The following is a 57,671-nucleotide window of genomic DNA, read 5'->3' as shown; positions in this document are numbered from 1 at the left end:
GCGCGAGTTGTCCAAATCGAACTTGCAGTTATTCCATCTTACGAACAAAGCCCTTACTTAGAAGAAATTATTGCGGAATTACGCACTTTTGGGTTTACACTTTATTCAATTATGAGTGGATTCCGTAATTATGAAACAGGTCAAATGTTTGAAGTAGAGGGCTTTTTTATTCGTGAAATATAATAAAAGCAATCACTAAGGTTAAAAGTCCTCAATTACAATGATTAATGTAGCGTCATCAGCACAAATAAGTATAATAACAGTTTGCTATAATAGTGCAAGTACAATCGAAAAAACAATAAAATCAGTCATAAATCAAGATTATAAAAATATTGAATATATTATTATTGATGGCAGTAGTATTGATGGAACTCAAAAAATTATTGAACAATATAAGGATAAGATAACTAGAGTAATTTCTGAGCCTGATAGCGGAATTTATGATGCTATGAACAAAGGCATCAAAATCGCAACTGGCGACTGGTTGTTTTTTCTAAACTCTGGAGATATTTTTTTCAGTTCAACAACTTTAAGTAAAATTGTTCCTCAACTGAATGATGATTTCGTACTTGTATTTGGGGATATTGTTTTAGATAATTTAGACAATAGCACTACATACGTTCCTCAGAGACATATTACAAATCTTGCAGGAATAATAGTTGGTGTTTGTCATCAAGCAGTGTTCTTCAGCACAAAAATCAAAAAAGAACTACTTTTTTACAGTAAAAATTTAAAGTATTGTTCTGATTTAGAAACCTTGTTAAAAATTGAAAAATATTATTCAAAGAAAAAAATCAAAAAAACAGATGTAGCTATTTGTTACTATTTATCAGGAGGACTTTCAGATACAAACTTAAATGTAGTTTTGGATGAAAGAAAGAAAATAATAAACTCTTTTTATGAAAAATATTCTATTAAATGGATTTTAAATAGATTGAATTTATTTAGGCAATACTTAAAATACACAAGTAAAAAAAAGTGACATTTGGATAATTTACTAGACATATCAAAGGCTAATAATAATGGACTAAGAAGAATATTTTTATTTCTTCTTTTATTCCCATTCCCAACTCCATTAAATGATTTTATACAACAAAAAACTTTTTGGATTGTAAGTCTAAGTGTATCTAGCATTTATCTTATAAAGCAAAAAACATTCCCTTTATTTATAACCAAATTATTTACTTTTTTTTATGGTGTCATTTTACTTTCTGTTGCTTTAAATATCCCTCACATACCTTTTAATGGATATTACGATGTTATTTCTGAATTAATACGTTATTTTAGTTGCTTTGTACTATTTATATCTATTTATAAATATAGTCAAACATTCGAATCTGAAGATATAAATTTAAAAGAAATTTTAATTGTATGCTTAGTTTCACAATTGTTTTTCTGTATATTGTATTACACTCCATTAATTTCTATACTAAAGTTCTGGTTTAATCTCAAGAAAAATGAAATTGGGATCCCCTTTACCTCGGACAGGCTTCGGCTTGTAGGAACATTCGAAAATCCAAATTACTTAGGATATTTTTCAATATTGTTACTCATTATACAATTTGAACTTGGAGTTTTCCAAAAAAGGTATCAATCGATTTTATTTACTTTTATATGCACATTCTTGATTTATTCAACAGGGTCCAGAACTGCTTTAATTTGCTTTTTGGTAACAGTAATATGTTACCACCCTCTTAAATCATTTGGAATTTTATTTAGCTCTTTGCCTTTTATCGTACTTTTTTTAGAAAATTCTAGATTTGGCTTTTTAGTATCTAATCCAGAAATACTTCTTAGCTTTGACGACCTAAGCGCTTTACAAAAAGCCGATGAATCGTATTTTGAAAGGGTTACAATCATTAAAGATGCAACGATTTCTATATTCAAAAACCCGTTCTTCGGTGTAGGATATACGCCAATTTCAATTACCGACAATTATTATATGATAATTTTGTTAAGGTATGGTTTTATAGGTTTATTTTCAATATTAGTTATATACACCTATTTTTTATACCATGAAACTAGAAATTATTACAAGCTAATGAGATTATTTAGAACTTCTGTTCCTATTTTTTTATTTTTATGGACTGGAGAATTTTTAGATAACTGGAGACTTTTTATTATTTCTTCGTTTTTTCTAATATTTCTAATTAAAAAAATACAAATTCAGTAAAGCAAAGTGAACAATTTCCAAAAACAAAATAATATGGGAGAGCCTCTAAAAATGTACAATGTCTCAGTCATTATAATAGGGAAAAATGTTTCAAAAACTCTTTATGAGTGTATATCTAGTATTAAAACTGCCATAAATTTCGATTCATCTATTAATTTAAGTGAAATTATCTATGTAGATTCAAACTCTTTAGATGACTCTATTAAAATTGCTCAAGCAAATAATGTTAGAGTTATCAATATTATATCTACATTTACGACAGCATCTCTTGGAAGGTTTTTAGGAATTCGGCACGCAAAATACAATAAACTACTTTTTATTGATGGTGATATGATTTTAGAAAAAGACTGGTTTTCTAAAACAAATACCCTCATAGACACATACCTTGGGATAGTCGGAGACCGTTACGAATTCTTAATTAAAAATGATACTGTTATTAAGGAAATACCCCACTTTTATAACTATACGGAGTTTCAAAAGGCGCCAAAAATAGGCGGTTTTATATATTTCAATAGCTCACAAACTCCATCTGCAAATTTTTCACCTTTTCTACGAGAAGAAGAAGAGTGCGACTTTTATGCAAAAATACGTAGCACTGTTCCTTTTTATGAAGTACCATATCATGGCTTTAAGCACTTAAATAGAAATCTTTCAGGCCAGCGATTGTTATCTTACCTCCAGCCCTATGTTAAAATGGGTTATTTACTATCACTATTTAAAAGTATTAAAGATGGGTATTTTATAAATTATTCAGTCATTCAAAAAAAATATATAAAATCAATCCTTATTTCTTTATTAACATACACTTTACCTATTTATCCAAATTTTTACTCATTAATTATCATTTTATTATTAACATTTAGTAATCAAAAAAGTGATATTCGGGGGGTTATTATCACTTCCATCGCTTTTCCGTATAAATTAATCACTTCAATCTACTTCTTGATTAAGTACAGAAATGGCATAGACTTAGAATACTCTTTTGATTCTCTCCATTTCAAAGAAAGAATAATGTTGTAAATAATATTTACAATCACATATTCTTAAAAAAATCTAGCAAACTCAACAATCAAACCCTCCAAAAGACGATTTTATCCAATTCAACTGCTAAATTTGCAAATCAGTTGACCTACACTCAGGACATTATTCAAAATTTAAAGCGGTTATCCACCAATTCTTAGCTTTTGGCCAACCCTGTTGAACGTAGGTTAGTACATGCGATACTTTAATATCTTCTAATGAAGCACACAATACTGGTTACTGGAGGGGCAGGGTTTATCGGGAGTCGGTTGGTAAGAATGCTGTCTGAAAATGGCTTTCAAGTCGTTGTGATTGATAATTTGACCAGTAATCTTCCATTTGTCCAGTTACCAAATGTTACCAATTATAACCTCGACGTCCGAGATGCCACGGCATTAGATGAAATTATTGGGGCTTACAAACCCTACTGTGTTGTGCATCTGGCGGCCATTCACCACGTCCCCACTTGTGAAATTGAACGTAATTATGCACTTGAGGTCAATGTCATCGGTACTGAAAACCTCCTGCTTAGCATAGAAAAACACCAGGTTTCAAAATTGGTCTTTGCCTCCACAGGTGCGGTGTATTCACCCGACTTCCCAATCTTGAATGAGGATGAAACGCCCGTTGATCCGTTTGATAATTACTCTTTGTCGAAATTTACAAATGAAAAACAGATTCGCTTTTATCAGCAGCGTACTGAGGCCGATGTGTGTATTGCCCGTTTGTTTAATACCATCGGAGCCAATGACCCTAATGCCCATTTGATTCCCGATATTTTACGGCAAATTGACCCTGAAGTAAGCCATGCGATTGTCAAGCTTGGAAATATAAAAAGCCGTCGGGATTATATTCACGTAGAAGATACGGCCAATTTGCTCATGCTGATGGCCACCTCTGCTCCTAGAAAAGGGCTGAAAGTGTATAACGTTTGTACTTCGGTCGAATATTCAGTTGAGGAAATTGTTCAGAAAATTGGGGTGTTGATGAACAAACCCATTTCAATTGAGATTGACCCTGAGAAAATTAGAAAATACGACCGAATTAGCCAAATTGGCAATAATCAAAAAGTATTGACGGAGTTTAATACCCACCTATTTTTCACCATCGAAGATGCGCTGAAAGATATTTTGGCAAAAATGTACGACTTCCAAACCTAGTCGTCAAAATAAAGATAGAATGGAGTTAGCGAATCGAACACGCATCGGAATATTATTTACCTACTTTGCTGCCGACTGGATTGGAGGTCATTATTACCTTATCAACATCATCAATTCATTGAACAGCCTCCCCGACGCGCGTCGCCCTCATATTTTTGTCTTTTACGATCATAAAGTCGAAAGTTCGCTTGCCCTTATCTCCTACCCTTACGTTACCTACGTTTATCATAAAGCTCCCGCTAACAATTACCTCAATTACGTAAAATCGTGGCTTTCGCGTAAGAATTTTTTCATTGGAGATATTATCGAAAAATATCAACTCAAAGGTATCTATCCGCTCATGGATTTTCCACTGGGAAAACCCGCCCTTTCGAGTAAAGTAGTTTCATGGTTTCCTGACTTTCAGCACCGATTTTACCCCGAGTATTTCTCTAAAATCAATATTTTTTTTCGCGAACTCCGCGTAAAACGTTTGTTACAACGCACACATGCGCTGGTATTATCAAGCCAAGACGCTTACAATCACCTCAAACGATTTTACGCCGTTCCCGCCAGCTTACCCGTTCATATTTTGCGTTTTGTTTCGCAAGTTGAGCGTCCGCAGAATTTGTCATTTGACGAAATTACGGAGCTTTACCAAGTTCCCAAACGCTATTTTATTGTTTCTAATCAATTCTACATTCATAAAAATCATTGGGTAGTACTGAAAGCCCTTGAGCAGCTCAAGCAACGTCGAAATGATTTTATCGTTGTTTTTACGGGCAAAGAAGAAGATTATAAAGTCACCAATTTTGTACAAGGACTCAAAGATTTTGTCACCGAAAAAGGGCTGTCAGACTACGTTCGTTTTCTTGGAGTTATCCCTCGAACGCATCAGCTTTACTTAATGAGCCAATCTATTGCGGTAGTCCAGCCAAGTAAATTTGAAGGTTGGAGTACCGTTGTGGAAGATGCAAAAACGCTCCAAGTTCAGTTAATTTTGTCGGACATTGATGTTCACCAAGAACAAATGCAAGAACGTGGCTTTTATTTTTCTCCCTATGATGTTGATGAATTAATCAGATTAATGGAAGGGTTTTTGGATAATACCATTGCGCCAAAACCTACTTTTGATGATTTTGAGCAACGTATTTCAACATTTGCGAATACTTTTGTAAAAATCTTTCAAGATTAACTCTTAGATTCGCTTTATTATCGCCTAAGCTCTTGTATCAATGCCGTTATCCAATTTTCGTAAACTTCTCAACTACCTCATTGTTGGCTTTCCGTTTGCGATACTTTTGGGCTGGTTTTATTTAAAGGTGTATCAATTTCAGTACCTAAATGAAAATTTCGTTGATGGACTGATAGCCCTCCAATTGAGCCGTGGCTGGTTGGAAGGACGCCCCATATTGTTTGATACCTATTACGGTTCTCACTGGCTTCACCACAATTATTATTTTATACTGTTGACGGGCTTTGTCACCAAGTTTACGGGGCTTTACGGCTTATTTCTTATCTATTTGGGGCTTTTAGCCACTTTTTTTCTCAAATTTTACCGTAGTATCCGCACAAGAAACTGGCTTAATGACTGGTTTATCGTTATTCTTTTTGGCGTAGGGCCACTTGCCTATCACGTATATTTGGACAATTATGGTTGGCATCCTGAGCAATATTTTTTGCCCCTGTTGGGCCTTTTTTCGCTCAGTTTAGCCCGACGCAAATGGATAGAAGTCGCTTTTTGGGGGCTATTGACACTTTCTATCAAAGAAACTGCGGTGGTTTTGCTTTGTGGAGTGACGCTGTTTGCTTCGGTGTTATCAAGTCTAGTTCAACATCCAACCCAAAAATGGCCTCATTATTTTTTTAACCGAAACAACTACCTCATCGTTGGAATTTCAATCGTTGTTTTTGCCGCAGGAATGTGGTGGTTGTCGTACCTCAATGGCCCTCACCCTAGTCGATTGGGGCAAGCTGTTTTGCTTATTCAGAAAAAAGCATCTATCTCCATGACGGTCGCTTACATTGGTTTAGTTGCTTTTTTTTCAAGTGTATCTTTGGCTGCGGCTTGTTTACTTTTCATTCCTTGGTGGCGGGTTATTCCCCAACCGAAAGTCATCATCGGCGTATTTTTAGGGTTTTGCTTTGTGTTACTCACCGTTTTTTTTGTGGAAGGCATGTTGTATTTCCCCGAACCCAACATGAGTATTCGCTACCCTGCACGCGTCGGAAGCTGGTGGGCATTTATGATGAGTTGTTACGTTTTTATGACCATTCGGCTGGTCGAAGCCAAGCTCCAACCCCATTCCAATCAGCGCGAATGGCTGCTTTGGGCGGGGCTTTTTCAGTTTTTTATCACCCCAATGGCCGTCAGTAACGCCTCGTCGATTCACGGTCAAATGTTTAGTATCAAAAAGAATTTCTTGTTTATTCACAACAATCGACTCGGTACAAAACCCTATGCCCAAAGCCCCGCAAAGGTGCTGTATGAATTGGCCCAAAAACTCCCCAAAGGCTGCGAAATCGTATGCCCCGCTGAGTATGTAGGGATTTTTCAGAATGTATATGCCAACGAATGGAGTTATGATTTGCGCATTTTGACGCGGCCATATTTGTATATTTACGAGAAAAAAGACCTTAAAACGAACAAAAAATACATTTTTCCCAAAAAAGAGGGTTATACGACCGTACCGCACCCTCAATTTTTGATTTTAGCAGACGCTGTATGGTACAATCAACACTACAAATGAGTGGCGAAGAACGCGAGAAGTGGATACGACAAAATCGTTACTATTATACCTGCCTCATTCAATATCTTCGATTTGTCATTCCTTCCAATGCCTCTATTTTAGAAATAGGCTGCGGCACGGGGTATTTGCTCGAAAAGCTCCAACCAAGCCGTGGCGTTGGTATTGACTCCTCGATAGATATGATTGAATACGCCCGCCAACACCGTGGCCAGCACGATTATTTTCACATGGATGCCGAAGCACTCGAACTGACCGAAACCTTTGACTATGTGATTATTAGCGACACCATTGGGTACTTTGGCGACGTTCAAAAAGTCTTTCAGGAAGTCCAAAAAGTATGTTCTCCCCAAACCCGAGTTATCATTAGTTATACCAATTTTTTTTGGTTGCCGTTGTTGCGTTTTGCCGAAATTATTGGCCTCAAAATGCCCCAAAAACGCCAGAATTGGCTTGATATTAGCGACATAGCCAATTTGTTGACGTTGGCGGATTTTGACGTTGTTCGGCAAACAAAAAAAATTATTTTCCCTCGGTATATTCCTTTGGTGTCGTGGTTTTTAAACAAATACGTTGGCAATTTGCCCTTGTTTAACTTCTTTGGATTGGTCACATTTTTGGTCGCAAGAAGTGTCAAAAAACCATTTAAAGCAGCAGAAGACCTGACTGTAAGCGTGGTGATTCCTGCCCGAAATGAAAAGGGTAACATCGAAGCACTCGTGCAACGCACTCCTAAAATGGGAAAAGAAACCGAAATAATCTTTGTGGAAGGCAATTCGACCGACGATACTTGGGGTGAAATTCAACGTATTTGCCAAAAATACCAGGGGCAAGTACCTTTAAAATGGATTCAACAAGAAGGTAAAGGGAAAGGAGATGCCGTTCGCAAAGGATACAGCATAGCTACGGGCGACGTTCTGATGATTTTGGATGCAGACATGACCGTTCCCCCCGAAGATTTGCCCAAATTTTTTGAAGCCATTGCGACGGGCAAAGGAGAGTACATCAACGGTACGCGGCTCGTGTATCCGATGGAAAAAGAAGCCATGCGAACCCTCAACTTGCTAGGCAACAAGTTTTTTAGCATTGCTTTTTCATGGTTATTGGGTCAACGTTTGAAAGATACGCTCTGTGGCACGAAAGTGATGACGCGCGAAAATTACCTCAAACTTGCGGCCAACCGTTCTTATTTTGGTGATTTTGATCCATTTGGCGACTTTGACCTCATTTTCGGGGCGGCAAAACTCAACCTTAAATTTATTGAAGTCCCCATCCGTTATCGTGCCCGAACGTACGGCGAAACCAACATTTCTCGCTTCAAACACGGGTGGCTTTTGCTCAAAATGACCTTTTTTGCCCTCAATAAAATCAAATTTTTGTAACAACGCATGACTTGGCACGAAACCATCGAATACATCCAAAGCAACCCACAGTTTGCCGAGATTGTAGCCAATACCTACATTCTCCCCGAGCTGGGCGTCAATGTAGAACGGTTTCGTCAAAGTGCTGAATTCCAAGAAACTTTGCGTTTAATTCGACATTATTGTCCTATTCCTAACCCGTATCTTTTAGACATCGGCGCTGGCAATGGCATTGCGAGTATTGCTTTTGCCCTCGAAGGTTTTCGGGTCGTTGCCCTTGAGCCCGATCCAAGCCCAATGGTGGGAAGTGGGGCTATCAAAACGTTGGTGACTATGTATGAATTATCAAATGTGCAAATTGTCGAAGCATTTGGCGAAGAATTACCTTTTGATAATCAGACATTTGACATCGTTTATGGTCGTCAAGTCATGCACCATGCCCACCATTTACCCAAATTTGTGGCAGAAGTCGCTCGGGTACTTCGACCAAAAGGGTTGCTTTTTACAACACGCGACCACGTCATTAAAGACGAAAAAGACAAGCAAAAATTTTTAAAAAAACACCCATTACACGGTTTTTACGGAGGAGAAAACGCTTTCCGCCTGACTGAATACCGCGAGGCTTTTGCCAAGGCATCCATGCAAATTGTGGAAGATTTAAGCCCTTCCCAATCGGTCATCAACTATGACCCCTGGAATAAAAAGCGCCTCACTGACCTCATTGGCAACAAAATAGGTCGTATTTTTGCTAATCAGCAATGGCTTGTCGATATTGGTTGGCAAGCATTGATGTTCCGACAAGAACACTTGTCAGGTAAATTGTACAGTTTCATCGCGCGAAAAGAATAAATCCTCCATGCCCTCCTTTCTGTACCTTGAGCAATACTTTTTTTTGAGCAACTTTTTGGTTGGACTGGCATTTTTTTGGGCGGTTTATGGCTGGGGTTTAGCCTTTTTAGATTTGTTTGGGATTTATTTACCCACTCCCTTAAAACAAATCATTGCGGTTATTTTGGGTTTTTTAGCCGTAAGTCTTACTGTTCAGTTGCTCGCCTTTGGTTTTTGGCTAACGCCTCTGGCAATCAACGTGCTGTATGGAATACTCGCGGCGGGTCTTGCCTATTCAGTAAGCCGTTTTAGTTTTTATTTTAAAACCTCAAAAATCACCTTTTCAACCCCACAATTAATCTTAGCTGGCGTTGGTTTCATTTGTCTATTGCCCATTTTCATATACGCCTTGTTGCCTTCTACCAAAATTGACGAACTGTTTTATCATCAGTTGGTGGCGCAACGAATTGTGATGGATGGTGGACTTATTTTCTATCGCCAACCTTGGGAAGCCGCCATTCCTCCGCATCTTATTTACAATTTTTCGCAAGTTCCGCTTGTCAGTCTTGGGTTTACCGATGCCCCCAATGTGGTAAGTTTTTGCTTTTTGGGATTATTTCTCTGGTCAATATACCAATGGATGCGCCAAGCAGAAACACCTGTGTTTTGGATAAGCATAGGTTTATCTTTGTCTTGCTTAGGCATGTATCGCTTGGTTTTTACTTCCGCAGGAAGCCATCATTTTGGAGATTTAGCCGCATTTGCAGCTTTTTATCTCACCCTTAATTTTTCGCAACTTTCCCAAACGCAGTCGGTTAAAAGTCTGCTGAGCGGAATTGGTTTACTTTTACCCGCAATTCTGGGTGCCAAAATGTCGCTTGCACCTTATGCGGCGTTGGTTGGTTTAGCAGCAATCTTTGAATTGTATCAACAAAAACAATTTTCTGTTCGGAATCTGTTGTTACTCCTTTGGCCAACCCTGGTATTTTACCTACCTATCGTCATTTGGACGTATGCACAAACCCATTCACCTTTCGGTTTAATCTTATCTCAATACTTCGATACTACACTCATAGACAAGCACTTACTTGCTTCAACTTTACAAGCAGAAGTCGTTAATACTCCTACTTTTTTAGAACATACTCAAACCGCACTGTTGCACTTTCCATACCTTGTTTTGGGTTCGTTTGTTGTGTTTGGTTGGAGCAATTACCCTCGGCGTGATAAAATTAAAATGTACCTCATCGCCATTTTATTTTTATTGATTCTGTACAAATTCGACTTGCTTTACAGCCCACGCTTTTGGGGGAATTTACCGTTGTGTTTTTTCATAGCAACCCTACTTTCTCTGCCACAATGGGCTACAAAACCAACATATTTTTACCTCAAAGCAGGTTTAATTTTTGTAGCTGTACTTCCCTATCTCGGCATGACGTACTTGTATTTGTACAATTTACGACCTTTTCCGCTTACCACAGCGCAGCGCACACATTTTTACCATCGTTTTTTGCCCCTATATGACGACTTTCGGGCACTTGATAACATCCTTCCTACAAATGCGTGTTTATACACCCAAGAAAGGATAAATCTTGTTCACGCCCCTCGTCGTATCTTTCGCGATAGCCTTGATGTCTGCGATTGTCCATCGGTTTATGCACTAGAATTTAGATATAAACCGTTGTCATTTCCACTTTCGATACAACACCGCAACTACCGCACTGGCAAAATCATATACCAAAATCCAACATCTGTCATTTCCACATACCGAACCCCAAATAAAAAGCCCAAAACAGAGCACCTGACGGTATATGAACTACGGCCATAAAGTAAGCAACGTATGAGTTTTCCTACCCAAACCACAGAGCCTCGCATAAGTATTGTCACCGTTTGTCTCAATGCCGCGGCACATTTGACGACCACCATTCAGAGTGTTGTAAGTCAAACCTACCCAAACATTGAATACATCGTTATTGATGGACAATCGACCGACGGGACCTTGGATATACTTAAAAAGTACGAAACAAGCATTACAAAATGGGTCAGCGAAAAAGACAAGGGAATTTATGATGCGATGAACAAAGGCATACAAATGAGTACGGGTGATGCCATCTTGCTATTAAATGCTGGGGATTTTCTTCAACCCAATGCCATTGAAGAAATGGTGCAAAGGGCACAGGGAAACGTGAATAACAAAATCATTTGCTGCGACTGGGTCGTATTTTTTTTAAATTCGACCAAAAAGATACACCGCCAAGCTGAATTTAATTTTAACCGAAAAAATGGTATTTGTCACCAAGGGACACTCATTGGCCGCGAGATTTACCGTACTTTTGGGGGCTATGACACGTCTTATCGTTACGTAGCCGACTATGAATTTTACCTAAGAGTGTGGACCATCACCCCAAGCGTCTTTGTCCGTGCTCCACAATACTTAGCCAATTTTATGTTCGAGGGTTTTACCACCAAAGGGATACGGAAAAGTAACATTGAACGTTGGAAAGTAATAGAACGGTACTTTTCGTGGAAAGAATCATGGTATCTACGTTTGACTACTATGGCCGCCATTATGGTCCGAACGTTGAAAGCTGTGACTAGTTAAAAGGGTGTTAATGAGAGAACTGCTTTACCAATTAGCTTATTTGCGGACACAACTGACACAATTAGAAAAACTATTTGTGTGGGCAATTCTCTTCGTTTCAGTCGATGGCTTTCCACTTTTACCACTCAACAACGAAAACAGACCCCTATCTACCGTTATTTTGCTGGTTTACTGGATTTTGCAAAAATTAAAATCCAGAAGTATTTCTGTCTTTGAAATCCGTTTATGGCTAGGACTCTTGGTACTCCTACTATTCACTTTTGCTAAAGCCTACTTTGTTTACCACGATTTTCGGGGACTCTTCAAGTTTTGTATCACGGGCACCTTATCAGTGATTACCATTGCTACTTGCCGCCATTTTTTGAAAGGTTTGCTCGAACGGTTTTCTACCACTGAAGTTATTCGACTCCTGACCTATAGCCTCATTTTATCTTCTGTTCTTCCAATTGGCATTGGTTACGTTCAGTTTTTTGCTATTCAAGGGCTACTACCCATGCCCATTGCCAATTTATTTACCAGTTTATTCAGCTATCGCCCCTTACTCGACCGTCCGCAACTTACCACTACCGAAGCCTCCCACGCGGCCACTTATGTGCTAATTGTACTCTTTTGGGTCTATTCATTTTATCACGACAACCCTACCTTTCGACGTATCTATCTAACCGTTTTATTCGTATTATTTTTGTTGATAAGCTCCTCGATTGGGTACGTAGCATTTATTGGTAGCTTATTTATATACTGGCTATTTTGCACCAAAGTCAATTTTCGGAGGTTATTTTCTAACGTGAGCGTTGGTCTTATTTTTATCGGGTTAGCCTATTCACTTAGAGATTATTTTCTTATCGAATACACGGTTCATCACCTCAGTATCGTAGGTGATTTGCTAAGTAGCTTTAGTGCCGATAGACTCACTTATTGGCTACAAGAAGATTATTCTTTTCTCGAACGTTTTGGAACGCCGTTACTGGGTTTTCTGTCGCTCTATGATTCTTCTTTTTTAGGAATTGGCGGAGAAAGTTTCTATTACATTTTCCCACAACTGATGTCCGATTACTTCCCCAATATGCTCACCAATCCACTATTATCTGAAAGGATGCAGTTGGATGCCCATTTTACTGTTAAATTTTTACCCGCCAAGATTGCTTCCGAATTCGGGATTTGGGGATTTTTGTTATTTATGTGGTTTTATGTTTCTACTTTCAATAAAATTAACCATTTTCAAAAAGAATTTAATAATCCTACCTACCGTGGATTATGCCTTTGCTTTATTTATACAATGATTAGTACGTATATGTGTAGCTACTTCAACTTCATCGTCATTCTAGTATTTGTCGTTACGCCTTACTTATATTTTGATGATTTTGAAGCTGTAATCCATAACACCCCTACCCTACCTCTTGGCCAATGATTTCTATCATTACAGCAGCTTATAACTGTGAAAAATACTTAGGACAAGCCATTGACTCCGTCATTGCCCAAACATTTCAAGATTGGGAAATGCTGATTGTCGATGACGTATCGACTGACAGAACAACTGAAATTGCCCAAAAATACGCCAAAAATGACCCCCGAATCAGGCTTATTTGTAGTCACCAGAAATTATACTCAGCTGGAGCGCGCAACTTAGGCACCCAACATGCCGCTGGTAGCTATATTGCTTTTTTAGATGCTGACGACTGCTGGCTACCCCAAAAATTAGAAATTCAGTATGAGTTCATGCAAAAAAATAACCATGCCTTGAGCGTTACTTCTTATCAAACATTTAACCACGAAGGCCAAATTCATCCTCACATTCTGAAAGTTAAACCGATCATAAAATACCACGATTTTTTTTATTCTAATCCCATCGGCTGCCTGACAGTCATGTACGACAGAAACAAAGTAGGTAACTTATATTTTCCAACCGATCTTTTTTTTCAGGAAGACTATGTGCTGTGGGCCAAAACTTTGCAACAAACAAAGTATCATTTTTATGGCATCGACATCCCCTTGGCTTTCTATCGTTTACATCCCCACAACAAATCATGGAATAAGTGGAAAGTAGCGCAGTACCATTGGGCAACAGTTTATCGACGTTGTTTTAACTGGAATTTCTTTCAAAAGCTATACTATTTTACATTTTACATCATAATCAATCTGCGAAAATACTATTACCTACGCCCTTTGAAATAAGCACTGGAAGTCAATAAACGCAAAAAGCGACTTGAAATCTCTCCAAGTCGCTTTTTGCAAACGGTTAACTATTTCTACAAATGCGTTTGGGCCGCATATAAATCCCGTGGTGATACCTCCGCCCAAGAGTAATCTGACACTTTGTCGGTCGCTAAAATATTCGCTCCCATGCCCATTGCCTTGTCCCAATCGCCCTCACTGTCCACGTCATAGACGCGAATCAAGATTTTTTTCTGCATCAAATCATTAAAATCAGCTTGTTTTCCGCTGCCTGACTTTACGTTATAGACAACCCTCGAATTTGGGACAGTTAGCTGGTCTGCGTTGTCACAATCGGCAAAACAGATACGCTGCGAACGGTTTTTTCGATAATACACTTTCTTCCAATCTTCGTTGCCACTCAGGCAAAAGATAAAATGATTTTTTAACGAGCCAAGGGTGGGCCAGCCTTGTGCCTGGACTACATCTGAGAGTTTGTTGGAATCTGTTAAACCTGGAAAAAGGTCATGTGGTGTTTTTATCAATTCACGACCAAAATAGGTTGTCAGATAGTTATCTATTTCATCTGGAAATAGCCCTTCATCACCTTGGTCACTTTTGATGTCCAACATAACCCAAATTACATCGTGGCCAGGGTTTTTGGTATGCCAATCTGATAATTGATCCAAATACACAGATAATTTTGGCCCTCCATTCGTCGCATGATTCACGGTAAAATACCCATCATTCATCGAATCACTTGAATGTCGCCAAATGTCGAGTTCTATCCCTCTGCATCCACATTGATAGATGGGAGATTTCAAGGTAAGTTGTTCTGAAAGGCTTTCCTTCCGATCGTACGAATTGTGCGATGCTTTAAACACCACGTTTTGAAACGGGGTACTGTCTTGTAAACTTGCCATAACGTTGAGTAAAGATAAAAATGAAACCAATTGATAATTAAACACTAACTGCTGCCGCCATGCTGTAAAGATTCACTTTGGCTATGTGTGGAATTTTTTTGCGACCATCGGTACTTCCATTAATACCATAATCGTCTTTGATGTGCGCCTGTATTTGGTCGTGAATTTGATCAGGAATGTCACCTGTTGTGATAATATCGGTTTGAATGGGGTCTTCGTTTTTCATTTGCACAAACGCCTGAGCATAACAAATCACTCCAACGGCGTTGTAGCAGGCCATCAAGATCAAATGGTCGTCTTGGTTATCTCCGCGAATATGGTCGATTTTGGTAGAAACCAACAGACCAGAATTGCCTTCCATCTTGGTCAATTCTTGGCGCCACGTACGGTAGTTGTGATCATCGTCGTACGAGTATTCTACCACCAAGTTAAAATCAGAATCATCTTTTGAATCTTTGTAAAACCAGCCATGGTTTGTGCTGCTATGTTTTACATCTACGTCATCGTAGGTATCTAAAGTCGAGCTAAAAGTATCATAGTTGAAGTTCATGACAATAGGAAGTTAAGGGTGAATTAAACAGATACCGAATTAGTGAGGCGAATGATACTGTGACAAACCACAGGGATGAAGTACATACGTCCTCCGTTGTCACTCCATTTCACCACAATTTTGGAAATATCGTTGTACGCTTTGCAACATACGTCGAATACTTCTTTTGTTCCTTCGGCTACTTCTTCCGAAATTCCTGCTGTTTCAAAAGCACCCAGTAAACCCGCTACGTCAAAGGCAATATCGACGGCCTTGATGAGTGTTTCTGGAATTTGGTACCCGTCATTTCCAGCTTCCCACGTATAACTTACGCTCGATAAATGGGCTTTATCGTCATAATTGAGAACAAGTATCACGTGGTCATCGGTTGCCCCTCCCCTGATATGGTCAAGCTGAACCGTCATTTGCATCGTCGTTGATGTTTTAACGACATTGGTTGGATAATAAACCCGATAGTTTGAGTCTTCCACTTTGTACTCAATTGCGGTACCGTCATTGGTTTCTTCGCAATCAGGATAAAACGACCGAAAAGTGGTCTTGTTAAATGTGTAGTTCATAACGTGAAAAGTTAATAGTTTAAAATTTTGAAGAGTTTTTCATAACGTTGGGTAAAATTATGTTGAGCAATTAACCATGACTTAGTTGTTTAAGCCGATACAAAATTGAAAAACATCTACCGCCTCCGTATCCGTTAAAATACCCTTTTTTCAAAACGGGCATTTTAACCTATACCAACCCCGTAATTTTACCTATATACCAAAAACAGGCATTTTTACCTATAATTCTAGCTGGGGAAGCCCCTAGATTTGTACGTTTTCTTTATATTTAGATTTTTCAATCAATCATCCCTCAACTTAAAAAAAGACTCATGAGTACGCACGTAACCAAAGACCAAGAAAACGAATGGCAATCAGTAGCAGTACCCCTAGCCGACGCCCAGTCGTGGGTATCAAACTGGATCAATGCCAACCCTGCCAATGACCCTGATTTTAAACCTTCAGACATACGCGCATTTGTAGTTCGCCGTGCCGATTTTGTTGAAGCCCTTGCTCAACCTGACACCGAATATGCCCGTATCTATATTGGACTTAAACCAAACCCTGACACAAAACTTGGGTATGAACCTTGTATTATCATTGCAAGTGCAGCGGTAAAAGGGACAACCATTAAAGATTATGACGGCGATGACAAAGATGTCATCATTGATTTGATTGGAGAGCAAACAGTCTATGATATAGCTACAGGGAAAGAAGTTCGAGGTGATTACCAAGTTTTCGATGTGAGTCGCCCTTGTCCGCCTATTTGCGACCCCAAAAGCCCTCTTTTTATACCAGCTCCTGACGGCTCATCTTGCGATTAAAAATTAGCTATAAAATAAATGATACAAGATTTCTTGACATGGATGCTCTATCATACGATTTACTTCTTGATATTTCCAATCGGAATTGCACTTTACCGATATAGATTTATTAAGAAAGAACGTACGTACGTCATTGCATTTCTAGGTCTTGGACTTTTAACGGAGTTAACTGCCACGTGGTTTAGTGAAGTATTTGGCACCAATTTACCCATACTTCATTTATATACTGTGTTAGAATTTAACCTCATTGCGTTATTTTATTTTAGCTTTTTTGGCTATTTCTATAGTCGTCGTTTAGTGCCTAGTTTGATGGTTTTCTTTACGGGATTTGCTGTGTTGAACTCCTTGTTTATTCAAAAAATCACGGAGTTCAACACCTATTCTCGGGGATTAGAAGCCCTTTTGGTGATTATTTTTTCGCTTTTATGTTTTTACAAACTATTGATTGAACTTAGTTCTAAAAACCCTACTCAACAACCCATTTTTTGGATAAACACGGGTTTCTTGCTCTACTTTGCGGGCAACCTCGTTTTGTTTATCCTAAGCAACGTCATTTTAAAAGAAAATAAAGCTTTCAATTACATGTCGTGGGGGTTACATTCGTGCCTGATAGCCCTTTTGTACATCTTAATTGGAATAGGTTTATGGAACAGTCCTCATCAGAAGTAGATTTATACCTTGCTATTTTCGGTGGGTCGTTTGTGATGATTTTACTGGTAGGTTGCGTGGTAGGGTTTATTGTACTTTACCAACGCCGTCTATTTCGTCAAGAATTAAACTATAGAAAAATGGAACTTAAATACCAACAAGAACTCATCAACAGTACGTTGGAGGGGATTGAGTCGGAGCGAAAACGGCTTGCCCGTGATTTGCACGACGAAATTGGGGCTGCACTCTCGGCCATGCGCTTGTTGGTAGGCCAAATGCCTGCTGAGTCAAAAATTTCGCCCGAAATCGTTTCCTTAACCAAAAAATACAAAGAACTGATTGACGCAACCATTGATAGCGTTCGACGTATCTCTAACGACCTACTCCCCAGCGGATTAGAAGAGTTTGGATTGAGTTATGCCATCGAAGGGTTGTGCGAAAAATCGCTTGAACTGACTGAGGCCGACATCGACTGGCAAATTGAGGACATTCCCGAAGCCAGCGTTTCGCTCAACTTGATGTTGTACCGACTTGTGCAAGAATTGCTCAATAATACCATTAAATACGCACAAGCAACTCAAATTCAGATTACAGTTCAAAAGCAAAACACCCAACTTACCCTACTTTACATCGACAACGGGCGCGGTTTTGATTTTGACGAGGCTTATCGCAAAAAAAGCTTAGGTCTTAAAAATATCGAAACTCGTGCCCGTATGTTTGATGGTACATTGCAGTTTATTACCCAACCCAATCAAGGGACCAAAGTGACCGTTAACGTTCCTCTTTCCGCATACTAATTCTATGGCAAACATCCGCGTAGCCATTACCGACGACCAAGTACTTTTTCGGCGCGGAATGGCGTCAATTATCAATACTTTTGAGAATATTTCGATTGTGTTAGAGGCTGATAACGGCCGTATTCTACTTGATTCGCTTCAAAATTTTGAACCCATTCCCGACGTGGTCTTGCTTGATTTGTCGATGCCTGAGTTGAATGGAATTGAAACCACCAAGCTCCTCCACGTACACTATCCTTCTATCAAAATAATTATACTTTCGGTCTATGGCGAAGACCGTTTTGTAACTCATTTGATGGAACTGGGGGTAAATGCCTATCTTTTCAAAAACGTTGAGCCTGAAGAAGTAGAACGAGCCATTCGGACAGTTATTGACAAAGATTTTTACTTCAACGAGGCGTTTCTGAACGCCATGAAAAATCGGCTGACGAATAAGCGTCAAAAAATTACGCTCACCGATAACATCCCTTCTACCCTCACGTCACGGGAAATGGAAGTACTTAGCCTCATTTGTAAACAACGAACTGCCCAAGAAATTGCCGACCAACTTTTTATTAGCGTTCGTACTGTCGATGGGCATCGCAACAATTTGCTCGAAAAAACGGGCGCTCGTAACTCAGCGGGTTTGGTTCTTTTTGCCATCAAACACAGGCTCATTGACCCAACCGAGCTTTTATAACAACAAGACCCGCCGTAGCGGGCCTTGTTAATTCATTTTGGTAAAATCCAACTCTTTTACGGCATCTTCACCACTTTCAGGGTAGTTTGTTGATTGTTGGCAACAACTTTTAAGAAATAAACTCCTGACTCAAGTCCTTCAGTAGCCATTTCTTCACGGTGATTATTGGTATCGGGCACAAATTGACGACTCAAAATTTCACGGCCCGAAACGTCGGTCAGTGTTGTTTGCACCGACTGCCCCTTGCGGTCTTGCACCTGAAGACGGAGGATATTTGTAACTGGATTGGGGAGAACTGTAGCAAATGCTTGCTCCTTACCCCCTGCCATTTGCCCCTTGCTTTTTGCCCCTTCACTCACTGCTACCTGCTGATTGCTCTCTGCTGTCCGCGCTCCTCCGACACCTACTCCATCTTTGGACTGAATTCTGAACCAGTATTCTTGATACGCCAACACGTTGCCTTGTGGCTTACGGGTAGCAGGATAAATGCTTCTCCATCCTTTCATGTCCCAATAACGCACACTCAATTTGTACAAACCTTTCGGTAGCCCAGCGTCATAAACGTTCCCGCCACTTCCATTGTCCTCATAAAAACCATACGCGGGATGATTGGGTCCGTAAAGCTCCGTCCAGCCTTCGCGGTTGGCATACATAAAGTACGGGGCATTGTTTTCATGGGTATTGTACGAACGAATGACGCCCATTTCTGGCGTTGCCAACAAATCAAAAGTCAATGAGCCACCTGTACCTAAGCCACAAGCATCCACGTTGATTGTCCAGTAACGAGGCGCGGTTTTATTGGTATTTTCGACAAAATACAACGTCGGATTTTGCTGCGTACTTTGCTCCAATTCTGCCCCACCATCTCGGCCAATAAAGTTACTTTTCCAGTCATCGCGGTTGTTTGTTGGCTTTACTGCCGACTGACTTTGGCCTAGATTAATCAGCGTCAACACAAAAGCATTCCAGCGTATGTCCTGATGCGCACTTTCCAAACTTTGGCAACCTCCTTCAAAAATGCACTTGGCCCAATAAGACTGCTTTGTTACGTTGTTAAACGATACGTCGAAACTTGGCGATGTCACGCCTGTATTCCAAAAAGTACTACTGCCAGCGGGACAATTGGCCGAGACAGTCACAGTAGTCCCCATACAAACTGAGGCTTGACTTACCGTTACGATTGGAGCAATATGAACTGGGTTTACGGTGAATGTTACGACGTTACTTTTTCCACTCAAGCACCCATTTTCGGTCTGGCAGCGTGCATAATACGAAGTAGTCACCGCTGGAATCGTCGTAGGAAGGTTAGGAAGTGCGGCCTCCGTGAGGGCATTGTACCATACCGTTTTCAAGTTTCCGCACGAAGCTTGTCCACTAAAATTTGCGCCCGCTTGACAGCTTACGGTTGATGACAGTGCCGCAGTTGGCGCCGCTGGCATCGCTACCAATTTTAAGCGCATCACCCCCGACTCACTTTCAACGCACGAAGCCGTTCCGTCCGATTTTCGGCAACGCACACGGTAATTGTGAAACTGATTGTTTATCAAAGCCGCTGGGATTGTGGCGCTATACTCACCCCCATCAACTGAGTAAACAACCACCTCTCCAACCGCACAAGTGACATGAAATAATAGCCCTTGGCTGGCCGAGCTACACACTTCCTTGGTTTCACCAGCCACAACGTTGACACCATCCGCCGTCAGAGAAACCGCTTGAGGAACAGAAGCACGCTGGTTGATTGTAACCTCCATTGGACTTGTAAACGTAGCGGGACAATTAATATCACAGGCGGCTTGGTAACGGTAAGGTTGGTTATTAGACAATTGGGAAGCTGGTGAGGTGCCTGACCAATCGCTCCAAGCGCCATTGCCAACTTGCACACGCCAAATAACAGACGAACCCGAAACGCACAAACCCGAAACCGTAAACTGTAAAAGGTTCACAGGATTCGAATCAGTATCACAAAAAACGTGAGAAGTTCCTTCATTAACAGTCGTTTGTTGCACAGAAAGAGTTATGCGAGGGGCACCCACCACCGAAATTTTGGCAGTTGTATTACTCACTGTTCCAGTGCAACCATTGGCATCCGTCACACTTACCAACGTATAAGTAAATACCCCTGTGGTGCTGGTTGGGACTGATACCGTTGAAGTTGTGGCCGTTTGGTTTGGTTCTCCATTGAGCGAGTAAACAAAAGTATATGGGCTCGTTCCACCCGTCGCTGAAAAAGTTACCGATGGTGACGGTGAATTTTTACAAACTTCACTGTTTCCCGAAATACTCGCATTGATGGGCTCATTGAACACGATAGCCGCACTTCCTTCCATACCAATGTTACAATTGCCCAATGATGCTTCAACGGTATATATTCCACTCGTCGCCACTCCTGCAAACTTTATTCCTTTGCCCGTGCCAGCTACATTTGAGCTTAAAATCACCGCATTATCTTTGACTAACGAATACGAAACACCTGTTTCCGAATTACTCAATGAAATAACTACCTCATTTCCTGCACAATAACTTCCTCCTCCGCTTACGGTAAAACGAGTTGGTGTTGTTTCAATTTTCACTGTTTTGGTTGAAAAAGTGGCTGAACATCCGCCGACTGTGCGCGTTGCGACAACGGTGTACGTTCCAGCAATCGCTATTTTTCCAAACGAAATTGCACTTCCCGTGCCTTCAATGGGGGCGTTTACATTGTCATCTCCTTTCTTTAATTGGTATTTTACTCCCGTTTCAGAATTAGCTAACCCTATCTCAACGCCATCTCCACCAGCGCAAAAACTCCCCCCGCCAGTTACTTCAAAAGCCGTTGGGGTCACACACACCACCTCAGCAGGGCTCACTTTCGTGCTTATTTCATTACTGGTCGCCGAAGTAGAAGCGGCACAAGTAACATTGCTCGTCAAAACGCAGCTAATGACGTCACCATCTGCCAGTTGCGCATCCGTATAAGTAGTACTAGAAGTACCTACGTTTTGGTTATTTTTCTTCCATTGAAAACTCGGAGCATCGCCTCCATTGGTTGCTACTGCCGTGAAGTTTACAGTTGTTCCAGCAATGATACTGTTATCTGAGTCGTCCGATGAAATTACCACCGAAGCTGTCACCAGAGGCTTGATTGTTATTTCAAAAGAAAGGTAAGGTCGGCATGCAATTTCGGTCAACTGGGCATCTGTTACGTCAAGAATGGCATACACGTAATAGTTAACAGCAGCCCCCGTCGAATTGACTGGAAAAGTCAAGTCATTAAAACTGAGAAGATAGGGCGAACTTGCCCCCGTAGGCGTCAACGAACTCCCGAGCGAAGTACCTCCCGAATACATAGATGTACCTGTCTGTGCCGAGGTAAAATAGACAAGTTTTACATCCAAATCATTTCGAGTGGAAGTCAAGGAAACATCCGTCGAATTGTCACCTGAACATATTTCTACATTTGTACTGCTTGAAGCAATCAATGTTGGACAATTAAATGCTTCATCGTTGTCCGCAATTGTCACCGTCATTGCTGGCATAACAATTCCATTATAATTTGCATCTTCACTGCTAGTTGTATAGGTAATTGTTTCCGTATGAGTACCTTCAATTAGGACATCGTCCACCGCCGTAACTATCACTGTTTGAGCAATATTCCAGTTGGCAGGTGTAAAAACAACGCTTGTAGGATTGGTAGTTGTTTGTCCTCCAGGAGTGATGTTAATCGTAACATTCGCCATAGGTTCACTTTTGAGCACTATTGTATAGCTATCCGTTTCTGCCCCCTCTTTTACCTTCGTAGAACCTCCCGATTCTGTCAAAATAATACCTGAAACATCATTGTCAGTAATCGTAATCATTTGCGAAGTGGTTTCTCCCAAACTAACCCCCGAAGAAGGATTGATGACGGTAAGAGTGGCTATTTCGGTAGTTTCTGCAATAAAATCATCGACAACTTTGAAGGTGATACTTCCTGAGTTTTTACCATTCAGAATCGTTATTTTGGTTGCCGACAATGTGTAGTCGCCCGTTGTAACTCCCGTTCCCGAAACAGCTACTTCCACCGTTTGGTCGCCTGCTACATTAGAGTTGGTTGTTGCCGTCAAGGTTATTTCAGTTTTATCCGCTTCACTTCCCGAAGTGCTACTGGCTGCCAGGCTTACGGTTGGGGCAACCGTTCCTACGATTATCAAATCATTATCAGCCGCAATTGCCCCTGCACCAATTCGTAGCGTTCCTGTTAATCCAGGATTTGAGCCTGCATTAGCCGCCGAACCGTAACCATATAGCCGAAAAGTAATCGTACCCGCAACATTGGTCAACGCATTGGCAAAAGTAATTGTTTCCCAAAGAGGTTCGGTGGTCACTATCGCACCTCCCAAATCTGCCCCATAATTATCTACGCTGCTTCGTAAAGTGACTTTGTTTGGCCCCGTATTTGATGAGCGAAGTACAAGCCCAACCCCCGTCAGTTTTGCTTTATATCCGTCTGCAATGGTGAGGCTAAATTGGTAATAATCGTTGTTGGTAATTGCATCGGTCAGTGTGGTTGGCGCAGTAGAACTAAACCAGCCATTGGCATTGATAGACCCCGAAAATCCAAAGGCTGTGATACCAGCCCCACGGTTTAAAAGACCCGAATTGATACCAGTTGTAAGGGTTGAAGGGGTATTACTTGTTTGACTCCCCGTCGCTCCTGATAATTCCCAAACCACTAAGTTTTGGGAAAACACGAGTTGAACGTACAAAACCAACACAACGGTTAGCTTTATTCTTTGGCGGAACTTTAGTAAGCTTTGGTTCATGGGTAATTAATGGTTAAATAAAATACTATACATATATACATACTATACTAAAAACTCATAATTAAACCTACTAAAAATCAATTTAATAGGTTTAACATACCAAGATTATACCTACCAACCTACGTATCCTTCAGGAGTGACACCTTTCAGGCGTAAGTAACAAATCGCTTGTCCGCGGTGGTGAATAATATGGTTTTCCATGGCGTAGAAGAAACGCCACGCTTGAATTTTTCCACCTGCATACCCTTCATGACGAGCAAGTCGGTCGGCGGGAAGTTCGCCAACGACCTTTTCAACCCACGCATAAAAACCCTTCATTTCTTCGATGAGTTGGGCTTTTGAAAGTTTTTGCCAATCATTTTTGGTATCGTAAGGGTTAGGGATATCGAACCTTCCCGCAAATTGCATGGCAGTAAATACAATACAGTGCACAAACTGCCCGCGAAAAGTCATGGCTTCGGGGGTATAATGAAAGTCCAAATGCTCTTCGGGCATTTGCCCAATAATCGTCAAAGAATAGTCGAGCGAACGGCGCCAGGCCACGCTAAACTCTTCTTGAAACTCTTTTAACTCTTTTTTGGAACGTTCTTGTCCCAACACGGGGAGTGTTCCGCCTACTCCAACCAAGGCACGAAGTGCAGTCTGACGATTTATTTTTTTTGTCATGAGATTTTTAACTCGAATCTAGAAATGGTTTTTTATTAATGTTTTACAATCATATACGGAACTCTCTGTCTGAAAGTCACTTATAAGACACTATATTTTTAAATACGCATTATCGCTCTTTAAAAAAGCTACCATTGGTAGTCGCTAAAAAAGCTTCAAATGGTATTTCTTCTTGTTTGATAAATCCCTGCTGCGGCAATGTGCCATCGGCTACCATCTCTACCACTGCCGCTACCGAAGCCGCCGTTGTCCACGAGATAGCCCGCCAATGCACACCATCTATTTCTATGGGGTGATACGCCCGATAAAACTCTTCGCGCGCAAGCCCCTCGGCCTGCCAACCTTCCACAACGGCATAGACATACACGACGTCTTCTTTGACGGGTGGTTTGGCCGCAGTCAAGATTTCTTCCAACTGTTGACGGTTGTTTTTCAGGATTAGTTCGTACAGCATGAAGCGCATCAGCTTGGCATGACCTGGATAACGAATCGTCTTGTAGTTGAGGGTATCCACTTTTCCAAGGTAGGTTTCGCACATAGTTCCTAACCCTCCCGACGTGCTAAACGACTCAAACTCCTGCCCTTCAATGTTAATGACTTCGATACCATCCAACGACGACACCATTTTGCGCTCGCCGTTTTGAATCACTTCAGCGTCGTTGATGTATTCGTTGATAACTCCCGCAGGCGACCACGTAAAAGAATACCCCAGCAACCCATTGGGGTACCTTGGCAATGCTCCCACCCGAAGCTCAATATCACGCAAACGCTCGAAACGTTTGGCTAAATCAGCCCCCACAATTCCAATTAACCCTGGCGCCAATCCGCACTGCGGCGCCATCACAGCACGGTGAGTGTCGGCCATTTCTCTGATTGCCGTTGTGGTCGGAACATCTTCGGTGAGGTCAAAATAATGAATACCGTTTTTAAAGGCTGCACGCGCAATCGGTAAGTTGAGGTTGTAGGGCATACACGATACAACGGCGTCAAACTCCGACAAGGTACGTTCGATGAAGGCTTCGTCGGTCACATCGCCTTCAATCACCTCAAAAGCAAAGCTTCGGCTAGGCTTGCGCTTATCTAACCCTTTGACATTAAAACGCTTGTGGAGCAAAGTAGCCACCAATGAGCCCACTTTCCCCAAGCCAATGATTAATACATTTTGCATGGTAGTTTGTTGATTTTTGGAATGAAATTGGGAAGAAAAAGAGTTGCCCACAGAGGGGCTTTAACCTTGCTCGTTAGGGAACAAATGAACAAGCGCTACGTAAGTAGGCAAGTCGAGCGAGGTATTTTTTGAGGTCAGGATTCATTGTAAAGCAAATGTAAAAACCCTTACCTATTTTGGCAAGGGAATGTTAAAAATATCTAAACAACTCGGAATAGATTCTGGGATACCTAAACGGAATTGACTATATTTTCGTTACTTTGCAAGCTATGAATACCAAACGTTGGACATACCGAACGACACTTTCAGAATCGCAACAAATCCAAGCGGAAGCCCTTGCCAAATCCATCAATGTCAATCCATTTTTGGGACAACTCCTTGTGCAACGTGGTATTACGACTTTCGACGAAGCCAAAGACTTTTTTAGACCTTCGCTCGCTCACCTCCATAACCCTTTCTTAATGAAGGACATGGACAAAGCCGTAGCGAGATTATTACGTGCTTTTGAAAACAACGAAAAAATCATCATTTATGGAGATTACGACGTGGACGGCACTACGTCGGTGGCGCTCTTCTATGGTTTTCTCAAAAAATACTACACACAGCTCGAATACTACATCCCCGACCGATATACCGAAGGGTACGGGGTGTCGTGGCAAGGAATTGATTATGCCGAACAACAAGGGGTTAAGCTCATTGTAACGCTCGACTGTGGCATCAAATCGGCCGATAAAGTAGCCGAAGCCCAACGTCGCGGCATCGACTTTATCATTTGCGACCACCACCGCCCCGACCAGCATCTTCCTCCTGCGGTGGCCGTTCTTGACCCCAAACGTGAAGATTGCCCTTATCCTTACAAAGAATTGACGGGTTGCGGCGTCGGGTTTAAACTCTTACAAGCCCTTTGCGAACAAGGAATGGGGGATGAAGAGGTTTTGTACCAACAACTTGATTTATTGGTCGTCAGCATTGCTGCTGATATTGTGCATATTACGGGAGAAAACCGTGCGTTGGCCTTTTTGGGTCTTAAAGAGCTTAATAAACACAAACGACCTGGCATCAATGCCCTCGTGGCACTGGCAGGACTGCGCAACGAACTCGATATCAACAGTGTGGTTTTTGGACTAGCGCCACGGATCAATGCCGCTGGGCGGATTGCGCACGCCAAAGAGGCGGTTCGACTTCTTTTGTCAAAAGATAAAACGGAGGCCGAAGCATTTGCCCAAGAAATCAATCAACACAACAGCGACCGCCGAAATTTTGACACCAGCATTACCGACGAAGCCCTGAACATGATTCGTGAAGATGAATGGATGCTATCGGCCAACAGTACGGTGCTTTATAAGGAAGATTGGCACAAAGGCGTCGTGGGAATTGTGGCGAGCCGCTGCATCGAGCATTTTTTCCGCCCAACGGTTATCCTCACCAATTCGCACGGCAAAGCGGCGGGTTCGGCGCGCTCCGTCCCTGGATTTGATGTGTATGAAGCCATCGAAGCCTGCTCCGATTTATTAGAACAATTTGGAGGTCATACCTTTGCCGCAGGGCTTTCGTTGCCCGTTGAAAACGTTGATGCGTTCCGCAAAAAGTTCAATGACATTGTAAGTGAACGCATTCGCCCAGAGCAACTTACACCGCTGATTGAGATTGATATGGATTTGGATCTCAATGCCATTACGCCCAAATTTTACGGCATCGTCAAGCAGATGGCTCCTTTTGGTCCCGAAAACATGACACCCGTATTTGCGAGTCACCAAGTGAGAATGAGCGGAAATCCGACGTTGATGAAGGAAAAGCATTTAAAATTGGAAGTGTTTCAGCCCAGTCCGCAAGGCCCCACCAAATACACTGCGATTGGCTTTGGCATGGTCGATTTTTACCCAAAACTTATGTCGGGCAAGCCATTTTCAATCGCTTATACCATCGAAGAAAATACGTTTCGCGATAAGACGACGTTACAGTTGTATTTGAAAGACATACGATTTGAAGAAGGTTGAACAGAAAATTATGATTCTCAGAACAGAAAATTTGATAAAAAAATACGGTTCACGCCTTGTTAACAACAACGTCAGCTACCAAGTTGGGCAAGGTGAAATCGTCGGATTGTTGGGACCAAACGGCGCAGGTAAAACGACATCGTTTTACATGGCAACGGGGCTTGTCAAACCCAACAGCGGCCATGTGTATATCGACGATAAAGAAATCACCGATTTGCCCATGTACAAGCGTGCGCGCTTGGGCATTGGCTATTTGGCGCAGGAAGCTTCTGTGTTTAGAACCCTGACCGTCGAAGAAAACATCATCGCCGTCCTTGAAATGACCAACCTGAGCAAAGCCGACCAAAAAGCCAAATGTGAAGAACTGCTGGAAGAATTTAGCCTTACCCACGTCCGTAAAAACAAAGGGATGGTACTGTCGGGTGGCGAACGTCGGAGGACGGAAATTGCGCGTTGTCTGGCCGTTGACCCTAAATTTATTTTGCTCGATGAACCATTTGCTGGCGTTGACCCCATTGCCGTCGAAGACATTCAGACCATTGTTTCAAAATTAAAATTCAAAAACATCGGCATTCTCATCACCGACCACAACGTATCCGAAACCCTCTCCATCACCGACCGCGCCTATTTGTTGTTTGAAGGTAAAATCTTAAAACAGGGAACACCCGAAGAACTCGCCGCCGACCCACAAGTGCGTCGTTTGTATTTAGGAGAAAGTTTTGAATTGAAACGCAAACTTCAAGATTAATTACCACTAAACTAAGCTACTTTATGGAACAACAACCTACTACAGCCCGCGCCGCCTTAAAATGGGGTGCTATTTCAGGAATTGGTTCAATGATTTTTAGTACCCTTATTTATGTAACTGGCCAAGTAACCAACCCAGGACTTGCTTGGCTGGGCATTATCATTCCTATACTTGCGATGATCATGGGAATGAAAGAATTTCGCACCCAAAATGGTGGTTTTATGTCTTATGGCCAAGGTCTTGGTATCGGTACCTTATTGTCGGGTATTGGTGGCTTTTTAGCAGGTGTTTACAACTATATTTACAACGAATTTGTGGATCCTACTTTACGCCAACAAATTCTGGATAAAACCAGAGAAGACTTAGAAAACCGTGGCATGGATGATGCCCAGATTGATGCTGCGATAGAAATGAGCTCCAAATTTTCAACACCTGGCATCACTTTCGCAATTGGCATTTTTATGGCCATCCTTATGGGATTCATCATTTCATTGATCGTTTCTGCCATTATGAAAAAAGATAAACCCTTTGATTTTGAATAAAAAGACCTCCATTCGTAATTCCTCATTCCCAATTCGTAATTAGCTACTAATGTTTGCCATTTTCCAAAAAGAAATCAATGCCTTTTTCAGCTCGCTGACGGCCTATATCGTCATGGCGGTATTTTTGACCGCTGTAGGGCTATTGATGTGGGTATTTCCCGACACCAATCTCCTCAATTACGGGTATGCCGACCTGACTTCGTTTTTTAACCTTACTCCTTTTGTCTTGCTTTTTCTTGTTCCTGCCGTTACGATGCGGTCGTTGGCTGAAGAGTTTCGCAACGGGACGATAGAGTTGTTGCTCACCAAACCATTGAGCGATTGGCACCTTGTTATTGGGAAGTTTTTAGCCGATTGGGTATTGATTATTCTCACCCTAGCCCCTACCATTTTATACTACATCACGGTGTATCAATTAGGTAGCCCTGTGGGAAATGTGGACTCTGGCGCCGTTTTTGGTTCATACATTGGTTTGGTTTTATTGGCTGCTGTTTTTGTCGCCGTTGGACTATGGGCGTCTTCCCTGAGCGACAACCAAATCGTCGCTTTTGTGTTAGGCGTTTTTATCAGCTTTTTACTTTTTGCGGGCATAGGCGCCGTGGCCAAACTTGATTTTTGGGGTTCTTTGTCGTATCCCATTTCGTGGATTTCGCTCGACCAACAATACGCCGATTTGGGGCGTGGTTTGGTTGACTCCCGCAACGTGATTTATTTGGTAAGTGTCACCGTTTTATTTCTTTGGCTCACGCAAGGGCAAGTACATCGAAAAAGAAAGTAATTTTTTATCAGAATCATCCTTTAAACTTCCCGAAAGTGAGCCCACTTTCGGGAAGTTATTTTAAATACCCCCCTCATTATGTGGCACATTTGGATTGATACAGGCGGTACTTTTACCGACTGCCTTGCGCTTACTCCTTCTCAAGACCTTCTCCGAACCAAAGTACTTAGTAGCAGCTTTTTACGAGGTAGAATTGAACAAAAAGTAGCCTCTCATCAAGTCCAAATTTCCTCGTCTTGGGCATTTCCCCCTGAATTAATTATTGGTTTTTCCTTCCGAATCGTTGGTCAAACCGATTTTCTCCACATAACGGCGGTTGAAGGCAATGTATTAACGCTTTCCCATGATCTTTACTTGGATGGCGACTCCGTCGATTTTGAAATTACAACCCACGAAGAAGCGCCTGTATTGGCGACAAGGATTGTGACGCAAACGCCGCTCGGCAGCGCTTTTCCACCCTTGTCGATGCGGCTTGGCACGACCAAAGGCACCAATGCGCTTTTGGAACGAAAAGGCGCGAAAGTCACCCTTTTTGTGACCAAAGGGTTCAAAGATTTATTGCGAATCGGGACACAACAACGCCCTAATTTGTTTCAAATTGCCATTCCTGAACCCACGCTTTTGTATCAGCATGTGGTTGAGGTTGAAGAACGACTCGATGCCTCAGGCACTGAAATAGAAGCACTGACACTGCCTGTTTCTAATAAAAACGCGGGTGAATCCATTGCTATTTCTTTCCTCAACAGTTACCGAAACCCAGCGCACGAACAAGCTGTCCAACGTCACTTTTTGGCGCAAGGCCACCGCTACGTCAGTAGTTCAACCGATTTATACGCGGGGATTAATTACCTAAAACGTACCCAAACGGCCCTCGTCAACGCCTACCTACAACCGATTCTTTCGGATTATTTAAACAACATTACCGCCTCTTTTCGCCTAGAAAACAGCGTCCATTCCAATCACTCGGTCAGGGTAATGACCAGCGCGGGTGGCTTGGTAAGCGCCGAAAGTTTTCAGGCCAAAGACAGCCTCTTAAGCGGCCCAGCGGGTGGAATGGTAGGCGCGGCGGCCATTGCCAAACGCCTTGGTTTTGAACGCTGTTTGACCTTCGACATGGGTGGAACCAGCACTGACACCGCGCGTTTTGACGGAAAATTGGATTTAGAATTTATCACCAAAATCGAAGGCATCGAACTCCACAATCCCACCCTCGCCATCGAAACCGTGGCGGCTGGTGGTGGTTCCATTTGCGGATTCGACGGGCATCAACTACGCGTCGGTCCCGAAAGCGCAGGTGCTTATCCTGGCCCCGCTTGTTACGGTGCAGGAGGCCCTTTAACCATCACGGATGTCAACTTACTTTTGGGCAAACTCGACACCTCTCGTTTTGGGATTCCCGTTCGGGTTGACAAAGCCAAAGAAGCTCTTCAAACCATTCAGCATCAGATTTTTGCAAAAACCCAACAAGCGATTTCGGAAGAAGAATTGCTGCGGGGATTTGAACAAATTGCCAACGAAAAAATGGCCGAGGCCATCCGTCGGATTTCTGTCGCCAAAGGTTTTTCACCCAAAGAATATCCCCTCCTTACCTTTGGAGGAGCAGGTGGGTTACACGGTTGCCAATTGGCCGAAATTCTCGGTATTTCAACCGTTATTCTTCCCTACGATGCAGGGCTTTTGAGTGCTTATGGCATGGGTCAAGCCTCTGCCCAACGCATTGTTACTCAGCAAGTACTTTTACCTTTGTCCGAAATAAATGAAACGCTTTTTTCACGCTTGAACCAGCTGACAGAACAAGGCACTCAGCTTCTCCAACAAGATGGTACGGAACTTATTGACAAAGAAAATGCGCTCGCTTTGTTGTATCTACGTTTCAAAGGCCAAGAAAGTACGATAGAGGTAGCCGTCCCCGCGCAGAAAACCCTTACTTTAGACGAAATTGAGGAACATTTTTACGATAAATACCGCCGTTTGTTTGGTTACTGTCCCAACAACCTGACCATCGAAGTAGAAAGTATCAAAGTTGTCGTTTCGGAAAAAGCGGCCAGCCAAGCAACAACCGAAACCGCTCAATTACAACAACTTGCCAGTCCCATTCACCAAGCAAAATACCCCGCTTATGACTGGAATCAATTGAACCCAGGCGATTACTTTTCGGGACCTGCGGTGTTGCTCAATACTACTTCTACCAGTTTTATTCCCGAAGGATGGCAAGCCGTCATCACGCCTACTACTGACGTCGTAGTCACTTTGGTAGAAAAACGGAATAGTATCGTTGACGCCCAAAGCGAAGCCATTGAACTAGAGCTATTTACCAACCGTTTTATGGCGATTGCGGAGGAAATGGGCGCTCAATTGCAGCGAACGGCGTTCTCAGTCAACGTCAAAGAACGCCTTGATTTTTCGTGTGCATTGCTAGATGCCGATGCCGAGTTGTTGGTCAATGCCCCGCACATTCCTGTGCATTTGGGGAGTTTGGGCGTCTGTGCGCGGCTCGTTCGGGAAAAAATCAACATTGGCGTAGGCGATGTCATCATTACCAATCATCCCAAGTACGGCGGCTCTCATTTACCTGATGTTACCCTTCTGTCGGGCGTTTTTACCCCTGAGGGAGAACTTATCGGCTATGTCATCAACCGCGCTCACCACGCCGAAATAGGCGGAAAAACACCAGGCTCTATGCCTCCCGATGCAACCTCGTTGGTGGAAGAAGGAGTGGTTTTATTGCCCACGTATTTGGTTAAAAATGGTGAAATGCAGTGGGAAACCGTTACCGAACTGTTCACCAATGCGCCCTACCCTACCCGCGCTTTGACCGAAAATATTGCCGACATCAACGCCGCTTTGGCTTCCCTGCGCTCAGGCGAATGGGCGCTCCAACAGCTGGTCGAGCAGCATGGTTTGACGAAGGTGCATCGGTACATGAAGTTACTGAAAAGCAACGCTTTTGAAGCCCTCCAACAGGCTTTTTTACCGTATAAAAACCGCGTTTTTGAGGCGTCCGAATCGCTTGATGACGGGCATAGCATTCAGGTGTCAATACAGCCAAACGCAGCGGGAGGAATTGTGTTTGACTTTACGGGCACCTCCGATTGCCACCCTAACAACCTCAACGCCAACGTCTCCATCATTTACAGCGCCATTTTGTACGTCCTTCGTTTGCTGGTCAACAAAAACATCCCGCTCAATGAAGGATTAATGCAAGGCGTAGAGGTTCGTTTGCCCGAAAACAGCTTTTTGCATCCTATTTTTAGCGATGAAGCCACCGAATGCCCCGCCGTTGTGGGGGGCAATACCGAAGTCAGCCAACGATTGGTGGATACCCTCCTCAAAGCCTTTGAGTTATCGGCTTGTAGTCAAGGAACAATGAATAACTTTTTGTTTGGAAATAGTGCTTTTGGCTACTACGAAACCATCTGCGGCGGGACGGGTGCCAGCCAAGGCGCTGACGGCCGTTCGGCCGTTCACCAACACATGACCAATACCCGCATCACCGACCCCGAAGAACTCGAACGGCGCTATCCTGTCCGTCTCAAAAACTTCGCTGTTCGGACGCATTCGGGCGGGGAAGGACGCTGGAAAGGTGGTGATGGAATCATCCGCGAAGTGGCCTTTTTGGCTCCGCTGCGCGTGACGCTCATTACCCAGCACCGCGTTGTGCCTCCTTATGGGCTGGTGGGAGGGCAAAATGGCAAAGTAGGCCAGCAAACCCTGACCCGTACTAACGGAACGCAAGAAGTCTTGGCAGGGATTTGCAGCATCGATGTCGATACGGGCGATACGCTTTGTATCGAAACCCCAGGGGGCGGCGGCTATGGCGATTAAAGAAAAAGTGCTAAATTTACCCAAATCAATCAATAGGAAAGCGAAGCCCAGGTTTTCGAGTTCCTCATGTTTTACTCATCCGCTCATCAAGTGCCACTGAACCAAGATAATATTCGCCTCGTTTTTGGACTTAAACTAAAACAACTTCGCCTCGACAAATCACTGTCTCTCAGCGACTTGTCACAGCGCACGGGGCTTTCTATTTCTTACATCAATGAAATTGAAAAAGGGAAAAAATACCCTAAATCTGACAAAATCATTGCACTTTCACGTGCCCTTGAAGTAGAATATGATTCGTTGGTTTCGATTAAGCTCAGTAAAAAATTAGAACCTATTTCGGAACTGCTTCAGTCAAATATCCTGACCGAACTTCCCTTAGATTTGTTTGGCATCGACCCCGCCGACTTGCTCGAAATGCTCTCCGATGCCCCCACGAAGCTCAGTGCTTTTATCGGAACGCTGATCGAAATTGCCCGCAACTACAACATGTCGGTTGAGCAATTTTACTTCTCGGCTTTGCGCACGTACCAAGAGATGTACGACAATTATTTTGAGGATTTGGAACAAGAAGCCGAGCAGTTTTTGGCCCACTACCAAGTCCCCGAGGAGTTGATTTTAAACGACAAATACTTGGCGGATTTGTTGGTTAAAAACTACCCCTACGAAATTCAGTTTATCGACGAAAAAAAATACCCCGAACTCATCGGTATTCGGTCAATGCTCGTTCCGCGAGGAGACAAATTGCGCTTACTGGTCAGTCCCCAACTCGATGCCAACCAGCGTGCTTTTATTTACGGTCGGGAATTAGGCTATCAATACATGAAGCTCAAGAACCGCCTCAATACCACGCACTTAGTGGAAGCCGAGTCGTTTGAGCAGCTTCTGAATAACTACAAAGCTTCTTATTTTGCGAGTGCAATCATTATCAAAGGAAAGGTACTTGCCAAAAAACTAAGTCACTTTTTTGAGCAACCCCAATTTGACGGCGAAGCCCTCGTCCAACTAATCGAATATTTCCACAGTACCCCCGAGTCTTTCTGCTATCGACTGAGCAACATTCTCCCTAAGTACTTTGGAATCAGCCAATTGTTCTTTTTGCGTTTCAACAATTTTGCGGGTCAAAATCGTTTTGACCTCACCAAAGAAATGCACATCGCCCGAAAACACAACCCCCATACCGTACGCGACGAACACTACTGCCGCCGCTGGGTAGCGTTGACAATTTTACAGGAACTCGCTGATTTACAGTCAAAAAGCCAGTACCAACATACCTTGTGCCGAATGCAGATTTCGCATTACATGGACACCCAAGACGAATACTTTGTGGTGGCTTTTGCCAAGCCGATGTCTCCAACTCCCAACCTCAACGTAAGCGTTTCCATGGGTATTCGATTGGACAATAATGTGCGGGCGAAGATTAAGTTTTTGAACAATGCCGACATCCCCAAACGCGAAGTCAACGAAACGTGCGAACGTTGTCCTTCGTTTGACTGCAAAGAACGGATGGCTGCCCCCACTGTATTGCAACGCAAACGCAAAAATGAAGCCATTCGCAAAGCCATGCTTCAGCTAAGCGGAGAACAATAGTTTTTACTTTTAAGCTACAAACGGAGAAGGCCATCGGCCATTTCTAACTTACGGTCGGCCAAGTCGGCGAGGTGTTCGTTGTGGGTGACAATCACAAACGTTTGGCGCAATTCGGTACGAAGTTTAAAGAAAAGCTGGTGCAAATCTTCGGCATTTTTTGAGTCTAAGTTTCCGCTTGGCTCATCGGCAAACACAATGGCAGGGTTATTAATAAGCGCCCGCGCCACGGCTACCCGCTGCTGTTCTCCGCCCGACAACTGCGAAGGCAAATGTTGCATACGGTCTTTGAGCCCCAACATTTCTAGCAATTCGCCCCCTCGATTTTTAATTACAGCTTCGGGCGATTTTCCCCCGATGAAAGCAGGCATACACACGTTTTCGAGGGCCGTAAATTCTGGAAAAAGGTTGTGAAACTGGAAAATGAAGCCTATTTTTTGGTTTCGAAATGCGGCTAACTCTTTCTCTTTCAACGCAAAAACGTCGGTATCGTCCATCCAAACTTGCCCGCCGTCGGGTCGGTCGAGCGTTCCTACAATTTGAAGAAGCGTGCTTTTTCCCGCCCCCGAAGCGCCTACTATCGTCACCAGTTCGCCTTGATGAATATCGAGGTCAATTCCTTTTAATACAGGCAGATTACCATAATTACGAACGATATTGCGGGCTTTGAGCATGAGAAAATTCTAATTGTGTATCCATTTAAAAAAAACAAAGTAGCTGGCTACCGACCATAAAAACAAGCTGAGTTACAAATTTATTTGTAACAACTAAGCCTATTTTTTGCGTTTCTTTGGCAACAAATCTTCAAATGCCATGATTGACTTTGCTCACCTTGTATTGTTGGAAGTAGCCAAACAACTCAACTTTTCTAAAGCCGCCGAAAAACTGTACTTATCGCAACCTTCGGTGAGCAAACACATCAAAAACTTGGAAGGGGTCTATGGAGTGGCCTTGTTTGAACGTAAAACCAACGGCATTAGTCTGACCGAAGAAGGCCATATTTTGGTTGATTTTCTTACCAAGGCCCATCAGTTAAACCAAGAATTGCAGTTCGAAATTTCGACACTTCGTAACCAATCCGACGCCAAAGGTGCGCTCGTTGTTGGGGCAAGTACCACCGTCGCACTTTATCTCATACCGCGTATTTTTTCTTCTTTCCGCCAAGCATTTCCTAACATTCAGTTACAGCTCATCAATCGAAATTCAGACAATATTTTAAAAGCCTTGCTCAACCACGAAGTAGATGTAGGGATTGTGGAAGGAGCCCACAAACTTAGCTCGGTTTCTTACCAATTCTGGCTTCGCGACGAGGTAGTGGCCGTTTGTGCCTCCAATAGCCCATTCGCTAAAACAACCACCCTGTCGTTGGAACAACTCCTTCGTACGCCCATTGCGGTTCGCGAAAAAGGCTCAGGAACACTCGCCGTAGTGGTTGATGCGTTAAAAAATAAAGGAATTGCACTTCCCCAATTGCCCATTCAAGCGGTCATCGGCGGAACGGAAGCGCTTAAAAATTTCATTTTAGAAAATGGTTCATTAGCCTTTCTTCCTCAATTATCTGTCCAAAAACAACTTGTAAACGGGGAGTTAACCAAAATTGAAATTCCAGGCTTGAACATTCACCGTGATTTTTACATCGTCCAGCGCCAAGGGGCAGAAAACCACAAACTCCCGCGACTGTTCATCAAACATTGCCAGCAGGGTATCAACTTTTAGAATACCCTATCAAAAATCTGACTTTCCACCGCGAGGTTTGGGGTAGTAGTTTTGTCGAAAAACAACCACCATGCTCCTCTCCCACACCTCCGTAAGTCGGGTTGCTGCGTTGCAATGTAGCCATTGTCAGAAAGTTTATTCGTCCTCTCAACTTGCTACCTTTTCGCCCTGTTGTCAAAAACCTTTGTGGGCTACTTACGACTATTCGGCGCCGTTGTCTCCTTCCCTGTTGGCAACTAGGCCCCATACGCTTTGGCGTTATCGTGAAATGCTTCCCGTTTTTGATGACCAACATATCGTATCACTCGGCGAAGGTGGTACACCCCTATTACCTTTACAAAAATGGGCAAGTCTGTACGGCTATAAACAATTGATTCTCAAAGACGAATCCAACAACCCAACGGGGTCGTTTAAGGCACGAGGCTTGAGCATGGCCATTTCAAAAGCCAAAGAATTTGGCGTCGAATCGTGCATCATTCCCACCGCAGGAAACGCAGGGGGCGCTATGGCAGCCTATTGCGCTCGTGCGGGTATCAAAGCAACGGTAGTCATGCCACGCCACACGCCACAGGTGTTCAAAGACGAATGCGAACTGTACGGGGCCGAACTTGTTTTGGTCGATGGCCTCATCAACGATTGTGGTAAAAAAGTAGCCGAGATGAAAGGCAAAGCCCCTTATTTTGACGTTTCTACGATGAAAGAACCGTATCGGTTGGAAGGAAAAAAAACGATGGGATACGAGATTGCGGAACAGTTAAACTGGCAATTGCCCGACGTTATTCTCTATCCTGCTGGCGGCGGAACGGGCCTGATTGGCATTTGGAAGGCTTTTTTTGAGCTCAAAGCCTTGGGCTGGATTGCGAAAGACGCCCAACTTCCGCGTATGTACGCCGTACAAGCCGAAAACTGCTGCCCCGTCGTTAAAACGTGGGAAAATACGCAACCTAACGCTTCTCAGTATCAGGGCAAGGCTTCGTTGGCCAACGGACTGGCTGTGCCTCAACCGTTTGCCGAAACGTTGATGTTGGAAGTAATGCGAGAATCGGGCGGTTGCCCTATCGCCGTTTCAGACGCTGACATGGTTGCTGCCGTCAAGGAAATCGCCCGTACCGAAGGGTTACTCATTGCCCCCGAAGGAGCTGCTCTTTTTGTTGCCCTTCAACAATTGACAACAACTCAGCAAATTCAACGTTCGGAAAACATACTTTTGCTGAATACAGGAAGTGGCTATAAATACCTTGAGAACCTTATTTCTTAACTGTTTTACTTTACACAGAGCTGCTTCAGGTCCTCGACTTCGCCTAAAAAAACATTGTAGTCAACCGTACCGCGAATGCCGTTGACGTAGCCACTTTTTGAATGTTGCCAAAAATGGATGCGGGCATCGTCGTAGCGGTCGAGGGTCCAACCCGAATAATCGGCAATCCAAAGTGGATACTTATCCAAATTTCCTTTGATGTAGCGGCGATAAAAGTCGGCATTGGTATAAATAATAGGGCGAACACCGTAGTAGTTTTCGGCCAACCGAAGCCACGTAGCGACGTTTGCAACGACTTGTTCGCGGGTATAGACATTGGTTCCAATTTCAAAATCAAGCACAGGAGGCAAATCCCCGCGCTTTAGTTTTACCATTTTTTTGAAATTTTCAAACTGCGGTTCTGGTGCTTTCCACGGAATATAAAAATGGTACGCCCCCCGATACAGACCTACTTCATCGGCTTTTTGCCAACTGGTTTTGAAATCTTTGTCCATCAATGATGTTCCTTCGGTGGCCTTTACATAGACAAATTGCAGGCGAATGTCTTCAAACCGCATCGCCCGAAGGTTGTTCCAATCGATGCGACCGTTGTGTTTTGAGATGTCGATACCATGAATTTGAAATTTCATGGGCAAACGAATCCCTAATTTCGACACATGCCTCCATTGATTGATATTCAGGCGGTTATAATACCAAACTCCTCCTCCAATCAGCACAAGAAGCCCCACCAAAATGGCCCACCCAACGGGCGGAAGGGGACGTTTTTGGGGTGTAGATGATGTTACTCGACGCGTCATAGCGGACAAAAGTACAAACAAATCCTCAATCCTTCAGTGGCACTTCGGCCACTTCGGCGTCGGGGTCGTTCAATTTCGATTCGTCGATGAGCGATAAGGGGACTTCAGCAGACAAGCGCTTGGGCGTTGGAATTTGACTTAAAAAAAACAACACCAACCCCGCTGCTATGCCCAAATACATGTTTGTTCCCGTCAAAAAATAGGCAATCAGCGAAAACAAAGAAGCTCCTTCAAAAAAGGCATATTTGACCAAAATGGTACTTTGATACGTGCGAAGTTTATCAGAAAGTGGATCATTTTCTTTCAATTTTTTCAACGTACTTTTTGACAAAAACCACCCCAAAAAGGGCATTAAAATCAAAATTGGTATCAAATATTGAAAGATTTCGCCCAGTTCGGCATTGTTTTGCATCACTTCCTCTTGGGTGCTTCTTAAAAAAAAGAAGACCGCTCCCGTTCCCACCTGCGCTAACAGCATGACTCCATAAATCAACATCAAAAGCCTGAAATATTGACTACTGGTCAAGATTTTCACCTCCATAGTTTCGATGAGTTTTTCTTTAAATTAATTTTCCCTCAAAAAACAGACCAAACTAATTCGCGTTTGGCTGCCAGCGCCACAAATAGCGGCAAGCCAAGGTGCGATGCGGGCGCCACTGCTCGGCAATTTCGTGCAATTGTTTGTACAAAGGTCGTCCTGTTTCGGTCAGTTGATACGCTTTCACCATTTTTTGACGTATCACCAAATCATCCACGGGAAACACATCGGGACGATTCATCACAAACATCAGCAGCATTTCAACCGTCCAGCGCCCAACGCCTTTGATTGGAATCAAATAATCAACGATTTCGTCGTCCGTCAGCGTGTCCAAATGCGCATAATCCATGCCTTTTTCGAGCGAAAACCTAGCCACATTGCGGAGATAATTGATTTTCTGAAACGACAGCCCTGCACTTCGTAGCTCTTCGTCGGTTTGAGCTAAAAGCAGGTCGGGATGTGGATAGTGCTCTGGAAATAAAGCCCTAAAACGGGCAAAAATCGAATCCGCAGCTTTGACCGAAATCTGCTGAGAGACAATACTTTCCAAGAGTGCCAAGTACAAATCTTTGTTCCAATCCGTTTTCTTAAAAGTAGGAGTAGCTTCAATAATAGACGCCAAAGTAGCATCCTTGCTAGATAGATAATTTTCGGGCGACATTGGGTAAAGTGTAATTTATTCGAAAGATAATCAAAAAGGTGATTCAGAGAAACGTTAATTTTGGCGCATTACTTTTTTTATTGAAAATGACAACCACCACGTTCTTACATACACCCATTGAAACTTCAGCTACCTATTTGCTGACCGATAGCCGTCAATTGGTGTTTCCGAATCAGACGCTCTTTTTTGCCATCAAAGGGCAGCACCACGATGGTCATCACTACCTCGGTGATTTGTACCAAAAAGGCGTACGGCAATTTGTGGTCGAGCAAAAAGCCCTCACCAATGCCCTTACCGACCAATTAGAAAGTTTTGAAGATGCCCAAATCTGGGAAGTTGACAATAGCATCAAAGCCCTCCAAGAACTGGCCAAACGCCACCGCGCCCAGTTTGAGATTCCAGTGGTTGGTATTACGGGAAGCAACGGCAAAACCATTGTCAAAGAATGGTTGAGCCAGTTGATGAGCAACGATTTTCGGATTGCCAAAAGCCCCAAAAGCTACAATTCACAAATTGGCGTTCCGCTTTCGGTTTGGCAACTCAATGAAAATCATACGCTTGGCATTTTTGAGGCGGGTATTTCGCAGTCGCACGAGATGAAGGCTTTGCAAGAAATCATCCGCCCAACCATCGGTATTTTTACCAACATTGGCTCCGCCCACGACGAAGGCTTTCGGAGTCGCAAACAAAAAGCGACGGAAAAACTTCGGTTGTTTACCCAAAGTCAGCAACTGATTTATCGGGCCGATTATGCCGACATCGACGAAGAAATAAGACTGATACTCAAGCCCGTTAACCCCAATTGTGAATTAATAAGCTGGGGAACTTCGGAGAGCTGTACCGTCAACGTGGATTGGCACAAAGACGCTACCCAGACGTATATCGTCATGAAATCGGAGGTCAGCAAGTTTGACGACCAACTCTTTTCGGTGCCGTTTACCGACGATGCTTCGGTCGAAAACCTCGTTCATTGTTTGATTCTGATGCTTCAAATGGGCATTCCTTCGGGCGAAATCCGTCAGCGAATTTCCCGTTTAAAGCCCATTTCGATGCGGCTTGAACTCAAAGAAGGCATCAATGAATGTTATTTGATTGACGATACCTACAACAACGACCTCGTTGGCCTAAGCATTGCCCTTAATTTTCTGGGCCAGCAAGAACAACGCCCGCAAAAATGCGCGATTCTTTCTGACTTACTTCAAACAGGACAAAAAGAAGAGGAGTTGTACGCCCAAATCAATACCCTTTTGCAACAAAAAGGGGTAGAAAAACTCGTTGCCATTGGCGATGCGTTTGCTCGTAATGCGCACCTCATCAGCATCCCTGCCGACTTTTACCCGAACACTTCGGAGTTTTTGGGCAGCTTAGATACCAATGCTTTTAAAGACGCGATTGTGCTTATCAAAGGCGCTCGCCCCTTTCAGTTTGAGCGGATTGTCAACCGCCTACAGCAGCGCGTTCACGGAACGGTGCTAGAAATCAACCTCGATGCCCTTACCCACAACCTCAATTTTTACCGCAATCGGGTGGGCAACGATACCCGTATTATGGTCATGGTGAAGGCGTTTGCCTACGGAAGTGGCAGCGCCGAAGTCGCACAACTGCTACAGTTTCATCGCGTTGACTACTTAGCCGTTGCCTACACCGACGAAGGAGTTACGCTTCGCCAAAACGGGATTGAGCTTCCCATTATGGTCATGAATCCGTCGCTTTCGACCTTCGATAAGTTGTTGGAATGTCAGTTGGAGCCCGAAATTTATAGCCACAAAATCTTGGCCGAATGGCTCGAATTTATCACCGAAAAACCATCGGCCGCCCACTTGCCCATTCACCTCAAACTCGACACGGGAATGCACCGTCTTGGGTTTACCGAGGCCGACTTACCCCGCCTCATCGAGCGGTTGGCGCAGTATCCTACCTTAAAAGTGGCGTCCATTTTTAGTCATTTGGTAGGAGCAGACGAAGCCATTCACAACGATTTTTCACGTCTCCAATACGAGCGTTTTGTGGCAGGTGCGGCACAGCTTGAGGCGGCGTTGGGGTACCGCCCCCTGCGTCATATTCTCAATTCGGCGGGGATTGTTCGTTTTCCCGATTATAAACTTGACATGGTTCGGCTAGGAATTGGGCTGTACGGCGTGGAGGTCAATCGTCAGGAACAGCGTTTGTTGCAACAAATTGGACGGTTTAAAACGGTCGTATCCCAAGTAAAACATTTGCCCGCAGGCGAAACTATCGGTTACAGCCGAACGGGCGTACTAGAAAAAGCCTCCTCAATTGCCACGATTGCCATTGGCTACGCCGACGGCTACGACCGTCGTTTTAGCAAAGGGGTTGGGAAAGTGCTGATCAATGGTGCTTTGTGCCCCGTGGTTGGGAACGTCTGCATGGACATGACGATGGTAGATAGTACGGGCGTACTGGTAGAAGAAGGCGATGAAGTCATTATTTTTGGGACAGAACTTCCCATTTACACGCTTTCTGACCAAATCGGCACCATTTCGTACGAAATCCTAACGGGGATTAGTGAACGCGTCAAAAGGGTATTTTATAAAGAGTGACAAAAGAATTAGGAATTAAGAGTTAGAAACTAGGAGCGAACGATTCGTAATTCGTAATTCCTAACTCGTCATTCCTAATTAACCACTTATTTCTTCAACTTCCGTTTTTCTACCCCTTCAAACGTCATTTTTACGTCTTTGATGGTGCCGTCTTCGTTGAAATACATGTGGTCGATGCAGACAACGCGGTGGTCGCGGTCTTTATTGGGAATAGGACGGCGGTGGTAAACGATGTACCAATCGTCCGTTTTGGGGATATTAATCACCGAATGATGGCCTGCGCCCGTTGCCACTTTTTCGTCGGCAACCAAAATCGTTGATTTTTTCTCAAACGGCCCCCAAACCGAGTCCGCTACGCCGTACGCCACTTTATAGGTGCCGTTTGTCCAGCCTCCTTCCGACCACATCAAGTAATATTTCCCGTTCCGAATAAACATAATGGGCCCTTCTACGTAGCCTTTGGGCGTAATTTCTTTCACCATTTCGCCGTTTTCGAGCGGCACAAGTCCCGTAAAATCATCTTTTAGCTTGGCGATATTGCAGCGCCCCCAGCCACCATAAATGATGTAATATTGGCCGTCTTTGTCCTTAAAAACAGCTTGGTCGATGGGCTGCGCTTTGTTGTAAAACTGATTGATGAGCGGTTTGCCCAAATAATCTTTGTACGGCCCCTCGGGACGTGACGCTACCCCAATGCCAATCCCGCCGATTTTATCGTCTTTATCGGGGTTGTTGGCGCCAAACCCTTTTCGTTCCGAACTTTGAATGTCATTGGCCGCAAAAAACAAAAAGTACTTATTGTCTTTAGGCACAATGCAAGGCGCCCACATCGCCATTTTGGCCCACTTGACGGCCGTGGTGTCGATGATACGCGGGTGCTTTTCCCAGTTCACCAAGTCTTTTGACGAAAACGCATCCAAAAACACTTGGTCTTTGTATTTGGCCGAAAAAGTTGGAAAAATCCAGTATTCTTTCCCCAAAATAACGGCTTCTGGGTCGGCGTACCAGCCATCAAAAATGGGGTTTCCTGAGGTCTTTTTGGAGGTTTGTGCAACAGCAAAAGTAGATACGACGGCGGCAAGCACGACGATTGCCACCTTACATTTGGAAATAGAAATCATGGAATGATGTTTAGGATTCGGCGCTAAAATTAGGGGATATTCGTCGGTTATCAAAAATACCAGTAAGAAGGTATTTTAAACCCATCTGCGGCTTTTTATGGTATGTATGCCCATTAACTCCATTCCAATGACGCCCAACCGCCTTGTTTTCATCCTCCTATTGGTCACCCTTTACTCCGTCGTTCGGGGACAACAAATGCCCGCAACCCTCTTGATGGATGCCAAAATAGTGACCCATAACCAGCAAGTACGCAAGGCAGGAAACCCCGCCCTCGCCGCCGCCTATCGGCAGTTGATGCAGGAAGCCGACCAATTGGTAAAAAACAACAAGGTGTATTCGGTGATGGACAAAATCCCGTTGCCGCCGAGTGGCGATAAACACGACTACATGTCGCAGGCGCCGTATTGGTGGCCCGACCCTACCAAAGCCGACGGCAAGCCCTACATTCGCCGCGACGGGGATCGAAACCCCGAAATCAATGGCATTACCGACCACGACCATTTTGATAAACTCATGGCGGAGTCGGAGTTGTTGGGCTTGGCCTATTTTTATTCGGGCGAAGAAAAGTACGCCGAATTTGGGGCAAAACTGCTCAAAACGTGGTTTTTGAACCCTGAAACCCGCATGAACCCTCATTTGAAGTACGGACAGGGAATTCCTGGGGTAAACAACGGACGTGGCATTGGCATCATCGAAACCCGCGAACTGGGCAAAGTCTGCGACGCGTCGGCACTGTTGGCAGGCTCCAAACATTGGGACGGGACCGCGCAGCAGGAGCTCAACAAATGGTTTTCGTCGTACCTAGAATGGCTGATGACCAGCGACTTGGGCAAAGACGAAGCCGACGAACACAACAACCACGGGACGTACTACGACGTGCAGCTCGTCGCCCTGGCCTTGGCATGTGGCCGCCGCGACCTGGCCGAAAAGCAGCTCACCGTGACCAAACAACGAATGGCAAGCCAATGGAAACCCGACGGCAGCCAACCGCACGAGTTGGCAAGAACCTTGTCGTGGAATTATACCAACATGAATTTGTGGGGATTTATGACCTTGGCGCGGCTGGCCGAACACCTCCGCATCGACCTTTGGACGTACGAAACGCCCGACGGGAAGGGAATTCGGAAGTGCGTTGATTTTTTGGTGCCTTTTGTGGAAGGGCAAAAAGCGTGGACGTACCAGCAGATCAAACCCAAATCGTACGAACACAGCGCGGCCATTTTTACGTTGGCTTCCCAAAAATACCACCAACCTGCGTACCTAACCCTCCTCCCCTCCGTAAAACCCGAAGGACGAAACGCGTTTATGCTTCCGTTGCTACTCGGCACCACCTCCAAAGAATAAACTTTGTCACCCCCAACTTTTGTCACCTCGACGAAGGAAAGGTCTAACACCCATGGCACAAACCTACCCCTGCTCCGCAATTTTAAAAAAACTTTTAGGAATTAGGCAGTTAGTTTTGAATTCAACTAATCTTTGGGATATATTTACAAAGCGGCATACGCCTTTGCTTTTCGCCCTCATTGGCTTTTAGATACGTTTTTGGGTGGAATCGGTTTGCCCGTGAAGTGGATGAGATTTGGGGGGTAGGGACAATAAGCACGACACATAAAATACAATACATTCTTGATAAAAGTCAAATAAATACAAAAAGTACTACAAAACTTTCGCATATTTGAGAGTTGGCAGTAATTGTAAAAAGACAGACACACAAACAATAAAAAACGTAAATTTGAAAAATGGGGAATTAGCTTAATTGGTAAAGCCAGGGCACCGAATTAAAATTGACCACCACCTCAAAGACATTGCCCAGGATGTAGGTTCGAGTCCTGCATTCCCCACTTATTTGACAATGAAACAATCACAGGCATATAAAGAATTTAAAGAGCGGACACAGGAAATTTTCAATTTTGCTGTTTTGGTGACTTTAAGTGTACCTGTATTAAAACAGAATTTGAAACTATTCAATGACAAGAAAATCAAAAGACTGCCCGACCCAGATTATTTTGAACCTTCTGTCGTTTATGAAATATCTGATGACACTATTTTAACACTTACAGAAAAAGGATTACCAACCGACAAAATCGAAAAACTGAAACTATTATTAAATATCCCAATAAATAGTTCAGAGTTTAAAAGTAAAGTTATTGATGCAATTGGTGAGACGGACTACAAAACCTATAGAAACGAAATCAAAAGACAATCAATAAATTACTCTGAGAACATCAGTAATTGTACATCAAATTATCAATCAAAATTAGCGACATATCTATATTTTTCAACGTTCTCATACTTTGAAGCTTTCGTAATGGACATTGCAATTGAACTTACAAATTCAATTCAAACGGTTGACAGAGAAAAGTATCTTACAGATTTTCAGCCTACCCACGACACTATTTCAGATATAATGAAATTAGACAAAGATTTTGACCCACGAAAAATAGACAGGTATAAAAAGTTCTCCAATAAACTAAAAATTCAAGGCTATATAAACCCAGAGAGACTGCTTTTATCTTCTTTAATTGACATTTACAACAATAAAATTGACAACCTCAAAGCAAATGAAATCCCGACATTTCTTGAGAAAACTTTGTTGTTCAAAATGACAAAGGATGAATCAGACACGTTTCATTCAATTAGAGATAATAGAAATAAAATTGGCCACGGTGCTAAACATTTTAATCCTCATTTAAATGATGTTATTAATGCAAACAAGTTTTTTAAGTCATTAAGCGACAGAATTGATAAACACGTAACTCTATATTTTTTCAAGGCAAAAAACTATATTGACGAATGAGAACAACTACTGCCAACAGGCATTTGGCTCAATGGCGGGTGAAGTGGTTAATTGAACATTCTACCTCGCATCAACTATTGTGGTTTATTGACAGTTTTGTGCTCCGAAATCCGCCACTGCGCCAAGCGCCAAAACGTTAGTGGCAACTCTAAAGAACCACAGAATAAACCAAATAGAAAATAATTCATGACACTTTGTATAGCTTGGAAAAACGGAAATAATATCAGATTTTCTTCTGATTCAAGGTTTTCAATAGACGATGACCATTATGCAGACATTGGGATTAAGGTAATGCAGATACCTGTCATTATTAAGAACCCAACTCCAGTTGAAACAGGCATAGAAGAAATTATTTACAATCACAAGCTTGGGATGTGTTACTGCCGTGACACTACGAATGCGTTTTTGATAAAAGAAACAATTGCAGAAGTATTGCAGAACTTACAATTACTTCCCGGATATACAGACTTTTCTTTGAGAGGAATTTGCAATGTTATTGTGAAGTTTTTGGAAAATACATCAGACCACCTGAGAGATGGAATGGATTGGGACCCTGATGTTGAGTTTTTAATCGGTGGATATTGTCCTGAAAATCTAAGAGTAATGGTCTATAAATTTCAGTTAGTTGACTATGGCGACCATTTTGAAACTATGTGTGACGAGGTTTTAGAAGATGACAATGATATGATTATTATGGGTTCAGGAACAGACAAAGCAGAAGAGTTGATAACCGCTGGAAATATTCAACCAGGAAACAAATTATTAAAAGTATTGCGGGATGTTTGTAACGATGATTCTGTTCCATCTGTTGGTGGACATATACAATATGGGCAATTTGACAATAACGATTTTAGAATACTCGGAGTAAATGATTACAAAATACTTCCAGACGGTCAAATTGAATATATATATGCTTACAGAGGAACGGTTTTTTATAAGGATAAATTTGAAGCCAACGAAAACGACTATCATATTGCAACAAATTTTATAATGCCATTTCAAGACGAGATTGACGAATATTGGAGACAACAAGGGATATAGAAATAATCCAAAAAAAGAGCAGCCACTAATAACTAAGCTTTCGTGGTGGCCGAAGGCCAAGCCATGAAGGCGCTGTTGAACGAAGCCTTCGGTGGCGGTGAGAGCTCACCAAACCCTTTTCTTTTATTATGGAGTTGCGGAGTACAGTCACAGTCGCTAACAAGTATCTGGTTCAATGGCGGGTGAAGTGATTAACTGAATATTTTACCTCGCATCAACTTTTGTGGTGTATTGACAGTTTTATACTCCGAAATCCGCCACTGCGCCAAGCGCCAAAACGTCGTAGGCAATCAATCTTAGGTACAACCCCACGCCAACCGAATAGAATTATTGTTTGAGTTATAAGAAATATACACAGCAGATTTATTCACGAAAAAGAAATAGAAGAAAAAATGAAGTAGATGAAAGTAAATAAAGCACACGAAATTGAAAAGGTTGCAGCGGTAACAGAAGAAGTTGAGGCTTCGTTCAAACTGATTATAGCAGGACTAAAAAACTTAAACGACCAAACTTCGTTCGTTTCAAACAATCACGTTACCTTACAATTATTTTCTTCAGGTTTTGAGAGAATAGTAAAAATACTTTTGCTTTTGAAAGATAAATATTTAACAGGTAATTATCCCGAACTACAAAAGGCAAAAAACAAGTTTAATAACTATGACAACGGACATGGAATTGAGAAAATGTTAGACGATTTGATCAAGTATTCAAAAGATGTTGAAATTATGCAACGTGTTCCAATGGTAAGGGAGGATTTGAATTTTATTGAAAACAATAAATCTTTTCGTGAATTTCTAAAAATCATAACAGAGTTTTCAATCAGACAACGATACTATTACATTGACACAATCATCCTTGAAAATTCAAATCAAACCTTTAATCCATTTGATAATTTTAAAAAGTTCATATATTCATTTGGTAGTGAAACAGATTTAACTCAATTAACCCATCAACAAGAAGAAAGACTTGTTATAAAAGGTGCTATTGTTTGCATTGAAAAAGGCGTTACTGCTATTTCAAGATTCTTCACTCATGGCTTAGGGGATTTTGGAAAACAATTCTATGGCGATTTTTCAAGTTTCATTATACTGAACGACAAAGACCTTGGGAAACTAAAATATCTTGAAAAGAAAAAAGTACCTTCTAACAGTTACAAAGCAATAAATCCATTTTCGCTTTCATTTCTTTTCATTCGTTTATCTTCAAAATCAAAGACACTTTATTCAAAGAATTATGACAATTGGGCTTTCACAGTTGACAAAGTAAAAGTGTATTTCAAAAAACCAAATTTTTATTTTACAAAAATCGGTCAGAAAGTTTTTGCCTTGACAGGAAAAACAAGCACCCGATTTAAAACACCAACATATTTTAACAGTGAAAAACTCAAACCAAAAGCGTATGCACTTTACTTATTGGACGAAGCGAAAACCTTAAATGAAAAACAAAAAACGACATAGGGAATAACGGAAGAAAGAAAAACTGCAACTAATAACTAAGCTTTCGTGGTGGCCGAAGGCCAAGCCATAAAGTCCCGAACGCTTTCGGGATTAAACGAAACTTGGGCGGGCGGCCAAGCCTGGCGGTGAATATCCCGATGGCGCGAACGTCACGTTCGTGTCTTTTATTATCAGGCTTCCAGCCTTGCATTTTCCCTTCCAAGGCTAGAAGCCTCGAAATAGTGAGCACGAGCGATACGCACGCGCTATCGTAGGTTTTGGCACAATGGCGGGTGATGTGGTCAATTGAACATTTTTCCCGATGGCGCGAACGTCACGTTCGTGTCTTTAATTATCAGGCTTCCAGCCTTGCATTTTCCCTTCCAAGGCTAGAAGCCTCGGAATAGTGAGCACGAGCGATACGCACGCGCTATCGTAGGTTTTGACACAATGGCGGGTGATGTAGTTCATTGAACATTTTTCCCGATGGCTCGAACGTCACGTTCGTGTCTTTGATTATCAGGCTTCCAGCCTTGTATTTTCCCTTTCCAAGGTTAGAAGCCTCGGAATAGTGAGCACGAGCGATACGCCCGCGCTATCGTAGGTTTGTGCTACTTCACTACGTGCTAAAACGTTGGTGGCTATTCTATAACAGGCAGCAATAAACAAACAGAGATGAAATTAACAATACTCTTAATTTTCAGTATTATACCCATTTTCACTTCGTGCAATGGGCAAACTTCTAATTCAAAAAACCATTCTTTCCTTTTAACAGAAATAAAGGTAAAGGGCGACACTGTAAAAGAACTTGGAAGCAGTAGTATGGTGATTTACCAAGACAAGAAAAATAATTATTGGTTTGGTAGTTGGAAAACAGGCGTGTACAAATATGATGGTAAAACCTTGATAAATTACACAACAAAACACGGTTTGTACACTGATAGAGTTGATGATATAAAAGAAGATGATTCGGGCAACCTATATTTCTCAGGTATGAACCCAAATGCTACAATAACAAAGTTTGACGGAAAATCATTTACCAATATTAGAGCCACTCCGAGTAATGAATGGAAACTGGAAGCGAATGATTTGTGGCTAAAAAATGCTTATCAAGACAAACAAAAAGTTTATCGTTTTGATGGAAATACCTGGTATGAATTGACACTTCCCAAGCCCCCCAAACTTAACAATCCATTTGAAGTTTACAGCATTTATAGAGACCGAAAAGGTAACATTTGGTTTGGCACCAATCCAGTTGGCGTGTGTCGTTACGATGGAAAATCATTCGACTGGATTACCGAAGAAGATGTGACAGAATTTCGCAACGAAGGAGCAAATGGAGTGCGTTCTATTACAGAAGACAAAAATGGCGACTTTTGGTTTAATACCGAAAACCGTTATAGTGTTTACGACAGTACAACTTTAAAAAACAATACCTTTTATACAAGACACGAAAGCATTGGCAGTTTAGATGGAAAAAATACAAGAGGTCTAAATGAGTATCTTTCAACGGTAAGAGACAACGAGAATAATTTGTGGTTTGTAACGTATCGTGATGGAGTTTGGAAATATGATGGAACAAAAATTACGCACTTTACCGTTCAAGTCAACTCCAAAGACATTACTTTATTCAGTATTTACAAAGACAACAATGGCGACCTTTGGCTTGGCACACACGAAAATGGTGCATATAAATTTAATGGAAAGACATTTGAAAAGTTCAAACCATACTGACGAAACAAAACATTTGTCTTGCATCCCCTGATGGCGCGAGCGTGCCACTTCGTGTCTTTGATTCTCAAGCTTCTAGCTTGTCATTTTGCCCTTCCAAGGCTAGAAGCCTCAAACTAGTGAGCACGAGCGATACGCCCGCGCTATCGTGCATCGACTAAAAAATCGTACTTTTGCCCCATCGTAGGTAAGAATCAATGCCTAGCGACTTCCTAATTTAGTACGCATCCACCAATGAAAAGAACATCATTTCTACTCAGCTTTTTGGGCGTTTTGTGCCTGCATTTCACCCTTCAAGCGCAGCTAAAACACGTATCAACCAGCACCAACGTCCCTGCGCACCCGCGAATCATGCTGCTGAAGGGAGAGGAAAAGGAGATTTTAAAAAACATTTCTTCGGATAAATCGTGGGCAAAACTCCACCAAGCCATTGTGGCCGAGTGCGACAATATGATTGCCCTCGAACCTCTGCAACGGATACAGATTGGACGGCGGCTATTGGACAAATCGCGGGAGGCATTGCGTCGAATTTTCTACCTGTCGTATGCCTACCGTACTACCAAAAACCCTGCTTACTTAAAGCGGGCGGAGACCGAACTGCTGACCGTGGCGCAGTTTTCGGACTGGAACCCTTCTCATTTTTTGGACGTGGGCGAAATGACGATGGCCGTGGCGATTGGCTACGATTGGCTGTACCACGACCTCCAAAAAAGTTCGCTGCCCGTGTTGCGAGAGGCCATTTTGAAAAAAGGTTTAGAGCCTTCGTTGGATGCCAAATACAACAGTTGGCTAAAGGCGTCGCACAACTGGAATCAGGTGTGCAATGCAGGCATGACGTACGGCGCATTGGCGATTTTTGAAGACAAACCCGAATTGGCCAAACAAATCATCGACCGTGCCATCGAATCCATCAAACTCCCGATGGAAGACTACAACCCCGACGGCGCTTACCCCGAAGGATACAGCTACTGGGGCTACGGCACGAGCTTTAACGTGCTGTTTTTGAGCGCTATCAACCGCGCTTTGGGCAGCGAATTTGGGTTGTCGCGGGGGCGTGGTTTTTTGAATACGGGCAGTTATGTGCAGCAAATGGTAGGAACGTCGGGCAAGACTTTCAACTATTCCGACGCAGGAAGCGGCTCGGGCGGACTGAACCCTACTTTGTGCTGGTTTGCCGAACGTACCAACGACGCCTCTTTGTTGTTTTTACAGAAAAAAGCATTTGAAAATTTATCCCCCTCCGTCACCAAAGACCGTATCCTTCCTGCGGCGTTGATTTGGGGTAAAAACCTGAAAATCAGTACTGCTCCTGCGCCAAGTGCGTTGGCGTGGGTGGGTCAAGGCAAAAATCCCGTCGCGCTCATGCGGACTTCATGGACCGACCCCAACGCCATTTACGTGGGGCTAAAAGCGGGCTCTCCGTCGGTCAATCACGCGCACATGGACATTGGTTCGTTTGTGATGGATGCCTTGGGTGAACGCTGGAGCATGGACTTTGGCATGCAAGAATACGAGTCGTTGGAATCCAAAGGGGTGAAATTATGGGGACGCGAACAAGAGGCCGAACGCTGGCAAGTGCATCGATACAACAACCTAGCTCACAGCACGTTGGCTTTCGACAATGGTTTTCAACTCGTGGACGGCTACGCCCGAATCACCAGTTTCACCCAACGCCCCGTGTTTTTGAGTGCCACCACGGATATGACATCGGTGTATCGAAATGCGGTTGCGATCGCCAAGCGTGGACTGGCGATTATCGACCAAAAATACGTAGTGGTGAAAGACGAGATTACGACTTCCGACAAACCAACGGTGGTGCGCTGGGCCATGCTGACACCCGCGGAGGTACGAATAGGTGCCAACGGTAGCGCTGAATTGTTCCAAAACGGGAAACGAGTGCAGCTCAAAGTCATGGAACCCGCCAGCGTGACCCTTAAAACGTGGTCAACACAACCTACCCACGATTACGATGCCCCCAATCCTGGCACGACACTGGTGGGTTTTGAATTAACGCTACCCTCCAATACGTCCCAAATCATTAATGTCCAGCTCATTCCCGAGGGTATTTCGGTGAATGAAGATACCAAAATCCCCTCGTTAAAAGACTGGAGGAGGTAATTTTGCCCCCTTCCCGAAAGTTCTGAAACTTTCGGGAAGGTAATCAGAACTTTCGGGAAGGTAATCAGAAGCCCTATTCTACCACAACCCCCAAAAAACCAATGAAAAACACCTTTTTCTACGCCATTGCATTGACCGTTTTTTGCCTGCCATCGCTGCAAGCGCAAACCCTCAACCAAACCGATGATGGTTTTCGAGGTATTTGGTATCATATTGGTAAATTAGACAACGAATACGTCCACAAATACAGCGGTGGATTGGGAACGTATCCATCCAACCATAACCCTTTTGCGGTGTATAGTCCAGAGGTAAACAAAACGTTTTTTTGTTACGGAGGGGCTTCCAAAGCCGCCAAACCAAGCCTTCTGCACGAAATAGCCTTTTACGACCACCAAACGGGGCTGGTTTCAAAACCCACCATTGTACTCGACAAAGCCACCGATGACGCCCACGATAATCCCGTCTTGAACATCGACGCCCAAGGCTATATTTGGGTATTTTCGACTTCTCACGGGGTAGAACGCCCGTCGTACCTTCACCGCAGCCGCAAGCCGTACGACATCAGCGCTTTTGATAAAATCGAAGCTACTTTCATCAAAAATGGCCAAGAAACGGCCTTTAATAACTTTTCGTACTTGCAAAGTTATTACCAAAAAGGCAACGGTTTTTTTCATTTGATGACCCACTACGAACGAGGAATCTTAAAGTACGGCGCTAAAAAACCGCGTCGCACCATCGGTTTTATAACAAGTTTGGACGGACTCAAATGGTCAGCAATCAAGAATATTGGCACCATTCAAGAAGGGCATTATCAGACCAGTGGGCAGTGGAAAAACAAAATTGGTACGTCATTTAACATGCACCCTGATACTGAAAAAGGGGCTGGGCTAGATTATCGAACCAATTTGTACTACGTCGAAACCGCTGATTTTGGTAAAACGTGGCAAAATGCGGCGGAAGAAACGGTTCAGTTGCCGCTGGCTACGCCTCAAAACGCGGCATTGGTCAAAGACTATCAGTCGTTGGGCTTGAATGTATATATCAACGATGTGGCTCATACTTCCAAAGGCTATCCCGTCATTCTTTACGTCACCAGCAAAGGCCCCGACCCAGGGCCAGCCCAAGGCCCGCATACGTGGCAGGTGGCGGCTTGGAACGGCAAAGCGTGGGACATTGCTACCGTCGCCCTTTCTGACCATAACTATGACATGGGGTCGTTGTACATCGAAAATACCAATCGTTGGAAAATCATCGGCCCCGTGGAAGCAGGCCCTCAGCCGTACGGCACGGGCGGAGAAGTGGGCGTGTGGGTGAGCAACAACCAAGGCAAAACGTGGAAAAAGCAGCCTTCTTTGACCCAAAACAGCGTTTATAATCATTCATACGTGCGTCGGCCTGCCCATGTTCATCCCGATTTTTACGCGTTTTGGGCAGATGGGCACGCGCGTCAGCCGTCGGAATCATCGCTCTATTTTGCCAATCAAAAAGGGGAAGTATTTCGCTTGCCCCGCCAAATGACCACGGAAATGGCGAAGCCAGAACGGGTTTTGGTAGCCCCTTCCCGAAAGTTTTGATACCTTCCCGAAAGTTCTGAAACTTTCGGGAAGGTATCAAACTTTCAGAATCACAAAAATTTACTTTGTAATGTGTTTCATTGTTATAAACTTTATTGTTGAATTCGCTATGTTTAATACTTATGAATAACTAACGCAAAGTACAAACTCTATTGTAAATTGTAATCTTTAATCTGATCAAAGGTCTTACGCATTACTTCTGGAACCAACTCGTTGATTGAATCACATTGTAAATAACATGAATTCAAAAAATATACAATATTATTAATAGTAAGGGGAAATTTCACCTGACTATCTAATAAGTGGCTCAATAATTTACCCCTGTTAAGTTTAAATATACTTTTAACTAAATTATGATCTTTTTGAAATAGCTTTTCTATATCTGGTGTTAGATGCACACTACTATCCAAACGCATACGCAATTTTGTTCGTAACATAGCATCCCAGTTACCACTTTTATAATGCTTGTATGATAGGGTATCAAGAAGAGAAAGCATTGTCCAATCGTTAGTTTCAAGTGAAGCAAGTATTCCGTTTAAAACACGACCAAGATCATCATGATTATTCCAGTGCTCGATATGTTTATATCTGAGGTCGTGTTCTACTTCATGCCACCCTTCAGAGAGGACTGTTCTTAATTGTAGTTCAAAGGTATTATCAATACGATTATCATTTATTGATTCACTAAATTCTAATTTATATTCTTCTGGAAGATCAAATACGTAATTAATTCTGGTAGGTTTAAACTCAGTTTGGTTTATTTTGTCAACAGCTTCATCTTTTTTCTTATATCGAGAAAGCATCGTTTTCCTTACAATTGGCAAATCGTCCACAAAATACAAATTAATTCTTATCCCAATCATATCCCTAAGAAAGGTTGAGACTCCATCATATCCCTTATTTATTATCTTTAAATCAGTTGAATTTTTCGATTTACACCTATAAAATATTCTATGCATGATACCTGCACGGCTTATTTCTTCACCAATCTCATCAACTATGCTTTTAGCAATTCTTTCTAAATCAATCATTTTCTTTATGAAGAATTTTTTTTATATCATCTATTCTATTTAATTGAAATTGAATTTCGCTCCCTTTAATCTGAATTAAACCTTTACTTTCTAATGAATACAGAGCAATACTCACCCTTCTATAACTTGCATTATATACTTTCCTAATTATTGCACTTATATAATGCTTTCTGTGAACGTTATATTCCCAAAGCAAATTTAAAATATCAATTTCCAACTCATTCATATTTACTTGATTATTTTGAGAATATATTTCTTCATCTCTTAGAATAGTACAGCTTTTCTGAGTGCATTGTATTAGAACAATTTGGGGATAATCCTCAAATTGTTCATCTTTTAAAATAGATTCGCATTCCAAAAAATGACAACTTATAAAACTCATTCCTTGAAGTTTTTTGAAATCAAAACGGCAACTTCTAAAACTACAATTTATAAATATAGATTCTTGCATATTATTTATAGAAAAATCTACATTCACAAAACTTATCTCTTTGACAGTAAGACTGTTATAATCAAACGCTGGGTGATTTAATAGAGTTACATCAAATATAAAAAGTGTATAATCACCAAATCTCTCTTTAATTTCGACAATTTTTTCCCAAAGCTGATATTTTTTTTCGTTACTTTGAACTCTATATGCTGTAACAGCTAATTCTATCATATAATCTGAATATATGTTTTGAGATAAATGCATATCAGTTTCATTAATAATTTCTCCAATAAATACACCTAGAACAAAATCATTAATAAAACCTATCTTGTTTCCATCCCGACCTTTTCGATCTAATAGTGCATGTGTAGCTAGAATATCAACTAGGTTATCGATAGTTGGTTTTTCAGGATATAGTAAGCGTGTACTTTCTAGTATTTTTAAATTTTGTTCTTTTATTATTTCTTTGAAAAATTCTTTTTTTTCAGAGGTGCTATCTAAGTCTAACAATAATTTTACAACATTTTTGAAGATCAGAAGCTGTGTCTCTGGGGTCGCCAAGAGGTTCTGCCTATCTTTTTCTCTCTCCAACATTTTTTGAAAATACTGGTCAACCAAATTTTCACCATTCGAAATTACAGATATATAACTTTCCTCATCTAGATTTTTTAAATAAGCTAACATAACAGGGTTAGCTAAATGGTGAAGAATCATATTATTATTTTCTAGAATTTGGCATCTATCATAGCCTAACCAGTCTTCTATGCTTGGTTCTTTAATTGATATTCGTATAATTTCAAATTTATTATCCCATTTACTTGCCCATTTTTCAAACTCATAATCATTAAAAATGGCCGTTTTACGAGTTGTTAACACAATTTTAGCCCGACCAACTAGTAACTCACCAATTGTATTTAACATTGGCTCTATCTCGTCAATCGACGACATATCAGCTTCAAGATTTATTTTATCTAGTAATTCATCAAAACCATCAATAATTAGCGGAACTCTACCATTTTGTATTTCTTTAATTACCAATTCAGAGTTTAAAGTTGGGAACTCTTTATCAATTACATCAAGTAAGATATAGCGAAATATATTTGCGCCTCGGTTTCGGGCAAGTTCTGTTAGAATAGGACTTATAATCAAGTTAGTATTTTCTATTAATGCTTGAAGAATTTGATAAGCAGTACTTGTCTTCCCATAGCCTGCTGCCGCTTCAATTATAATCAAATGAGCTTTTTCTACTGTAGTTATAACATTATGGACTAACTCAATTAGATTTCCATCTCCTTCAGCATTATAAATTTCAAAAGGCGAACTTATATATTGATAATCGCTTCCTAAAAGGTTATACGTTTGTTTTTTGACAAATTCAGAATATTTACGTTTTAGCCTTGCTTTAGTCGCATCAAATGAAAAAAAGCTCTTAAATAGCTCTATTTCAGCCTCTTTTTCATTTTTTATATATTTAATCGTTGTTGCAAAACCACTCTGAGAATACTCTACTTTAAGTCGTTCGACATAATCTTCAATTTGTTGATTTTGAGCTAAAGGGACAATATCAACTCCGAAGTAACGACTTTGTTTATATGAAAAAACGACAATGTCTTTAGTTGTTATTTCTTCCTTTTCAAAGCCGTAAGACTGATAAACTTTGACTAAATCATCTACATTAATCATTATACTTATAAATTGTGCTAATAAAATCCTCTGCTGGCAATTTATTAATATAATTAGTTAGAACAAAATTATTTTATATTATTATTTCGATGGCGCGAGGCTCCAGCCTCGTG

General features: G+C 42.4%; 48 protein-coding genes and 1 tRNA gene (1 of these 49 running past the window's edge). 35 read left to right on the top strand and 14 right to left on the bottom strand.

The window, feature by feature from the left end:
* The 13 genes from FHS57_RS04225 to FHS57_RS04165 all read left to right on the top strand — a co-directional run.
* Positions 1-183: the end of an FkbM family methyltransferase gene (locus tag FHS57_RS04225; protein WP_183971631.1), read on the top strand. 567 nt of this gene lie to the left of the window's left edge; only the last 183 of its 750 coding nucleotides appear in the window; its start codon lies off the left edge, out of view; it ends in the stop codon at positions 181-183.
* 37 nt (positions 184-220) lie between these two features.
* On the top strand, positions 221-982 hold the full coding sequence (locus FHS57_RS04220; protein WP_183971630.1) for a glycosyltransferase family 2 protein: 762 nt from the start codon (positions 221-223) through the stop codon (positions 980-982).
* A 3-nt stretch (positions 983-985) separates the two neighbouring features.
* The gene (locus tag FHS57_RS04215) at positions 986-2,173 is read left to right on the top strand and encodes an O-antigen ligase family protein (RefSeq protein WP_183971629.1); all 1,188 of its coding nucleotides are present in this window, start codon (positions 986-988) and stop codon (positions 2,171-2,173) included.
* Positions 2,174-2,206: 33 nt separating this feature from the next.
* Positions 2,207-3,193 carry a glycosyltransferase family A protein gene (locus FHS57_RS04210; RefSeq protein ID WP_183971628.1) on the top strand — a complete coding sequence of 329 codons (987 nt, stop codon included), beginning with the start codon at positions 2,207-2,209 and terminating at the stop codon, positions 3,191-3,193.
* A gap of 218 nt (positions 3,194-3,411) precedes the next feature.
* A complete protein-coding gene (locus tag FHS57_RS04205) occupies positions 3,412-4,353 on the top strand; it encodes an NAD-dependent epimerase/dehydratase family protein (protein ID WP_183971627.1) in 942 nt (313 codons plus the stop codon).
* A gap of 19 nt (positions 4,354-4,372) precedes the next feature.
* Positions 4,373-5,527: a glycosyltransferase family 4 protein gene (locus FHS57_RS04200; RefSeq protein ID WP_183971626.1), complete on the top strand. Its 1,155-nt coding sequence runs from the start codon at positions 4,373-4,375 to the stop codon at positions 5,525-5,527.
* A 40-nt stretch (positions 5,528-5,567) separates the two neighbouring features.
* Positions 5,568-7,082 carry a glycosyltransferase family protein gene (locus FHS57_RS04195; protein ID WP_183971625.1) on the top strand — a complete coding sequence of 505 codons (1,515 nt, stop codon included), beginning with the start codon at positions 5,568-5,570 and terminating at the stop codon, positions 7,080-7,082.
* On the top strand, positions 7,058-8,461 hold the full coding sequence (locus FHS57_RS04190) for a glycosyltransferase (protein WP_229601249.1): 1,404 nt from the start codon (positions 7,058-7,060) through the stop codon (positions 8,459-8,461). Before FHS57_RS04195 ends, FHS57_RS04190 begins: the two co-directional genes overlap by 25 nt.
* Positions 8,462-8,467: 6 nt before the next feature.
* Positions 8,468-9,289: a class I SAM-dependent methyltransferase gene (locus FHS57_RS04185; protein WP_183971624.1), complete on the top strand. Its 822-nt coding sequence runs from the start codon at positions 8,468-8,470 to the stop codon at positions 9,287-9,289.
* 7 nt (positions 9,290-9,296) lie between these two features.
* On the top strand, positions 9,297-11,093 hold the full coding sequence (locus tag FHS57_RS04180; RefSeq protein ID WP_183971623.1) for a hypothetical protein: 1,797 nt from the start codon (positions 9,297-9,299) through the stop codon (positions 11,091-11,093).
* Between the two features lie 12 nt (positions 11,094-11,105).
* Complete coding sequence (locus FHS57_RS04175) at positions 11,106-11,867, top strand: glycosyltransferase family 2 protein (RefSeq protein WP_183971622.1); 762 nt, start codon at positions 11,106-11,108, stop codon at positions 11,865-11,867.
* Between the two features lie 10 nt (positions 11,868-11,877).
* Positions 11,878-13,275, top strand: a complete 1,398-nt coding sequence (locus tag FHS57_RS04170; RefSeq protein ID WP_183971621.1) for an O-antigen ligase family protein — start codon at positions 11,878-11,880, stop codon at positions 13,273-13,275.
* Positions 13,272-14,039: a glycosyltransferase family 2 protein gene (locus FHS57_RS04165; protein WP_183971620.1), complete on the top strand. Its 768-nt coding sequence runs from the start codon at positions 13,272-13,274 to the stop codon at positions 14,037-14,039. Before FHS57_RS04170 ends, FHS57_RS04165 begins: the two co-directional genes overlap by 4 nt.
* 74 nt (positions 14,040-14,113) lie before the next feature.
* Here FHS57_RS04165 and FHS57_RS04160 read toward each other — a convergent pair whose 3' ends face one another.
* The 3 genes from FHS57_RS04160 to FHS57_RS04150 are packed head-to-tail and all read right to left on the bottom strand — an operon-like array spanning position 14,114 to position 16,048.
* A complete protein-coding gene (locus FHS57_RS04160) occupies positions 14,114-14,941 on the bottom strand; it encodes a Ca2+-dependent phosphoinositide-specific phospholipase C (protein ID WP_183971619.1) in 828 nt (275 codons plus the stop codon).
* Between the two features lie 37 nt (positions 14,942-14,978).
* Positions 14,979-15,491 (bottom strand): hypothetical protein, encoded by a 513-nt coding sequence (locus FHS57_RS04155; protein ID WP_122929438.1) that lies wholly within the window; start codon positions 15,489-15,491, stop codon positions 14,979-14,981.
* A gap of 23 nt (positions 15,492-15,514) precedes the next feature.
* Positions 15,515-16,048, bottom strand: coding sequence for a hypothetical protein (locus FHS57_RS04150; RefSeq protein WP_183971618.1), 534 nt, complete (start codon positions 16,046-16,048; stop codon positions 15,515-15,517).
* 311 nt (positions 16,049-16,359) lie between these two features.
* Here FHS57_RS04150 and FHS57_RS04145 point away from each other — a divergent pair, with 311 nt between their 5' ends.
* Genes FHS57_RS04145 through FHS57_RS04130 form a run of 4 tightly spaced genes read left to right on the top strand, consistent with a single transcriptional unit; the run spans position 16,360 to position 18,975 of the window.
* Positions 16,360-16,851, top strand: a complete 492-nt coding sequence (locus FHS57_RS04145; RefSeq protein WP_183971617.1) for a hypothetical protein — start codon at positions 16,360-16,362, stop codon at positions 16,849-16,851.
* An 18-nt stretch (positions 16,852-16,869) separates the two neighbouring features.
* A complete protein-coding gene (locus FHS57_RS04140) occupies positions 16,870-17,520 on the top strand; it encodes a hypothetical protein (protein WP_221225539.1) in 651 nt (216 codons plus the stop codon).
* The gene (locus tag FHS57_RS04135; protein ID WP_183971616.1) at positions 17,496-18,296 is read left to right on the top strand and encodes a sensor histidine kinase; all 801 of its coding nucleotides are present in this window, start codon (positions 17,496-17,498) and stop codon (positions 18,294-18,296) included. Before FHS57_RS04140 ends, FHS57_RS04135 begins: the two co-directional genes overlap by 25 nt.
* Positions 18,297-18,300: 4 nt before the next feature.
* Positions 18,301-18,975, top strand: coding sequence for a response regulator transcription factor (locus FHS57_RS04130; protein WP_183971615.1), 675 nt, complete (start codon positions 18,301-18,303; stop codon positions 18,973-18,975).
* Between the two features lie 56 nt (positions 18,976-19,031).
* Here the strand turns inward: FHS57_RS04130 and FHS57_RS04125 are convergent, their stop codons facing one another.
* The 3 genes from FHS57_RS04125 to FHS57_RS04115 form a co-directional block, all read right to left on the bottom strand.
* Complete coding sequence (locus tag FHS57_RS04125) at positions 19,032-23,756, bottom strand: T9SS type A sorting domain-containing protein (protein ID WP_183971614.1); 4,725 nt, start codon at positions 23,754-23,756, stop codon at positions 19,032-19,034.
* 111 nt (positions 23,757-23,867) lie between these two features.
* Positions 23,868-24,422 (bottom strand): DinB family protein, encoded by a 555-nt coding sequence (locus FHS57_RS04120; protein WP_183971613.1) that lies wholly within the window; start codon positions 24,420-24,422, stop codon positions 23,868-23,870.
* 109 nt (positions 24,423-24,531) lie between these two features.
* A complete protein-coding gene (locus FHS57_RS04115; protein ID WP_183971612.1) occupies positions 24,532-25,590 on the bottom strand; it encodes a saccharopine dehydrogenase family protein in 1,059 nt (352 codons plus the stop codon).
* A 269-nt stretch (positions 25,591-25,859) separates the two neighbouring features.
* On the opposite strand from FHS57_RS04115, the gene recJ reads away from it, so the two are divergent.
* The 6 genes from recJ (at position 25,860) to FHS57_RS04085 (ending at position 35,067) form a co-directional block, all read left to right on the top strand.
* The gene (gene recJ, locus FHS57_RS04110) at positions 25,860-27,587 is read left to right on the top strand and encodes a single-stranded-DNA-specific exonuclease RecJ (protein WP_183971611.1); all 1,728 of its coding nucleotides are present in this window, start codon (positions 25,860-25,862) and stop codon (positions 27,585-27,587) included.
* 10 nt (positions 27,588-27,597) lie between these two features.
* Positions 27,598-28,335: an LPS export ABC transporter ATP-binding protein gene (gene lptB, locus FHS57_RS04105; RefSeq protein WP_028526415.1), complete on the top strand. Its 738-nt coding sequence runs from the start codon at positions 27,598-27,600 to the stop codon at positions 28,333-28,335.
* A gap of 23 nt (positions 28,336-28,358) precedes the next feature.
* Positions 28,359-28,877 carry a DUF4199 domain-containing protein gene (locus tag FHS57_RS04100; protein ID WP_183971610.1) on the top strand — a complete coding sequence of 173 codons (519 nt, stop codon included), beginning with the start codon at positions 28,359-28,361 and terminating at the stop codon, positions 28,875-28,877.
* 49 nt (positions 28,878-28,926) lie between these two features.
* Entirely contained in the window at positions 28,927-29,655 is a 729-nt protein-coding gene (gene gldF / locus FHS57_RS04095; protein ID WP_183971609.1) for a gliding motility-associated ABC transporter permease subunit GldF, read from the top strand.
* 78 nt (positions 29,656-29,733) lie between these two features.
* Positions 29,734-33,480 (top strand): hydantoinase B/oxoprolinase family protein, encoded by a 3,747-nt coding sequence (locus FHS57_RS04090; RefSeq protein WP_183971608.1) that lies wholly within the window; start codon positions 29,734-29,736, stop codon positions 33,478-33,480.
* Positions 33,481-33,546: 66 nt separating this feature from the next.
* A complete protein-coding gene (locus FHS57_RS04085) occupies positions 33,547-35,067 on the top strand; it encodes a helix-turn-helix domain-containing protein (RefSeq protein ID WP_221225538.1) in 1,521 nt (506 codons plus the stop codon).
* A 14-nt stretch (positions 35,068-35,081) separates the two neighbouring features.
* Here the strand turns inward: FHS57_RS04085 and FHS57_RS04080 are convergent, their stop codons facing one another.
* Positions 35,082-35,738 (bottom strand): ABC transporter ATP-binding protein, encoded by a 657-nt coding sequence (locus tag FHS57_RS04080; protein WP_183971607.1) that lies wholly within the window; start codon positions 35,736-35,738, stop codon positions 35,082-35,084.
* Between the two features lie 139 nt (positions 35,739-35,877).
* Between FHS57_RS04080 and FHS57_RS04075 the strand changes: the two genes are divergently transcribed.
* Complete coding sequence (locus FHS57_RS04075) at positions 35,878-36,780, top strand: LysR substrate-binding domain-containing protein (protein WP_183971606.1); 903 nt, start codon at positions 35,878-35,880, stop codon at positions 36,778-36,780.
* Positions 36,781-36,850: 70 nt separating this feature from the next.
* Positions 36,851-38,038 (top strand): threonine synthase, encoded by a 1,188-nt coding sequence (locus tag FHS57_RS04070; protein ID WP_183971605.1) that lies wholly within the window; start codon positions 36,851-36,853, stop codon positions 38,036-38,038.
* Positions 38,039-38,043: 5 nt separating this feature from the next.
* Here the strand turns inward: FHS57_RS04070 and FHS57_RS04065 are convergent, their stop codons facing one another.
* The 3 genes from FHS57_RS04065 to FHS57_RS04055 are packed head-to-tail and all read right to left on the bottom strand — an operon-like array spanning position 38,044 to position 40,034.
* Positions 38,044-38,835, bottom strand: a complete 792-nt coding sequence (locus FHS57_RS04065; protein ID WP_183971604.1) for a glycoside hydrolase family 25 protein — start codon at positions 38,833-38,835, stop codon at positions 38,044-38,046.
* A 25-nt stretch (positions 38,836-38,860) separates the two neighbouring features.
* On the bottom strand, positions 38,861-39,376 hold the full coding sequence (locus FHS57_RS04060; protein WP_183971603.1) for a hypothetical protein: 516 nt from the start codon (positions 39,374-39,376) through the stop codon (positions 38,861-38,863).
* A 52-nt stretch (positions 39,377-39,428) separates the two neighbouring features.
* Positions 39,429-40,034 carry a DNA-3-methyladenine glycosylase family protein gene (locus FHS57_RS04055; RefSeq protein ID WP_183971602.1) on the bottom strand — a complete coding sequence of 202 codons (606 nt, stop codon included), beginning with the start codon at positions 40,032-40,034 and terminating at the stop codon, positions 39,429-39,431.
* An 86-nt stretch (positions 40,035-40,120) separates the two neighbouring features.
* On the opposite strand from FHS57_RS04055, the gene FHS57_RS04050 reads away from it, so the two are divergent.
* Positions 40,121-42,595, top strand: a complete 2,475-nt coding sequence (locus FHS57_RS04050; protein WP_183971601.1) for a bifunctional UDP-N-acetylmuramoyl-tripeptide:D-alanyl-D-alanine ligase/alanine racemase — start codon at positions 40,121-40,123, stop codon at positions 42,593-42,595.
* Positions 42,596-42,681: 86 nt separating this feature from the next.
* Here FHS57_RS04050 and FHS57_RS04045 read toward each other — a convergent pair whose 3' ends face one another.
* A complete protein-coding gene (locus FHS57_RS04045) occupies positions 42,682-43,716 on the bottom strand; it encodes a glycoside hydrolase family 43 protein (RefSeq protein ID WP_183971600.1) in 1,035 nt (344 codons plus the stop codon).
* A 196-nt stretch (positions 43,717-43,912) separates the two neighbouring features.
* On the opposite strand from FHS57_RS04045, the gene FHS57_RS04040 reads away from it, so the two are divergent.
* The 6 genes from FHS57_RS04040 to FHS57_RS04015 all read left to right on the top strand — a co-directional run bounded on the left by FHS57_RS04040 (position 43,913) and on the right by FHS57_RS04015 (position 49,012).
* Positions 43,913-45,061 (top strand): alginate lyase family protein, encoded by a 1,149-nt coding sequence (locus FHS57_RS04040; RefSeq protein ID WP_221225537.1) that lies wholly within the window; start codon positions 43,913-43,915, stop codon positions 45,059-45,061.
* Between the two features lie 397 nt (positions 45,062-45,458).
* Positions 45,459-45,558 (top strand) — tRNA-OTHER (locus tag FHS57_RS04035).
* A gap of 11 nt (positions 45,559-45,569) precedes the next feature.
* Positions 45,570-46,514, top strand: coding sequence for a hypothetical protein (locus tag FHS57_RS04030; protein ID WP_183971598.1), 945 nt, complete (start codon positions 45,570-45,572; stop codon positions 46,512-46,514).
* A complete protein-coding gene (locus FHS57_RS04025) occupies positions 46,511-46,654 on the top strand; it encodes a hypothetical protein (protein WP_183971597.1) in 144 nt (47 codons plus the stop codon). Before FHS57_RS04030 ends, FHS57_RS04025 begins: the two co-directional genes overlap by 4 nt.
* Positions 46,655-46,700: 46 nt before the next feature.
* A complete protein-coding gene (locus FHS57_RS04020) occupies positions 46,701-47,555 on the top strand; it encodes a hypothetical protein (RefSeq protein WP_183971596.1) in 855 nt (284 codons plus the stop codon).
* 401 nt (positions 47,556-47,956) lie between these two features.
* Complete coding sequence (locus FHS57_RS04015; protein WP_183971595.1) at positions 47,957-49,012, top strand: hypothetical protein; 1,056 nt, start codon at positions 47,957-47,959, stop codon at positions 49,010-49,012.
* A 327-nt stretch (positions 49,013-49,339) separates the two neighbouring features.
* Here the strand turns inward: FHS57_RS04015 and FHS57_RS31950 are convergent, their stop codons facing one another.
* Positions 49,340-49,462: a hypothetical protein gene (locus FHS57_RS31950; protein ID WP_262889927.1), complete on the bottom strand. Its 123-nt coding sequence runs from the start codon at positions 49,460-49,462 to the stop codon at positions 49,340-49,342.
* Positions 49,463-49,666: 204 nt separating this feature from the next.
* On the opposite strand from FHS57_RS31950, the gene FHS57_RS04010 reads away from it, so the two are divergent.
* The 3 genes from FHS57_RS04010 to FHS57_RS04000 all read left to right on the top strand — a co-directional run bounded on the left by FHS57_RS04010 (position 49,667) and on the right by FHS57_RS04000 (position 54,414).
* Positions 49,667-50,725, top strand: a complete 1,059-nt coding sequence (locus FHS57_RS04010; protein WP_183971594.1) for a ligand-binding sensor domain-containing protein — start codon at positions 49,667-49,669, stop codon at positions 50,723-50,725.
* A 231-nt stretch (positions 50,726-50,956) separates the two neighbouring features.
* Complete coding sequence (locus FHS57_RS04005; protein WP_183971593.1) at positions 50,957-52,840, top strand: heparinase II/III domain-containing protein; 1,884 nt, start codon at positions 50,957-50,959, stop codon at positions 52,838-52,840.
* A 101-nt stretch (positions 52,841-52,941) separates the two neighbouring features.
* Positions 52,942-54,414: a BNR-4 repeat-containing protein gene (locus FHS57_RS04000; protein WP_183971592.1), complete on the top strand. Its 1,473-nt coding sequence runs from the start codon at positions 52,942-52,944 to the stop codon at positions 54,412-54,414.
* Between the two features lie 149 nt (positions 54,415-54,563).
* Here FHS57_RS04000 and FHS57_RS03995 read toward each other — a convergent pair whose 3' ends face one another.
* Together FHS57_RS03995 and FHS57_RS03990 are read right to left on the bottom strand one after the other, a co-directional pair.
* Positions 54,564-55,445 carry a RelA/SpoT-related domain-containing protein gene (locus FHS57_RS03995; protein WP_183971591.1) on the bottom strand — a complete coding sequence of 294 codons (882 nt, stop codon included), beginning with the start codon at positions 55,443-55,445 and terminating at the stop codon, positions 54,564-54,566.
* Entirely contained in the window at positions 55,438-57,558 is a 2,121-nt protein-coding gene (locus FHS57_RS03990) for an NACHT domain-containing protein (RefSeq protein ID WP_183971590.1), read from the bottom strand. The genes FHS57_RS03995 and FHS57_RS03990 overlap by 8 nt, the downstream gene beginning before the upstream one ends.
* Positions 57,559-57,671 lie beyond the last annotated feature (113 nt).

The sequence above is a fragment of the Runella defluvii genome (assembly GCF_014195535.1).
In the GTDB taxonomy this organism is placed as follows: Bacteria; Bacteroidota; Bacteroidia; order Cytophagales; family Spirosomataceae; genus Runella; species Runella defluvii.
This window is presented reverse-complemented; position numbering and strand designations above follow the sequence as displayed.

Excerpts from the sequence above, each read along its gene's own strand:
- FHS57_RS04205 (WP_183971627.1), top strand. The coding sequence starts at position 3,412 with ATGAAGCACACAATACTGGTTACTGGAGGGGCAGGGTTTATCGGGAGT.
- FHS57_RS04140 (WP_221225539.1), top strand. The coding sequence starts at position 16,870 with ATGATACAAGATTTCTTGACATGGATGCTCTATCATACGATTTACTTC.
- FHS57_RS04210 (WP_183971628.1), top strand. The coding sequence starts at position 2,207 with ATGGGAGAGCCTCTAAAAATGTACAATGTCTCAGTCATTATAATAGGG.
- FHS57_RS04060 (WP_183971603.1), bottom strand. The coding sequence starts at position 39,376 with ATGGAGGTGAAAATCTTGACCAGTAGTCAATATTTCAGGCTTTTGATG.
- gldF (WP_183971609.1), top strand. The coding sequence starts at position 28,927 with ATGTTTGCCATTTTCCAAAAAGAAATCAATGCCTTTTTCAGCTCGCTG.
- FHS57_RS04055 (WP_183971602.1), bottom strand. The coding sequence starts at position 40,034 with ATGTCGCCCGAAAATTATCTATCTAGCAAGGATGCTACTTTGGCGTCT.
- FHS57_RS04065 (WP_183971604.1), bottom strand. The coding sequence starts at position 38,835 with ATGACGCGTCGAGTAACATCATCTACACCCCAAAAACGTCCCCTTCCG.
- FHS57_RS04045 (WP_183971600.1), bottom strand. The coding sequence starts at position 43,716 with ATGATTTCTATTTCCAAATGTAAGGTGGCAATCGTCGTGCTTGCCGCC.
- FHS57_RS04050 (WP_183971601.1), top strand. The coding sequence starts at position 40,121 with ATGACAACCACCACGTTCTTACATACACCCATTGAAACTTCAGCTACC.
- FHS57_RS03990 (WP_183971590.1), bottom strand. The coding sequence starts at position 57,558 with ATGATTAATGTAGATGATTTAGTCAAAGTTTATCAGTCTTACGGCTTT.
- FHS57_RS04100 (WP_183971610.1), top strand. The coding sequence starts at position 28,359 with ATGGAACAACAACCTACTACAGCCCGCGCCGCCTTAAAATGGGGTGCT.
- FHS57_RS04120 (WP_183971613.1), bottom strand. The coding sequence starts at position 24,422 with ATGACAAAAAAAATAAATCGTCAGACTGCACTTCGTGCCTTGGTTGGA.
- FHS57_RS04195 (WP_183971625.1), top strand. The coding sequence starts at position 5,568 with ATGCCGTTATCCAATTTTCGTAAACTTCTCAACTACCTCATTGTTGGC.
- FHS57_RS04170 (WP_183971621.1), top strand. The coding sequence starts at position 11,878 with ATGAGAGAACTGCTTTACCAATTAGCTTATTTGCGGACACAACTGACA.
- FHS57_RS04130 (WP_183971615.1), top strand. The coding sequence starts at position 18,301 with ATGGCAAACATCCGCGTAGCCATTACCGACGACCAAGTACTTTTTCGG.
- FHS57_RS04000 (WP_183971592.1), top strand. The coding sequence starts at position 52,942 with ATGAAAAACACCTTTTTCTACGCCATTGCATTGACCGTTTTTTGCCTG.
- FHS57_RS04115 (WP_183971612.1), bottom strand. The coding sequence starts at position 25,590 with ATGCAAAATGTATTAATCATTGGCTTGGGGAAAGTGGGCTCATTGGTG.
- FHS57_RS03995 (WP_183971591.1), bottom strand. The coding sequence starts at position 55,445 with ATGATTGATTTAGAAAGAATTGCTAAAAGCATAGTTGATGAGATTGGT.
- FHS57_RS04180 (WP_183971623.1), top strand. The coding sequence starts at position 9,297 with ATGCCCTCCTTTCTGTACCTTGAGCAATACTTTTTTTTGAGCAACTTT.
- FHS57_RS04145 (WP_183971617.1), top strand. The coding sequence starts at position 16,360 with ATGAGTACGCACGTAACCAAAGACCAAGAAAACGAATGGCAATCAGTA.
- FHS57_RS04005 (WP_183971593.1), top strand. The coding sequence starts at position 50,957 with ATGAAAAGAACATCATTTCTACTCAGCTTTTTGGGCGTTTTGTGCCTG.
- FHS57_RS04085 (WP_221225538.1), top strand. The coding sequence starts at position 33,547 with ATGTTTTACTCATCCGCTCATCAAGTGCCACTGAACCAAGATAATATT.
- FHS57_RS04190 (WP_229601249.1), top strand. The coding sequence starts at position 7,058 with ATGGTACAATCAACACTACAAATGAGTGGCGAAGAACGCGAGAAGTGG.
- FHS57_RS04155 (WP_122929438.1), bottom strand. The coding sequence starts at position 15,491 with ATGAACTTCAACTATGATACTTTTAGCTCGACTTTAGATACCTACGAT.
- lptB (WP_028526415.1), top strand. The coding sequence starts at position 27,598 with ATGATTCTCAGAACAGAAAATTTGATAAAAAAATACGGTTCACGCCTT.
- FHS57_RS04125 (WP_183971614.1), bottom strand. The coding sequence starts at position 23,756 with ATGAACCAAAGCTTACTAAAGTTCCGCCAAAGAATAAAGCTAACCGTT.
- FHS57_RS04220 (WP_183971630.1), top strand. The coding sequence starts at position 221 with ATGATTAATGTAGCGTCATCAGCACAAATAAGTATAATAACAGTTTGC.
- recJ (WP_183971611.1), top strand. The coding sequence starts at position 25,860 with ATGAATACCAAACGTTGGACATACCGAACGACACTTTCAGAATCGCAA.
- FHS57_RS04070 (WP_183971605.1), top strand. The coding sequence starts at position 36,851 with ATGCTCCTCTCCCACACCTCCGTAAGTCGGGTTGCTGCGTTGCAATGT.
- FHS57_RS04075 (WP_183971606.1), top strand. The coding sequence starts at position 35,878 with ATGATTGACTTTGCTCACCTTGTATTGTTGGAAGTAGCCAAACAACTC.
- FHS57_RS04040 (WP_221225537.1), top strand. The coding sequence starts at position 43,913 with ATGCCCGCAACCCTCTTGATGGATGCCAAAATAGTGACCCATAACCAG.
- FHS57_RS04185 (WP_183971624.1), top strand. The coding sequence starts at position 8,468 with ATGACTTGGCACGAAACCATCGAATACATCCAAAGCAACCCACAGTTT.
- FHS57_RS04015 (WP_183971595.1), top strand. The coding sequence starts at position 47,957 with ATGAAAGTAAATAAAGCACACGAAATTGAAAAGGTTGCAGCGGTAACA.
- FHS57_RS04175 (WP_183971622.1), top strand. The coding sequence starts at position 11,106 with ATGAGTTTTCCTACCCAAACCACAGAGCCTCGCATAAGTATTGTCACC.
- FHS57_RS04010 (WP_183971594.1), top strand. The coding sequence starts at position 49,667 with ATGAAATTAACAATACTCTTAATTTTCAGTATTATACCCATTTTCACT.
- FHS57_RS04165 (WP_183971620.1), top strand. The coding sequence starts at position 13,272 with ATGATTTCTATCATTACAGCAGCTTATAACTGTGAAAAATACTTAGGA.
- FHS57_RS31950 (WP_262889927.1), bottom strand. The coding sequence starts at position 49,462 with ATGAACTACATCACCCGCCATTGTGTCAAAACCTACGATAGCGCGTGC.
- FHS57_RS04025 (WP_183971597.1), top strand. The coding sequence starts at position 46,511 with ATGAGAACAACTACTGCCAACAGGCATTTGGCTCAATGGCGGGTGAAG.
- FHS57_RS04135 (WP_183971616.1), top strand. The coding sequence starts at position 17,496 with ATGGAACAGTCCTCATCAGAAGTAGATTTATACCTTGCTATTTTCGGT.
- FHS57_RS04150 (WP_183971618.1), bottom strand. The coding sequence starts at position 16,048 with ATGAACTACACATTTAACAAGACCACTTTTCGGTCGTTTTATCCTGAT.
- FHS57_RS04030 (WP_183971598.1), top strand. The coding sequence starts at position 45,570 with ATGAAACAATCACAGGCATATAAAGAATTTAAAGAGCGGACACAGGAA.
- FHS57_RS04200 (WP_183971626.1), top strand. The coding sequence starts at position 4,373 with ATGGAGTTAGCGAATCGAACACGCATCGGAATATTATTTACCTACTTT.
- FHS57_RS04090 (WP_183971608.1), top strand. The coding sequence starts at position 29,734 with ATGTGGCACATTTGGATTGATACAGGCGGTACTTTTACCGACTGCCTT.
- FHS57_RS04160 (WP_183971619.1), bottom strand. The coding sequence starts at position 14,941 with ATGGCAAGTTTACAAGACAGTACCCCGTTTCAAAACGTGGTGTTTAAA.
- FHS57_RS04080 (WP_183971607.1), bottom strand. The coding sequence starts at position 35,738 with ATGCTCAAAGCCCGCAATATCGTTCGTAATTATGGTAATCTGCCTGTA.
- FHS57_RS04020 (WP_183971596.1), top strand. The coding sequence starts at position 46,701 with ATGACACTTTGTATAGCTTGGAAAAACGGAAATAATATCAGATTTTCT.